Below are 56058 nucleotides of genomic sequence, written 5' to 3'. Positions count from 1 at the left end.
TGGACGACGGATTCACGGTGCTGCCGTACACCAATGACGACCCGGTGCTCGCGCGGAAGCTGGAGGACGCGGGCTGCGCGGCGGTCATGCCGCTCGGCTCGCCGATCGGCTCCGGGCTCGGCATCCGCAACCCGCACAACTTCGAGCTGATCACGGCGGCGGCGGGGGTGCCGGTGATCCTCGACGCGGGGGCGGGCACGGCCTCGGACGCGGCCCTCGCGATGGAGCTGGGGTGCGCGGCGGTGATGCTCGCCTCGGCGGTGACCCGGGCCCAGGACCCGGTGCTCATGGCCGGGGCGATGCGGCACGCGGTCGAGGCGGGTCGGCTCGCCTACCGGGCGGGGCGGATCCCGCGCCGGCACTTCGCGGAGGCGTCCTCACCCCGGGAGGGCCTGGCCCTGCTGGACCCGGAACGCCCGGCGTTCTGAGCCCTCCCGGGTGGGGGGGCCGGGCCCCGGAGCCGTAACGGGGCCCAGCACGTCGTCGACGAGAACCCGGCCGACGGGGGAGCTGCCTCACCGCAGACCCCATCAGCGGACAGTGGCGGGCCGGCCCGGGGCTCGGCCGGCGGTCAGCGGCTCCCCGCCGTGGAGTTCGACGGCGAGCGGGCGGCCCCGGAAAAGCCGGGCCAGTTGCCCGATCCGGTCGGCGCTGATCCGGGCTCCGCCGGGCCTCCTTGCGCTTCTCGTAGCAGTGGGGGCAGTCGATGTCACAGGTCTCCCCGCGCAGCTTGACGATCACCGACACCGCCGTGCTGGTGTCCTCGGGCTCCAGGCTCCGGTAGAGCCGGTCGATCGGGTGGTGCTGTCCGGTGGTGCGGTGCATCGGCTGCCTCCCTCGCTGCCGTGACCGGTCAAGACTCAGTCGGACAGGCGTCCCAGCAGGGCGCCCTGGCCGGACTGGAGGATGTGAGCGGCCTCCAGCGGGATCCAGAAGCACTCGAAGCGGGTGGGCTCCTGCTCGCCGTCGTGGTCCTCCTGGCTCATCCACCGCTCCGGGGTGGGCTCGGTGAGCTCCAGGTGGAAGACGTGCCGGTGCTGGATCTCGAACCGGTACGGGCTGATGTCGTACTCGGTCTCGCCGAGCTTGCGCACGATCTTGAAGTCGCTCAGGCCGGTCTCCTCACGGGCCTCCCGCAGAGCGGCGGCCTCCGGGGTCTCCCCGGGGCGGATGCTGCCGGCCGGGACCTGGATGCCGACCTCCTCATAGCTGTAGTCGGTGTGCCGGAACACCAGCAGCCGCCCGTCGCGCACGACGTAGACGAGCACCTTCTCCTTGGTGACCTTCTCGGGCATCGGAACAACCTCCACGTGGTCGGGAATGATCGTCTGGAGCTCGCGGGACCGCGGCTCCAACCCCTGAGGCCCGGCGATGGGGCAGATCGGGGAGCCCAGGAGTCTAGAGCTGCTGAAGCCGTGCCAACTCCTTTGCCGCGAGCCGCCTTCGGAGGCTCGGGGTGCCGCTGAGCGCCGGGGCGCACGCGGGTATGGACGGCCCGTTCATGCTGATGTCGTTCGCCACCGGTGCCGACACCGTCACGATCGAAGCCACCCGCGCACGCCTGCATCTCACCGACCACGAGTCGGTCGAGGTCTACCGCGCCACCAGCAACCATCTGAAATCGGATGCCCTCAGCCAGAAGGCATCCCTGTCCCTGCTCAAAACGATCGCCAAGGAACTCGCGTCATGAACAAGAACGACCTCGACCCCGCCTGGCTCGCCGGCCAGCTCGACGGAGCCGAGTGGAAGACCGCCAGCAGCGGCGGGACCAACTGCGTAGAGGTCGCCTTCCTCGAGAGCGGGATCGTCGCGATCCGCGACTCCAAGAACAAGCACAAGCCGCCGCACATCTTCGACGACGCCGAGTACGACACCTTCGTCGCCGGCATCCTGCGCGGCGAACTGCGCAGGATCTGACCGCCCAGCCCGACGCCGATCAAGCACGTCACAAGAGCGCTGCAGAGCCCGGCCGGACGGACGGGGCCCGGTCCGGGCCCTCGTAGACTCGACGGGTGGACACGACCCTTCAGGACCCCCTCGTCGGGCGGCTGCTCGACGGCCGCTACCGCGTCGACGCGCGCATCGCCGTCGGCGGGATGGCCACGGTCTACCGGGCCGTGGACACCCGGCTCGACCGCGAGCTCGCGCTCAAGGTGATGCACCCGGACCTCGCCACGGACGCCGCGTTCGTGGAGCGGTTCATGCGGGAGGCGAAGTCCGTCGCCCGTCTCGCCCACCCGAATGTCGTCGGGGTCTTCGACCAGGGCGCGGACGGCGCCTACGTCTATCTGGCCATGGAGTACGTCGCCGGCTGCACCCTGCGGGACGTGCTGCGCGAGCGCGGCGCGCTGCGGCCGCGCGCGGCCCTCGACGTCCTGGAGCCGGTGCTCGCCGCGCTGGGCGCCGCGCACCGGGCCGGGTTCGTGCACCGGGACATGAAGCCGGAGAACGTCCTGATCGGCGACGACGGCCGGGTGAAGGTCGCCGACTTCGGCCTGGTGCGGGCCGTGGGCTCGGTCACCGACACCACCGGCTCGGTCCTCGGCACCGTCTCCTACCTCGCGCCGGAGCAGATCGAGGACGGCAGCGCCGACACCCGGGCCGACGTGTACGCGTGCGGGGTCGTCCTGTACGAGATGCTGACCGGCGCCAAGCCGTACACCGGCGACACCCCGGCCCAGATCCTCTACCAGCACCTGCGCACCGACATGCCCGCGCCGTCCGCCGCCGTCCCGGGGCTCGCCCCCGAGCTGGACGCGCTGGTGGCCGCGGCGACGGCCCGCGACCGCGAGGCGCGGCCCGGCGACGCGGTGGCGCTGCTCGCCCTGGTCCGCGAGGCGCGGGCCCGGCTCGACGACGCCCAGCTGGACGCCGTACCGCCGCAGGCCAAGGAGCCGGCGGCGGGCACCGGGGACGCCGAGTCGGAGGCGCGGACCAGTGTGATCCCCCGGCTCCGGCCGATGCCCGTGGAGCACACCAGCGTGCTGCCCACCCCCGCGCCCGCCCCCTCCTCCCCGGCATCGGCGGCATCTTCGGCGTCGGCGGCCGGTTTCCGCCGCCGGATCACCCGCGGGCCGCTCCTGATCGTCACCGCCGTCCTGCTCGCCCTCGGCATCGGGACCGGCGTCTGGTACATCAACGCGGGCCAGTTCACCCATGTCCCCGCCGTCCTCGGCCAGAGCGAGGCCGAGGCCACCCGGCGTCTCGCCTCCACGGGCCTGGAGGTCGGCGCGACCGAGCGCGCGTTCAGCGACGTGTACGAGCGCGGCACCGTCATGGCCGTCGACCCGGCCCCCGGCGAGCGGATCCGCGGCAACGGCCGGGTGACCCTCACCCTGTCCCGCGGCCCCGAGGTGGTGAAGGTCCCGAACCTCAAGGGCGTCCCGCTCGCCGAGGCGAAGAAGCGGCTGGCCGACGAGGGGCTCGCGCCCGGTGTCGTCGGCTACGCCTTCAGCCGGTCCGTCGCCCAGGGCGCGGTGATCGGCTCCGACCCGGAGCCCGGCACCGAGCGCGCCCCCGACTCGGCGATCGCGCTCCAGGTCAGCAAGGGCGTGCCCGTCCCGGTCCCGGACGTCACCGGGCAGGCGGTGGCGGAGGCCACGGCCACCCTCCAGGAGGCCGGTCTGAAGGTGGCGGTCGCGCCGGAGCGGGTCGAGTCCCCGGTGGACGCCGGCGCGGTCGCCGCGCAGTCGCTGGCCGTGGGCAGCCGGGCCGCCAAGGGCGACACCCTCACGCTGACCGTCTCCAAGGGTCCGAGGATGATTCCCGTTCCGGACGTCGTGGGCCGTACGGTGGACGAGGCGAAGGACGCGCTGGAGAGCGCCGGCTTCACGGTGAAGATCTCCAAGACCTTCCCGTTCCTCGGCGACGAGGTCTCCGCCCAGTCCGTGCCCGGCGGGCAGAACGCCCCGGAGGGCTCCGCCGTCACCCTCACGATCAAGGGACTCTGAACTCTCATGCGCAATCCCGTCGGCGGTCATGTCCCGGTGGCCGGCGGCCTCGCCACCACCGGTCTCGGCTACGCGCGCGAACTCGGCGCGGAGACCGTGCAGGTCTTCGTCGCCAATCCGCGCGGCTGGGCCACCCCGGCCGGCAATCCGGCCCAGGACGAGCTGTTCCGGGCCGGCTGCGCGGCCGAGGGCCTGTCGGCCTGGGTGCACGCCCCGTATCTGATCAACTTCGGCTCGCACACCGAGGCCACCGTGGAGAAGTCGGTGGAGTCGATGCGGCACTCGCTGCGCCGAGGCCGGGAGATCGGCGCGAAGGGCGTGGTGGTGCACACCGGCTCGGCGACCGGCGGACGGCCCCGGGCCGAGGCGCTGGCGCAGGTACGGGAGCGGATGCTGCCGCTGCTGGACGAGCTGACGCATGACGACGACCCGTTCCTGCTGCTCGAATCGACGGCCGGGCAGGGCTCCTCGCTGTGTTCCCGGGCGGAGGACTTCGGGCCGTACTTCGACGCGCTCGACCGGCACCCGAAGCTGGGCATATGCCTGGATACGTGTCATATCTTCGCCGCCGGCCATGATCTGACCGGCCCGGACGGTGCCGCGCGGACGCTGGACGAGCTGGTGTCGGTCATCGGCGAGGGCCGGCTGAAGCTGATCCACGCCAACGACTCGAAGGACGTCGTCGGCGCGCACAAGGACCGGCACGCGAACATCGGCGCGGGGCACATCGGCCAGGAGGCGTTCGGGGAGCTGCTGCGGCACCCGGCCACCGACGGCGTGCCGCTGATCATCGAGACGCCGGGCGGCACGGACGGGCACAAGGCCGACGTGGAACTGCTGAAGAAGCTGCGCGGCTGACGCGCACACCCCCCGGCCCCGGCCACGCCGGGGAGCGGAGGTCAGAACTCGGGGCCGTCGCCCGGCTCCTCCTGGTACGAGTAGCGCTGCTCCCGCCATGGGTCACCGAGGTTGTGGTAGCCGCGCTCCTCCCAGAAGCCCCGCCGGTCGGCGGCCATGTACTCGACGCCCCGCACCCATTTCGGGCCCTTCCAGGCGTACAGGTGCGGCACCACGAGACGCAAGGGGAAGCCGTGCTCGGCGGTGAGCAGCTCGCCGTCCTTGTGGGTGGCGAAGATGGTGCGTTCGGCGGAGAAGTCGGCGAGCCGCATATTGGCGCTGTAGCCGTACTCGGCCCACACCATCACATGGGTGACCTGCGGCGCGGGCGGTGCCAGTTCCAGGATCGTCCGGGCGGGCACCCCGCCCCACTCGGACCCGAGCATGCTGAATTTGGTCACGCAGTGCAGATCCGCCACGACGGTGGCGAAGGGCAGCGCGGAGAACTCCTCGTGGTTCCAGCAGTGCTTGTCGCCGTCGGCGGTCGCCCCGAAGACCCGGAAATCCCAGCGGTCCGGCTTGAAGCGGGGCACGGGACCGTAGTGGGTCACCGGCCAGCCGCGCTGGAGCCGCTGCCCCGGCGGAAGCTCCGGCATCGCTGCCGCCGCCGCTGTTTCCCGGCGCGCTCCGCCCTCCTCCGGCTGACCCATGTCACCTATGGTGACAGACCGCGAGGGGTGGTCATGACCAGCCATGCACCGACATCCCTGGAACATCACGACGATCCGGACAACTCCTAGTAAGCGTGAACTTACTGGACGTCACCCCTGCCCGCTTGCGAGGATGCGGCCATCCCGCCCGAGGGCGGCACCGACATGCGTGGAGAAGGGATCCCGTAGCGATGCAGGGCGACCCCGAGGTCCTTGAATTCCTCAATGAGCAGCTGACCGGCGAGCTGACCGCGATCAACCAGTACTGGCTGCACTACCGCATCCAGGACAACAATGGCTGGACCAAACTCGCGAAGTACACGCGCGAGGAGTCCATGGACGAGATGAAGCACGCGGACAAGCTGACCGAGCGCATCCTGATGCTCGACGGCCTGCCCAACTACCAGCGGCTCTTCCACGTCCGGGTGGGACAGACGATCCGGGAGATGTTCGAGGCGGACCGTCAGGTCGAGGTGGAGGCGATCGACCGGCTGAAGCGCGGGATCGAGGTCATGCGGACCAAGGGCGACATCACCTCGGCCAACATCTTCGAGGAGATCCTGGCGGACGAGGAGCACCACATCGACTACCTCGACACCCAGCTGGAGCTGATCGAGTCCCTGGGCGAGGCGCTCTACATCTCGACCCTCATCGAGCAGCCGAGCTGATCGAACGGGCGAGGTGGCAGAGGCGGCAGAGGCGGCGGAGGCCCGGCGCGCCGGGCGCCCGGCGCGAGGAGAAGGCCGGCTACGCCGCGTCGGGTACGGCCGCGAGGCGGACCGGCATCCGGGCCGGCACCTGGACGGGAATCCCGGGGATACCGGGAATCCCCGGGATCTCCGGCGACTCCGTCACGTCCGGGGCCTCCGGCATCCCGGGGGTCCCGGCAGCCTGAAGGTCCTCCGGCGCCTCGGCCGCGAGCGCCGGGCGGCCGCTGTCGAGAAGCTCGCGCCGCGGGCAGGCGCCCCGGCCGAGCAGACCCTGGATCCGCCGGACGCAGGAACCGCAGTCCGTGCCCGCCTTGGTGGCCGAGGCGATCAGGCGGGGCGTGCAGGCGCCGGCTTCCGCGTGCTGCTTCACCTGCTGCTCGGTGACGCCGAAGCACGAGCACACGTACACGCGGTCCACCTCCCACCGGGGCCGAGATCGATAAGGTAAACCTCACCTTACCTGGCACCCCAGGGGGACAGAAGCCCCGGATACGACAGTGGGGCACGGATCACAACGATCCGTGCCCCACTGCCATACTTCACCCGCCCGGCGGGTCACTCACCGTCACTCACTGGCGAGCGACCGGTCGAGTCACTGGTCGCGGTACATCTCCGCCACCAGGAACGCCAGGTCCAGCGACTGGCTGCGGTTGAGCCGCGGGTCGCAGGCCGTCTCGTAACGCTGGTGCAGGTCGTCGACGAAGATCTCGTCGCCGCCGCCCACGCACTCGGTGACGTCGTCGCCGGTCAGCTCGACGTGGATGCCACCCGGGTGGGTGCCAAGCGCCTTGTGGACCTCGAAGAAGCCCTTGACCTCGTCGAGCACGTCGTCGAAGCGGCGGGTCTTGTGGCCGGAGGCCGCCTCGAAGGTGTTGCCGTGCATCGGGTCGGTCACCCAGGCGACGGTCGCGCCGGCGGCGGTGACCTTCTCGACCAGCTCGGGCAGCTTGTCGCGGACCTTGTCGGCGCCCATGCGGACGATGAAGGTCAGCCGGCCGGGCTCGCGGTCCGGGTCCAGCCGGTCCACGTACGTCAGCGCGTCCTCGGCCGTCGTCGTCGGGCCGAGCTTGATGCCGATCGGGTTCTGGATCTTCGAGGCGAACTCGATGTGCGCGTGGTCGAGCTGCCGGGTGCGCTCACCGATCCAGACCATGTGGCCGGAGGTGTCGTACAGCTGCCCGGTGCGCGAGTCGGTACGCGTCAGCGCGCCCTCGTAGTCCAGGAGCAGCGCCTCGTGGGAGGCGTAGAACTCCACCGCGCGGAACTCGGCCGGGTCGGTGCCACATGCCTTCATGAAGTTCAGCGCGTTGTCGATCTCGCGCGCCAGCTGCTCGTAGCGCTGGCCCGACGGGGACGACTTCACGAAGTCCTGGTTCCAGGCGTGCACCTGGCGCAGGTCGGCGTAGCCACCGGTGGTGAAGGCGCGGACCAGGTTCAGCGTGGAGGCGGACGCGTGGTACATCCGCTTCAGCCGCTCGGGGTCCGGGATCCGGGCGCCCTCGGTGAAGTCGAAGCCGTTGACGGAGTCGCCCCGGTAGGTCGGGAGCGTCACCCCGTCGCGGGTCTCGGTGGGCTTGGAGCGGGGCTTGGAGTACTGCCCGGCGATCCGGCCGACCTTCACGACGGGCACGGAGGCCGCGTAGGTGAGGACGGCGCTCATCTGGAGCAGGGTCTTCAGCTTCGCCCGGATCTGCTCGGCGGACACCCCGTCGAAGGCTTCGGCGCAGTCGCCGCCCTGGAGCAGGAACGCCTCGCCACGGGCGACGGCTCCCATCCGGGCGCGCAGCTGGTCGCACTCGCCGGCGAAGACGAGGGGCGGATAGCTCTGGAGCTCCGCGACGACATCGCGCAGCGCCTCGGCATCGGGGTACTCGGGCTGCTGCGCCGCGGGCAGGTCTCGCCAGGTCGCCGGGGTGGCGACGGCGTGGAAATCAGCGTTCACGGTCACGCCTCAACAGTACGGGTACGCGACGTTCGTCCACGACGGTGACCGAAGGATGAGATGAACGTGACGCCTTGTGACCGATCGGTGCGTTACGATCGGCGCCATGTTCGCGCAAACAGTCCAGAACTGGTGGTGGACCGCTCATCCGGCGGCCCACTGACTGCGCGTTTCCACAGTCCACGCGAAGGCCGCCCGAGGGGCGGCCTTTCTCGTATCCGGGCACCGCGCCCGGGAGGCCGTTCCTCTTCCGAAGGACCCGCAGGGTCCACCGAAGGAAGGAACACCCGCCATGGATCGCTCCCGTCCGCACCCCTCCCCGGCGCTCCCCGATCTCCTCGGAATCCCCGGTACCTCTGGTCTCCCCGATCCCTCCGACCGCCCCGATCGACCTGATCTCCCTGATCTCCTCGACCGGCTCCGGGGCGCCGACTGCCCGCCGTTCGCGCTGCTGCGCCGGCGCGCTCCCGGCCGGGACCACGACATCGTGGAGGTGCTGATCGGGCCGGTGCGCGAGGCCGCCCGGCTGGCCGAGCTGCCGGTGGGGCCCCGGCCCGCGCTGGCGCTGGTCCCGTTCCGGCAGATCCGCGAGCGCGGCTTCGACGTCCGCGACGACGGCACCCCGCTGTCGGTCCTGGTGGCCGAGGAGGCGTACGAGCTGCCGCTGGACGAGGTGGTCGCCGCGCTGCCGGAGCGCCCCGTACGGGTCGAGGACGGCGGGTTCGACATGGACGATCAGGCATATGCCCGGATCGTGCGGCGGGTGATCGACGAGGAGATCGGGCGCGGCGAAGGCGCCAACTTCGTCATCCGGCGCACCTTCACCGGCCGGATCCCGGGCTTCGGCCGGGCCGACGCGCTGGCCCTGTTCCGGCGGCTGCTCGTGGGCGAGCGGGGCGCGTACTGGACCTTCGTCGTGCACACCGGCGAGCGCACCCTGGTCGGGGCGAGCCCCGAGGCGCATGTACGGATGTCGGGCGGGACGGTGGTGATGAACCCGATCAGCGGCACCTACCGCTATCCGGCGGGCACCGCGCCGACGCCCGACGGGCTCCTGGACTTCCTCGCCGACCGCAAGGAGACGGAGGAGCTGTCGATGGTGGTCGACGAGGAGCTGAAGATGATGTGCACGGTCGGCGACCAGGGCGGGGTGGTGATCGGACCCCGGCTGAAGGAGATGGCGCACCTCGCCCATACGGAGTACGAGCTGCGCGGCCGGTCCACGCTCGACGTACGCGAGGTGCTGCGCGAGACGATGTTCGCGGCGACGGTGACCGGCTCGCCGGTGCAGAACGCCTGCCGGGTGATCGAGCGGTACGAGACGGACGGCCGCGGCTACTACGCGGGGGCGCTGGCGCTGCTGGGCACCGACGCGTCCGGGGCGCAGACGCTGGACTCGCCGATCCTCATCCGTACGGCCGACATCGCGGCGGACGGCACGCTGCGGGTCGCGGTCGGCGCGACGCTCGTCCGGCACTCCGACCCGGCGGGCGAGGTCGCCGAGACCCACGCCAAGGCTGCGGGCGTGCTCGCGGCCCTCGGGGTACGGGAGGGCCGGCCGGCGGGCACCGGCGCCCCGGGAGCGGGCGGGACTCCGGGAGGGGCCGGGCAACGGCCGCGGCTCGCCGACGATCCCCGGGTGCGGGCCGCGCTCGACGCGCGCCGGGCGGACCTGGCGCCGTTCTGGCTGCGGATGCAGGCCCGGTCGGCCGAACTGTCCGGGCACGCCCTCGTGATCGACGCGGAGGACACCTTCACCGCGATGCTGGCGCATCTGCTGCGCTCCGCGGGCCTGGACGTGTCCGTCCTGCGCTACGACGAGCCGGGACTGCGGGAACTCGCGCTCGCGCACGAGGGGCCGGTGGTACTCGGCCCGGGGCCCGGCGACCCGTCGGACGCGGCCGACCCGAAGATGCGGTTCCTGCGCGGCCTCACGGCGGAGCTGCTGCGCGGGCACCGGTACGGGCTGCTGGGCGTGTGCCTCGGGCACGAGCTGATCGCGGCGGAGCTGGGCCTGGAGATCGTACGGAAGCGGGTCCCGTTCCAGGGGGCGCAGACCCGGATCGATCTGTTCGGGCAGGAGCGGACGGTCGGCTTCTACAACAGCTTCACCGCGCGCTGCGACGAGGCGGCGGCGACGGAGCTGGCGCTGCACCGGATCGAGATCAGCCGGGATCCGGCGAACGGGGAGGTGCACGCGCTGCGCGGGCCCGGGTTCGCGGGGGTGCAGTTCCACCCGGAGTCGGTGCTGACCCGGGAGGGCGCGGCGATCACCGCGTCGCTGCTGGCGGGCGTCCTGGTCTGAGCCCGGCGGGCAGGCCGCGCCCGCCACGCCGTCACGGCATCTCGGGGTCGATTCCCGGGGGCGGCTGTCCCGTCGTCCAGACGGGCCGGACCGCCATCCGGGTGAACCGCCACCCTTCGGGGGTGCGCCGGAGCTCCGTCTCGAAACGGCCGCCCACGACGAACAGGGGATCGGCCCCGCTGCCGCGCTCCCGGAGCGTGGCGGCGTGGTGGACATGGGTCATCAGGGCGTCCCAGGAGGCGGTGGCGCTCTCCGCCCCGGTGTCCGACCCCGCGTCCATGCCCGGGTCCGCGTCGGCGTCGGCGTCGGCGTCGGTGGCCTGGTCGGTGAGGACTCCGGACGCCATGTGCTGCGTACGGTCGAAGCGTTCGACCGCCTCCTCCGTCGCGCGGACGACCTCGGGGCCCCGGAAGATCCCGAAGGGGGTCTCCTTGACGATGTCGTCGGTGAAGAAGGCACGGCCCCAGCCCGCCGTGAACGTCCGCTCGTCCAGGGCCCGGAAGAACCGGTCGACGAGCAGGGTGATCTCGGTGTGATCCCGTGGAGTGGTCATGAGGGGAGTCTGTGACCTCAAGCAAGCTTGAGGTCAAGCCTCGGTAGTCGACGGTTGCGGGGCGAGACGCGGGACCAGGACGTTCTCGCCGCGCCGGCCGGCCAGGTAGTCGAGGACGTTCTTCACCGTGGTGTCGATGATCTGGCCGACCGCCTCGGCGGTGTAGTACGCCTGGTGCGAGGTGACCAGGACGTTCGGGAAGGTCATCAGCCGGGCGAGGGTGTCGTCCGCGACGCCCGCGAGGGACTTGTCGAGGAAGAAGAGGCCGGCCTCGGCCTCGTAGACGTCGAGACCGACCCCGGTGAAGCGGCCCGCGCGCAGCTCGCCGACCAGGGCCTCGGTGTCGACGAGACCGCCTCGGCTGGAGTTCACCAGGATGGCGTCGTCCTTCATCGACCGCAGGGTCGCCGCGTCGACGAGGTGGTGGGTGTCGGGGAGCAGCGGGACGTGCAGGCTGATCAGATCGGCCTCCGCGAACAGCCGTTCCTTGTCCACGTACGTCATGCCGAGCTCCCGGCAGGCGGGGTTCTCGGCCAGGTCCCAGCCGAGCAGCCGCATGCCGAAGCCATGGGCGATCCGGGTGAACGCCTCGCCGATCTTGCCGGTGCCGACGATCCCGGCGGTGCGGCCGTGCAGATCGCGGCCCATCAGTCCGTCGAGCCGGAAGTCGAAGTCGCGGGTCCGGATGGAGGCCCGGACGATCCGCCGGTTGACGGCCATGGCCAGGGTCCAGGCGAACTCGGCGACGGAGTACGGGGAGTACGCCGAGACCCGGGCGACGGTGAGGCCCAGGCGCTCGGCCACCTCCAGGTCGATGTTGTTGAAGCCGGTGGACCGCTGGGCGACCATCTGGGTGCCGCCGGCCGCCAGGGTCTGGAGCACCCGGTGGTCGAGGCTGGCGTTGACGCTGGTCGAGACGACCTCGTATCCGGCGGCGATGGGCGCGGTGTCCGCGCTGAGGAAGACATCCAGACAGCGGACCTCGTGATGGCCCGCGAAGGCCCGCTCGATGAGCGGCTTCTCGTCCGCCTGGACGCCGAACGCCAGGATCTCCACAGGCCCCTCCGGTTGCTCCGCCGGGTCGTGCCGCTGTTCTCACGGGGCCCGGGGTGTCCACGGGCCCCCAGGGGCGAATATAAGGGCCCGGGCGGATCCGGGCCCAGGGACAGGGCCCGGGGAGCGCGGAGCCGTTCCGGCGTGCCCTCAGGCCTCGTCGAGGCCGCGCTCGATGGCGTACCGGACGAGTTCCACGCGGTTGTGCAGCTGGAGTTTGCCGAGGGTGTTCTGGACGTGGTTCTGCACCGTGCGGTGCGAGATCACGAGCCGTTCGGCGATCTGCTTGTAGCTCAGGCCCTTGGCGACCAGGCGCAGCACCTCGGTCTCCCGGTCGGTGAGCCGGGGCGCGTCCGGCGCGGCGGCGGCGCCGGAGGTCCGGGCGGGCGTGGCGGCGAGCCGCCGGTACTCACCAAGGACCAGACCGGCCAGGCCGGGGGTGAAGACGGGGTCGCCCACGGCGGTACGGCGGACCGCGTCGAGCAGTTCCTCCGTACTGGCCGACTTCAGCAGATAGCCGGTGGCGCCGGACTTCACCGCCTCCAGGACGTCGGCGTGCTCGCCACTGGCCGACAGGACCAGGACGCGCAGGCGCGGGTCGGCGGCGACCAGCTCCTTGCAGACCCGGACGCCCGGCTTGAGCGGCAGGTTCAGATCGAGGACGAGGACGTCGGGGGCGGCGGCGGCGGCCCGGCGGACGGCCTGCTCGCCGTCGCCGGCGGTGGCGACCACGTCCAGGCCCGCCTCGGCGAGGTCGCGGGCGACGGCGTCCCGCCACATCGGGTGGTCGTCGACGACCATGACCCGGATCGGCCGCTCGGACCGGTCCTGCCCGGCCGGCGCACCGCTCGGCCCCGCAGGTCCGGGCCGGCCGTCGTACCGCCCCGCCGGTCCGGGCTGTCCACTCCCCTGTCCGGCCGGTCCGCCGGTGCCGTGTGCCGCCGCCCGAGGCTGCCGCTCGTCCACGTCGCTCATGCCTTCCCCCGTTGTTCCCGCTGGTCCCGCTGTTCGAGCTGGTCCCGTGGCGTGCGCGGGACCTTCAGTTCCACTTCGGTGCCCTGACCGGGTACCGAGATCAGTTCGGCGCTGCCGCCGAGGTCCCGCAGTCTGCCCCGGATGGACAGCGCGACGCCCATCCGGCCCTCGCCCTCGGCCTGGGCGAGCCGGCCCTCGGGGATGCCGGGGCCGTCGTCGCGTACGGTCACGATCACCTCGTCGCCCCAGTCCTCTACCAGGATCCAGGCGCGGGCGCCCTCGCCCGCGTGCACCCGTACGTTGTCCAGGGCGGCGCCGACGGCGGCGGCCAGTTCACGGGCGGCCGGGGCCGCCAGCGGGACGGGGGCGCCGGGGTCGGCGAGAGTGATCCGGGCGCCGGCGCGCGGGGCGAGCAGCATGCGCAGATCGATCTCGCCGGCCTCCCCCGCTCCTCCACCGAGACCCTCCGGCCCCTCCGGACCCGCTGCTCCCTCCGACGACTCCACGATCCGGACGACGGCACCCGCCGACTCGTCCTCGGAGACATGGGAGGGCCGCACGAGCCCGCCCGCGACCAGGGTGCGCAGCGCGATCTCCTGCTCGCCCGCCATCCGGCCCAGCTCGGCGGCCTCGCCGCCGAGCGCCGTACCGCGCCGCTGCACCATGGCGAGCACCTGGAGCACGCTGTCGTGGATGTCCCGGGCGAGCCGTTCCCGTTCGCGGGTCGCGGCCTCGATCTCCAGGGCGCGGGCCAGGGTCCGTTCGGAGGCGCGGGCGATCTGGACCACGTAGCCGATGCCGATGGAGGCGACCCACACGAGGAGCACGTTGTGCAGGGTGTCCCGGCTGGGATGGGCGCGTTCGACGAGGTTGGCGACGCCGACGAGGGTGGAGGCGACGGCGGCCCAGCGCCAGCCGCCCTTGATCGCGTACGCGAGGACGGCGCCGGCGGTCCATATCGACGGCAGGGTGGGCCCGTCGACGGACTGCGCCTGGAGGTCGGCGACCGGGGTCAGCAGGATGCCGGTGAGGGCGACGGCGAGGTCGGCGGCGAGGAAGCGCTTGGTGCAGCTCGCCGCGTTGGCCACCCGGGGCAGGGTGGCCAGGGTCCATACGGCCAGGACGGCGAGATAGCCGGCCGCGACCGCGGGATGCTCGTAGCGGGCGCGGCCGAAGAAGGCCAGCAGCAGGGCGTAGACGAGGGTGAGGACGCGGTACGCGGTGAGCGCGCGCCACAGCGGTTGTTCGACCGACATGCGTACGACCTGTTCGCGCCTGGCCATCGTCGCCCCCGTCACTCCGTGAGCCCGTAAGCCCGTCGCTTCGTGGGTCCGCCGGTCCGCCGGTCCACTGCCTCGGCTCGGCCCGTGAGCCCCGGGGCGCACCCTCGTACGTACCCCCGCACGTACCCCCGACGTACCCCTGCCGGGGTCAGGCGCCGGAGTCCTCGCGTGCCGCGATCTCTTCCTTCACGGCCTGCTTGGCGGCCTTCTCGGCCTCCGCCATCTGGCGCTTGGCGGCCGTCGCGTAGATGTCCACGTACTCCTGGCCGGACAGCTTCATGATCTCGTACATGACCTCGTCGGTCACCGAGCGCAGGATGAAACGGTCGCCGTCCATGCCCTGGTAGCGGCTGAAGTCCAGCGGCTTGCCGATCCGGATGCCCGGGCGCATCAGCTTGGGCAGGACCTTGCCGGGCGGCTGGATCTTCTCCGTGTCGATCATGGCGACCGGGATCACCGGCGCGCCGGTGGCGAGCGCCACGCGCGCGAGGCCGCCGGGCTTGCCCCGGTAGAGCCGGCCGTCGGGCGAACGGGTGCCCTCGGGGTAGATGCCGAACAGACCGCCGCTCTCGATGACCTCGATACCGGCCTTGATCGCCGCCTCGCCCGCGCCCCGCGCACCCGAGCGGTCCACCGGGAGCTGGCCGACGCCCTTGAAGAAGGCGGCGGTCAGCCGGCCCTTGACGCCGGGGGTGGTGAAGTACTCCGCCTTGGCGATGAAGGTCACCTTGCGGTCGAGCACCGCGGGCAGGAAGAAGGAGTCGGAGAAGGACAGGTGGTTGCTCGCGAGGATGGCCGGGCCTTCGGCGGGTACGTTCTCCAGGCCCTCGACCCAGGGCCTGAAGGCGAGCTTCAGGGACCCGCCGAGGGAGAACTTCATTGCGCCGTAGATCAACTCTCCATGCCTTCCGTGTGCCGCCACGCTCCACTGCGCGCCGTCACGACGACTTTATCCCCTGGGCGGCGGGCCGGGCGGCCACAGGCGTCCATGCCCGCCCGCGAACGGCCCTGGTCGGTGTCGGTCCGGTCGCGTACGGTGAAAGCCCTTCTTCCATGTCGAACCCGAACAGGAGACCCCGTGCCGGTCCTTCCTGGAGCCGAGCCGTACCGCCATGAGGGCGGAGAGGTCGGCGTACTCCTCTGTCACGGCTTCACCGGTTCCCCGCAGTCGATGCGCCCCTGGGCCGAGTTCCTGGCCGCGCAGGGGCTGACGGTGTCGCTGCCGCTGCTGCCGGGTCACGGCACCCGCTGGCAGGACATGCAGCTCACGACCTGGCACGACTGGTACGCGGAGGTGGAACGCGCGCTGCTGGAGCTGACCGAGCGCTGCTCGCGGGTCTTCGTCATGGGGCTGTCGATGGGCGGCGCCCTGACCCTGCGGCTCGCGGCGCGGCACGGCGACGCGGTCGCCGGGATCGTGCTCGTGAACCCGGGGAACAAGGTGCACGGCCTCGCGGCGAAGGCGCTGCCGGTGGTCCGGCACCTGGTGCCGTCCGTCGCGGGCATCGCCAGCGACATCGCGAAGCCGGGCGTGGACGAGGTCGGCTACCCCCGGGTGCCGCTGCACGCGGCGTACTCGCTGCGGCGCTTCTTCCAGGTCGTGGACGGGGAGCTGCCGCAGGTCACCTGTCCCCTGCTGCTTCTGCACAGCCCGCAGGACCATGTCGTCCCGCCGGCCGACTCGGCTCGGGTGCTCAGCCGGGTGTCGTCGACCGACGTCCGGGAAATCCTGCTGGAACAGAGCTACCACGTGGCGACGTTGGACCATGACGCGGAGCGGATCTTCGAGGAGAGCTGGGCGTTCATGGCCAGGCTCGCTCCGGAAGTGGCAGGCGAGAAGGGAATCGCGAGCGGTGGCTGAGCAGCAGGACGGGGAGCGGGAGCCGCAGCCCATCGACGAGGAGGCGGCCTGGGCGGCGATCGTCGCGGGGTACGGGGAGGAGCCGGCGGACCCGCCGGGGGCACGGCCCTTCCGCCGGGTGGAGGATCTGGCGCTGCCGGACCTGCCCGGGGACGAGGGGACGACGGCCGGGGGCAAGGGGGCTTCGGGAAGCACAGGAAACACGGGAAGCACGGGGACGCCTGGAGACAGGGCGACGCCCGGGACGGCTTCCGGAGCGTCGTCCGGGGCTGCCTCCGGAGCCGCGTCCGGAGCGGAACGGGCGGCTTCGGACGGGCGTGAGGACGACGGCCGGGGCGACGGCGACGGCAAGGGGGGCGGGGCGGAGGGGCGGGCCGAAGGGCGCGCGGACTCCTCCTCGGAGGCGGCGGAGAAGCCGGACAAGTTCCGTCGTCCGGCGGCGCCGGACGAGCCCGGGAAGCCGGCGCTCGGTTCGTCGATCGTGTTCGCGCCGGGCGTGGGGCCGGGCGGCCCCCGGGACTACTCGCCGGCCGAACCCGACGAGGGCCATTTCGTCCCGCCGGAGCCGCCGCCGCTGCCGGAGGCCGACACGACGACCAAGTTCGCGTGGCTGGCCGCCGCGGGCGGCCCGGTCCTGATGCTGCTCGCGGTGCTGCTCCAGTGGGACATGACCTGGTGGCTGACCACGCTGTGCGTGGGCGGCTTCCTGGGCGGGTTCGTGACGCTGGTGGCCCGGATGAAGGGCGACGACGAGGACGAGGACGGTTTCGACGACCCGGGCCGGGGCGCGGTCGTCTAGCTTCTGGACGCCCTCCTCGCGCTGTTCGGCGCCGGGGCGCCTCGCGGGCTTCGGACAGCTGCGGCGGCCTCCGGCCACCGGCCGTCACCCGCCCACCCCCGGAATCCGGACCACCGCCACCAACGGCAGGTGAGCTGGGCCTCCCGACGCTCCCACTCGCACCACTCGGCGCCGGGGCGCCTCACGGGCTTCGGGCAGCTGCGGCGGCCTCCGGCCACCGACGGGGCACCCCGGCCGGTCCGGGCGCCGAGCACACCGGGTCACCACGCCCCGGGCCGCGAGGCGGGCACCCCCGGAACCCGGACCACCGCCACCAACGGCAGGTGATCCGTCGCCGCGCACAGGTCGGCGGGGTCGAGGTCCGGTGGGACGCCGCAGGCCAGGAACTCGATGCCCGGGGTGGCGAGGACGGCGTCGATCCGGCGGTCGGGCGCGGTGACCGGAAAGGTGGCGCCGGTGCCCCAGGGGGCGGCCTCGTGGCCGTCCCGCAGTTCCTTGGTCAGCCGGGTCCAGGCCCGGCCGCCGGGGCGTTCGTTGAGGTCGCCGGCGACGATCGCGTACGGGGTGCCGAGCGCGGCCACCCGGTCCAGGAGCAGGCCCGCCTGGGTGTCGCGCTCGTCCGCGTCCAGGCTCAGATGACAGCTGACGAGCCCCAGCCGCGCACCGCCGAAGCGGACGACTGCGGTCGCCAGACCGCGCCGGTGGAGGCCCGGGGTGAGGGGCAGGAGCAGGTCCTCGGCGCTTTCCACGGTGGCGCGCGGCGAGCACAGCAGCAGGGGACCGGCGGCGGTCGCGCCGCCGGTCAGGACGACGAGCTCGCTCTTCGCGGCGAGCCGGGCCGCGTGCGTGCGCCAGCGGAAGAAGCGCGGGGCCTCCTGCACGAAGACCAGATCGGGGGCGCAGGCCCGGATCACCCGGGCGAGGGCGTCCTCGTCGTCGCGCATCGAGCGCACGTTGTAGGAGAGGATCCGAACGACGGCCGAGCCGTCCGGCTCGGTACGGGAGCCGGGCAATCCGGCAAGGCCGCTCCGCGCGCTGATCGCCATGCCGGTCACGATAGACGGCGTGCCCGCCGCGCCACAGAGGGCACGACGGGCACGAGGGTCACCCAAGGGGCGCGCGCGGGGCGCGAGGGTCGTACGGCGGGGGCGGCGGGGCTCAGCCCTGGCGGGCCAGGTCGGCGGCACCGACCAGACCGGCCTTGTTGCCGAGCTGCGCGGCGAGGACCTGGGCGTGCGGCCGGTGCCGGCCGCCGACCAGCCAGCGCCGGAAGGACTTGCGGATCGGGTCCAGGACCAGCTCGCCCTCGTCGGAGACACCGCCGCCGACGATGAACGCCGACGGGTCGAAGAGCGACGCCAGGTCCGCGAGACCGGCGCCGGCCCAGCGGGCCAGCTCGCGGAAGGAGTCGATGGCGACCGGGTCGCCGGCCCGGGCGGCCTCGCTGATGTGCCGGCCCTGGATGCCCTCGGGGGTGCCGTCGCCGAGGCCGAGGAGCACCTCGGCGTTCTCGGGGGTGGCCAGGGCGCGCTGGCGGGCGTAGCGGACGAGGGCACGGCCGGAGGCGTACTGCTCCCAGCAGCCCTGGCTGCCGCAGCCGCACAGCAGGCCGTCGGGGACGACCCGGATGTGGCCGAACTCGGCGGCCACGCCGAAGCGGCCGCGGCGCAGCTTGTTGCCGATGATGATGCCGCCGCCGAGGCCGGTGCCGAGGGTGATGCAGATGACGTCCTCGTGGCCCTGGCCCGCGCCGAAGCGGTATTCGCCCCAGGCGGCGGCGTTGGCGTCGTTCTCGACGACGACGGGGAGGCCGACGCGCTGTTCGACCTTGTCCTTCAGCGGCTCGTGCCGCCAGTCGATGTTGGGGGCGAACAGCACGGTGGCGCGCTTGTCGTCGACGTAGCCGGCGGCTCCGATGCCGACGGCCTCGATCGAGTGGCCCTTGCCCGCCTCGGAGACGGCGGCGCAGATGGCGTCGACGATGCCCTCGGGGGTGGGCGGCGTGGGCACGGTGTGCGTGCCGAGGATGTTGCCCTCCTCGTCGACCACGCCGGCCGCGATCTTCGTGCCGCCGATGTCGACGCCGATGGTGAGTCCCATGTGTCCCTCAGTTCCGGTGGAGCCCCGCGAGGATCACCGTACCCGAGGCGGAGGGCCGCTCCGGGCTGCGCGGACGGGCTCAGTCGAGGTCGATGTGCTGCCCGGTCGCGGGGCCGTCGTCGTCCGGCCCGCCGGGGCCGTCGGGGCCGTCGCTCCGGCCCTGCGGACCCGAGGCGCCTTCCGTACCCGAAGTGCCCTGCCCGCTCTTCGTGCCACCCGCACCGCTCGCGCCGCCCTTGTCGCCCTTGTCGCCCTTGTCGGTGTGGGCGTCGTGGGCGTCGTGGGGGTTGTCCGTACCGGCCGGGCGGGACGCGCCCGCCTCGTTGGCCTCGCGGGTGTCGCCCCGGGTCCAGCGGGCCTCCTGGCCCTGGACGGCCGAGCGGTAGGCGGCGAGCAGTTCGCCGCCGGCGGCGGCGAGGTGGTCGAAGACCTGCGGGTTGCGTTCGATGACGGGCTCCACCAGCGCCTTGGCCTGGTGGACGACCTGCTGGACGGTGGCCGCGGCCTGCCCCGCGGCGGCGCCGCCGAGCGTGCCGCCGAAGCTCCCGGAGAGCTTGTCGGCGACGGCCTCGAAGAGCTTGCGGAACTCCTCCGCCGGGGAGCCGGGCTCCTCGCCGCGCCGGGCGCGGCGGCGGGCCTTCTCGGCCTCCAGATCCTCGGCGCACGCCTGGGCCCAGGCGTCCGGGTCGCTCTCGCTCATGGCCTCCTCCTTACGTCTCTACGATCGACGGTACACGCCGGGCGGGCGGCTCCAGGAGAGTGCCGACCCGGCCGTCGCCGCAACGGTCCGCCGCGCTACGGAACGGAACGGCCGGATCGAGCCGCCCAGGCTCCACCCGACCCGACCCGACCCGACCCGAGCCGCCCCCTCCCCCCAGCGCCTACCGGCCCTCAGCGCGTACCGGCCGGCCAGAGTCCCGGGTCCGGGGCGAAGCGGATCCGCAGGTCGCCGTCGACGAGCCCGGCGCCGGTGACCGTGCAGCGGCGCAGCGCCGCAGGCAGCGGCAGGGCGCGCCGGAACGGGCCGACGGAGAGCAGCAGCTCGTCGCCGCGCCGGACCAGGCCGAGCCCGTCCTTGACGGCTCCGGGCAGCGGGACGTGCCAGACCAGGATGCCGTCCTCGGCGCGCCGGTCCTCGACGGTCCGCACCGGCGGTACGGCGGCGGCAAGCCCCGAGCCCGGGCCCCCCGTCCCCGCGGCGCCGGTCGTGGCGAGCAGGGCGAGGTCGTCGAGGCCGCGCGGGGCGCGTCCGAGGTGCGGCAGCTCGCGCAGACCGGGGTGTTCGTCGCGCAGGGCGGCCAGGTGGCGGTGCTGTTCGGCGGCGAGGCCGGCGAACCAGGGGTCGGACGAGCCGGCCGGCAGCACCCGGTTGGCGACGACCGTGTCCAGGGCGAGGCCCTGGAGGGCGAGGCCGAGGCGGGCGGTGCGCAGGGTGCCGGTGGCGGCGGGGCCCGGTTCGAGGACGAGCCGGACGACGGTGTCCGGGGAGTCGATCACGTCCTGGACGGCGGCGAGTTCCGCCTCCCAGCGGGCGGTGGTCTCGTACAGCCACTGCGCGGGCAGGGGTACGCCGGCCAGCTGGGCGAGCATCGGGCGCAGCGCGCGGGCGGCCTGGCGTTCGGCGGGCAGGAGCCGGCGCAGATAGCGGCGGAGCTGCTCGGGCAGCGCGAGCAGGGCGAGGGCCTCGGTGACCGGGGGCAGCTCGACGACGGCGAGGTCCCAGTTCCCGGCGGCGGCGTCGCGTACCGCCCGGAGCAGCGCGACCTGTCCGCTGCCGGGCAGTTCGGTCAGCTCGGCCTCCTCGAAGGGGGTGGCGCCGAGCAGGTCGAGCGCGGTCTGCGAGCGGTCCTGGAAGCCGAGGAACTCGCGCCGGAAGTCGCCGGCGGGGTCGGGGACCAGGAGGTGCAGGCTGCCGGTCCGGGCGCCGTGGAACGTTTCGCCGCCGCCGGGAGCGGTGGCCGGGGTGTCCAGCGGGACCGGGTGCGGGCGGCCCGCCGGGGCTCCGGCCCCGCCGGCGAGCAGTCCGACCGCGCCGTCCGTACCGCCACCCACCGCGCCGTCGGCCACACCATCCGCCGCGCCGCTCGCCGCTCCCCGGGACGCGGCGGTGACGAGCAGCACCCGCCGGCCCGCCCGTGCCTCGGCGAGCGCGGTGCCCGCGGCCACGGTGCTCCGCCCGGCGCCGCCCGTACCGGTGACAAGAATGATCCGCATGCGCCGAACCGTACCGGCGGCCCCGCCCGGCTCGCGGCCCGGTTCCCCTTCGGAGGCCCTCAGGACCGTCCGCGGCCCGCTCCCCCGCCGAGCCAGGCCGGGCCGGGCCGATCAGGACTGGGCCGGACCGATCAGGGCCGGGCCGGTAAGGGGCCCCCGGTCACTTCCCGGATTCGACGCGCTTTTTCAGGCCCGCGAGGGCGCGGTCGATGATGACCTTCTCGGCCTTGCGCTTGATCATGCCGAGCATGGGGATCTTGACGTCGACGGTCAGCTGGTAGGTGACCTCGGTGCGGGAGCCGCCGGCCGCCGGGGCGAGCCGGTAGGAGCCGTCGAGGACACGGAGCATCTGGGACTTGACCAGCGTCCAGCTGACCTCGTCGGTGCCGGTCCAGGTGTACGCGAGGGTGTGGTCGTCCTTGATGGCGCCGGCGTCCAGGAGGAGCCGGACCTGCTCGGCGCGGCCGGCCGCGTCCGTCTTCAGGACCTCGGCCTCCTTCACCTCGCCGGTCCACTCGGGGTAGCGGGCGAAGTCCGCGATGACGCCCATGACCTCGGCCGGGGCCGCCTCGATCGTGATGCTCGAGCTGGTGTGTTCCGCCATCGCGGGGGCTCCTCGTGTGGACGCGATCCGTGTTGCCAGCAGGCTATCGCGCCGCCCCCGGGCGCCCGTCACCGCTCCGGCCGAGGCCGGTCACGGCCCGGCAGGACCCGCGACCGCCGCCGAGGCCGCAGCCGCGTCCACGTCCGAAGTCACCCGCCTCACCGCTCCGGTCACCGCTCCGGTCACCGCTCCGGCGGCCGGCTCACCACTCCAGCGTCCACGGGCGGCCGGTCGCCGCGAAGTGCCCCACGTTCACGCACTCGGTCGCGCCGATCCGCATCCGGCGCACGAGCGGCTGGTGGACATGGCCGAAGAGGGCATAGCGCGGCCGGGTCCGGCGTATGGCGTCGAGCAGGGCGCGGCTGCCGCGTTCGAAGCGGCGGGCGACGGTGTCGTAGGTCAGCTCGGGCACGTCCGGCGGGATGTGCGAGCAGAGCACGTCGACCTCGCCGAGGGCCTCGACCTTGGCGGCGTACTCCTCGTCGGGGATCTCGTACGGGGTGCGCATGGGCGTGCGCAGTCCGCCGCCGACGAACCCGAAGACGAGGCCGCCGATCTCGGCCCGCCCGCCGTCGAGGACGGTGGTACCGGGTCCCGCGTACTCGGGCCACAGGCCGGGCATGTCGACATTGCCGTAGGTGGCGTACGTCGGCGTGGGGAAGGCGGCGAACATTTCGGCGTACTGGCGGCGGACGCCCGCCTCGATGGCCTCGGCGCGGTCGACGCCGAGGCCGTCCCAGAGCCTGCGGCCGAGGTCGCGGGCCTCGTCGAAGCGGCGGGCGGTGCGCAGGGCGACGAGGCGGTCGGCGTTCTCGGCGCCGAAGAGGTCGGGGAAGATGCCTCGGCTGTGGTCGGCGTAGTCGAGGAAGAGCACCAGGTCGCCGAGGCAGACGAGGGCGTCGGCGCCGTCCCCGGCGCGGGCGAGGGCCGCCGTGTTGCCGTGCACATCACTCACCACGTTGATCCGCATGGGGTCAGGGTAGGGGGCGTACGGCGCGAGGGGACCTCCCCCGATGCGGCCGCTTCCGGCCCGGGGCCGTGCCGGGAACCTTCCGTACCCCTACGGAATGACCTGCTCCGTTTACCCCTGGGAGCCACCCCGCCACACCCCTCCGGCAGGCGCGACCTGCGGTTACTTGGGAGTCGGGAAGGCCGTCGACTACTCTGCGGCCAAGAGCGTCAGGGCGGTGTGACGCATGGAACATCTGGCCAGGACCCCCTATCGGGAACCACGTACTGATGGGTAACGTCCGGGCAGTCCAGTCGTGCTCACCCCCACCCTTGAGCACCTGCCCGATCTTGGACCGCACCGGTGCATCACACAGAGCCGTGGCGCCGGCGCCCGATGAGGAGCAGCAGTCTTGCGCGAGTTCAGCCTTCCGGCTTTGTACGAGGTCCCCGCCGACGGGAATCTGACGGATCTCATCCGCCGGAACGCCGCCCAGTACCCAGATGTCGCCGTCCTGGGGCACAAGGTGGGGGGCACCTGGACCGACGTCACCGCGAAGCAGTTCCTCGCCGAGGTCCGTGGGGTGGCCAAGGGTCTGATCGCCGCGGGCATCGAGACGGGCGACCGGGTCGCCCTGCTGTCCCGCACCCGCTACGAGTGGGTGCTGCTCGACTTCGCCATCTGGAGCGCGGGCGCGGTGACCGTGCCGGTGTACGAGACCAGCTCGCCGGAGCAGATCCAGTGGATCCTCGGCGACTCGGGCGCCGCCCTCGCCTTCGTGGAGAACGCCGGGCACGAGGCGTCGGTGGAGTCGGTACGGGCGAACCTGCCGGCCCTGAAGAGCGTGCGGCAGATCGACGCCGACGCGATCGCGAGCCTCACCGCCGAGGGCGCGGACGTCTCCGACGAGACCCTCGACCAGCGGATGTCGGCGGCCAACGCCGACGACCCGGCGACCATCGTCTACACCTCGGGCACCACCGGCCGCCCCAAGGGCTGCGTGCTGACCCACCGCGCCTTCTTCGCCGAGTGCGGCAACATCGTCGAACGGCTGAGGCCGCTGTTCCGCACCGACGAGTCCTCGGTGCTGCTGTTCCTGCCGACGGCGCACGTCTTCGGCCGGCTCGTCGAGATCGCCTGTGTGATGGCCCCGGTCAAGCTGGGCTGTCTGCCGGACATCAAGAACCTCACCGACGAGCTGGCGGCCTTCCAGCCGACCATGATCCTCGGCGTGCCGCGGGTCTTCGAGAAGGTCTACAACGGGGCGCGCGCCAAGGCGCAGGCCGACGGCAAGGGCAAGATCTTCGACAAGGCCGCCCAGACCTCCATCGCGTACAGCCGCGCGCTGAGCACCCCTCAGGGGCCGGGCCTCGGGCTGCGGATCAAGCACAAGATCTTCGACAAGCTCGTCTACACGAAGCTGCGGGCGGTGCTCGGCGGGCGCGGCGAGTACGCGATCTCGGGCGGCGCGCCGCTGGGCGAGCGGCTCGGCCACTTCTTCCGGGGCATCGGCTTCACGGTCCTGGAGGGCTACGGCCTCACCGAGTCGTGCGCGGCGACCGCGTTCAACCCGTGGGACCGGCCGAAGATCGGTACGGTCGGCCAGCCGCTGCCGGGCTCGGTGGTACGGATCGCCGACGACGGCGAGGTGCTGCTGCACGGCGAGCACCTCTTCTCCGGCTACTGGAACAACGAGGCGGCGACGGCCGAGGCGCTGGCCGACGGCTGGTTCCACACCGGTGACATCGGCACCCTCGACGAGGACGGCTACCTCACGATCACCGGCCGCAAGAAGGAGATCCTGGTGACCGCGGGCGGCAAGAACGTCGCCCCGGCCGTCATCGAGGACCGGATCCGCGCCCACGCGCTGGTCGCCGAGTGCATGGTGGTCGGCGACGGGCGGCCGTTCGTCGCCGCGCTCGTCACCCTCGACGAGGAGTTCCTGGGCCGCTGGGCGGCCGAGCACGGCAAGCCGGCCGGTGCCACGGCGGCGTCGCTGCGCGACGACCCGGAGCTGCTCGCGGAGGTCCAGCGGGCGGTGGACGACGGCAACGCGGCCGTCTCCAAGGCCGAGTCGGTGCGCAAGTTCCGCGTCCTGTCCTCGCAGTTCACGGAGCAGGCGGGGCACATCACCCCGTCGCTGAAGCTGAAGCGCAACGTGGTGGCGAAGGACTTCGCCGACGAGATCGAGGCGATCTACACCGTCTGACGGTCCGCCCCCGTCCCTGTATGTGAGAACCCGCGTAAACGAGAACGCCCCGGCCTGATCAGGCCGGGGCGTTCTCACATACAGGGACGGGGTTCCAGGTGCCGGGGGCCGGGTGCCGGGGTCACCGCTCAGGCGTCGCCTTCGGCACCGGGCGGACCGGGACGTACTTCCCGGTGTCGAACTCGATGACCACCGGCCGCGGTTCGGAGGCCACGTCGGCCTGCACCCGGTACATGGTGCCGTCCTCGCCGACCCAGTAGCGCACGCTGTCCGCCGTACCGGCCCTGCCGCGGGCGTCCGGGCCGGTCATGATGTCCGTCCGCCGGCCGCGCGCCTGGCCGGACCCGACCCACGCGGCGCCGTTCTGCCGGAGCAGCTGGGCGTTGTCCGGACGGTCGCCGCCCAGGCCGAGGACGATGGCCAGCGCACTGTCCAGGGTGTTGCCGGCCGTCCGCAGCGGACGGTCGTACCAGCCGGTCGCGGGCGGCGGCGCCGGCGCGGTCGCCGGGGCGTTCGCCAGGGAGTGGAAACGGACGGTGGCGGCCGTCCACTCGATCAGGCCGTCGCCGGACGCGTCGCGTCCGGTTCCGCGCACCACCCCGTACCCCGTCTTCGCGCGGTAGTCGACGGATCCGGTCACGACCAGCCCGCCGGCCGCGCCCGGCACGGTGATCGTCACCGCGCGGCCTTCCGCTTCGTAGTTACGGAACCGCGCGACCGCCAGCCGGTCGGCCTCGTCCGAGGTCAGCGCGCGCCGGGTGACGGGCTCGTCGCCGTCGCCGGCGAGGGCGAACCCGAGGGCCACGGCAGCCGCGACGGCGACGCCCGCGCCCGCCGCCATCCAGCGCGTCCGGGGCCGCTTCGCCCCGTGCCGGTCCGCCGCTCCGCCAGGGAGACCTCGCCTGATCCTTATGCTCCGCACGCGGCGGGATGCTAACAGTCGCCCGGCGGCCCAACCGGCAAATTCCGCTTTCCGACCTGATTGTGCGTCAACTTGTGGGATATTGCGGTCGGTTGCTGTGTCCGTAGGGACATAGGACGACAAAGAGGAGTGCCCGTACATGGCGATTCCAAGACTGGCACGCGTGGGGCTGTCCGGTCTGTTACTGATCGGTGGGGCCACCGGCACCATCGCGACAGGCGCCGGGCAGGCCGGCGCCGCCACCCCCGACGGCACACTGACGGTCCAGGTGCTGCGGGACTTCTTCGGCACCGGCGTGATCAACACGACCATGGACGTGCCGCAGCAGGGGATGAAGGTCGACGTCTCCGACCCGGCCGGTCATCACGTCACCGGCACCACGGACGCCACCGGCAAGGTCGTGATACCCCCGGCGGCCGAACTGACCGGTGGCCGGTACCGCGTCGACGTCAGTGTCCCGGCGCCGTACGACCGCTACCTGCGGGCGGCGCCCGCCTCCACCGAGGAGAACCACTTCGACAGCTTCACGTCGTTCGTGGACGTCTCCGAGGGCAAGGACGACTCGGTGATCACCGGGGTCTGGGACGCGGCCGACTACGCGCTGCCGGACACCCGTTACTTCGTACCGGTCCAGACCGGCCCCGGCGCGAAGGACACCCGGGCGCTGGTGGCGTTCGGGACGGACTCCCGAGGCACCTGTCCCACCGACAAGGCCTGCCCGACCGTGCTCGCCACGCAGGAGCAGGTGGGGACGACCACGGGGCTTGCCTATGACAAGTACCGCAAGCGGCTGTTCCAGGCCGCCTTCGCCCGGCGGTTCGCCGCGTACGGGCCGGAGGGCGGCGACGCGATCTACACCGTGCCGGCCGACGGCGGCGGCGCCCCGACGCTGTTCGCGAAGGTGCCGGGCGCCACGGCGACGGCGCACGACAGCGCCAACATGCTCAAGGACGCCGGGTTCACCGACGCGCCGGGCAAGGAGAGCATCGGCGGCCTGGCCCTGTCGGAGGACGGCTCGACGCTGTACGCGGTGAACATGCTCACCCGCAGCCTGGTCGGCTTCGACGCCACCGGGGCGAGCGCCTCGGCGCCGAAGACCACGGTGCCGATCCCCGACCCGGGCTGTGCCTCGGCCGGCGACTGGCGGCCGACCGGTCTGGCCGTCCGCGACGACACCCTGTACGTCGGTGGCGTGTGCAGCGCGGAGAGCACGCACAAGCGCGCGGACCTGAAGGCCGTCGTCTCCACGTACGACGGCAAGAAGTTCACCCCCGTGCTGGACCATCCGCTGACCGCCGAGCGCGGGGACGTGTTCGTCGGCTTCCCGGACCACGAGGCGTCCCGCTTCTGGAACCCGTGGGACACCCGCCTGGAGACCTGGGACAGCAACGTGGTGGGCGCCACGATGGTCGGTCCGCAGCCGGAGCTGGCCAGTATGGCCTTCGCCCGCGACGGTTCGATGATCCTCGGCTTCCGCGACCGGCTCATGGACGTCGCCGGCGGGCTCGACCCGAGGCCCGACAGGAACACCCCGCAGGGCGGCATGGCCGGCGGTGACATCACCATGGCCTGCGCCAAGCCCACCGGCGGGTACGCCTGGGAGGGCACCGAGGACTGCCCGAACCACGCGACTCCCGCCAACGACGGCCAGGAGGCGGACGGCGTCGTCGAGTACTTCCCCGGCGACTTCTTCTCCGGCGCGACGACCCCGGCCCCGAACCAGCGCGGACTGCACCAGGAGACCTCGCTCGGCTCGGTCGCCTACATCCCGCAGCAGCAGTGGGTCATCAGCACCCAGATGGACCCGACCGTCCACGTCAGCACCGCCGGTGCCGGCTTCTACGACGTCACCACCGGGGCCGGCCCGGGCAACGACCCGAACGGCAACGCGTACCAGTTCGTCGACGGAAACGGGTTCGGCAAGGCCGGCGGCCTCGGCGACATCGCGTACGCCGCGGCGAACGCGCCGATCCAGATCGGCAACGTGGTCTGGTTCGACGGTGACCACAACGGCATCCAGGACCCCGGTCAGGTGCTGCTGCCGGGCGCCACGATCGACCTGCTGGACGCCGACGGCAAGCAGGTCGCCACGACCAAAACCGACGCCGCGGGCGAGTACTACTTCGGCGGGGTCGGAGCGGCGTACGAGCTCACGCCGGGTGCCGACTACACCGTGCGGTTCAACGTGTGTACGGCGGACACCAGCCAGGTGCCCGGCCGGCCGGCGGCCACCGATCTGCGCTTCACGCTCCCGAGGGCCGGTGACGACCGGGCGCACGACTCCAATGTGACGCCTCCGACCACCGGGCAGTTGTGCGACGGATCCGCGCCGGTCACGGCACCCGCGAAGGCGGGAGAGGTCGACCACACGATCGACGCCGGCGTGTACATCCCCGAGAAGACCCCGCCGACGCCCACCCCGACCCCGACGACCTCGGTGCCGCCGACCGGCCCCCCGTCGACACCGGCACCGTCGGTGCCGCCGACCTCCCCGGCACCCGCCGGCCCGGTCCCGAACGGCGGCGACTCGGGCTCCCTCGCCCACACGGGCGCGTCCCGTACGGGCCTGTACCTCGCCCTCACCACCCTGCTGGTCGGGGCGGGCGCGGCCGTCGTTTTCATGACCCGTAAGCGCCGCTCCAGGCTCCGCTGATCACCCACGACCGCTGACGGACATCAGCGGGTACCCCTGCGACGGGCCGGTGCGACGCACCGGCCCGTCGTCGTGACCGTTCGCGGACGCGGTGCGGCGGAGTACCTCGGGAGGCGGGGCGGACGGCCCGCCTCCGGACAACGCACCTAAAGCAGCTCGCGCAGCCGCTCCGCCAGCAGGTCCCAGCGCCAGCGGTCCTCGACCCACTCCCGGCCGCGCGCGCCCATCCGCGCGCGCAGCTCCGGGTCGAGCAGCAGCGTGGCGACCCGGTCGGCGGTCTCCTCGGCGCTGCCGCCGCGCACCACCCAGCCGGTCTCGCCGTCGAGGACGGCGTCCGGGGCGCCGCCCGAGTCGCCCGCGACGACCGGCAGACCGGTCGCGGACGCCTCCAGGTAGACGATGCCGAGGCCCTCGACGTCCAGGCCGCCGCGCCGGGTGCGGCACGGCATGGCGAAGACGTCGCCCGCCCCGTAGTGCGCGGGCAGTTCCGTCCACGGCACGGCGCCGGTGAACCGTACGGAGCCGGCCACGCCGGTGCGGTCCGCGAGCCGGCGCAGTTCCGGCTCGTAGGGGCCGCCGCCGACGATGAGCAGGACCGCGTCCGGGACCCGGCGCAGGATCTCGGGCAGGGCGAGGATCAGGGTGTCCTGGCCCTTGCGCGGGACGAGCCGCGAGACGCACACGACCACCGGCCGGTCGGTGAGCCCGAGCCGCTCGCGGATCTCGGCGCCGCCGGAGCCGGGGTGGAAGGTCTTCTCGTCGACGCCCGGCGGGAGCTGCGTCATACGCGCCGCGGCGGCCGGGGTGAGCGCCGAGGCGATCCGGGACCGGGTGTACTCGCCGAGGTAGGTGATCGTGTCCGTACCCTCGCCGATCCGCCGCAGCAGCTGCCGGGCGGCCGGCAGCTGGGCCCAGCCCGCCTCGTGCCCGTGCGTGGTGGCGACGATCCGGCGGGCGCCCGCGCGCCGCAGCGCCGGGGCCATCAGGCCGAGCGGGGCGGCGGCGCCGAACCACACCGACGTACAGCCGTGCTCGCGCAGCAGCGCCGTCGCCCGGGCGGTGACGCGGGGGGTCGGCAGCAGCATGGTGGTGCGATCACGGATCACCGTGAAAGGCTGTTCGAGGTCGAACGCGGCGGTCGCGTCCTTCCCCTCGTCGCTCCGCTTCCACGTGGAGGCGTAGACCACGACCCGCTCGGGGTCGAGACGCAGCGCCATGTTGTGCAGGAATGCCTGGATTCCGCCAGGCCGTGGCGGAAAGTCGTTGGTTACGATCAGGGTCTTGTGCATCGTGGCCGACAGTACCGCGCGCATACGCCGGGCCCGGCACCAGGCCGCGTCCGGAAAGTCCCGCCCCACCGCGCCCGCGGACCGACAGGACAGGAACAGAACAGCGATGACGGCCGGCGCGATAGGCACGGGCACGAGTGCGGGTGCGACGACAGGAGCACGGAACCGGGCGGTCGCGTGGGCGCGCTCCGGCGGACTGCCGCGGGCCGTCGGCCTGTGGAGCCTGACCCGGCTGCTGCTCCTGCTGTGCGTCTTCCGTGTCGTCGTGGTCCCCGGCCCCGATGTGACCAGCGACGTCGAGCAGATCTACCAGGGCTGGTACGAGGTCCTGCGGACCGGTACGTACCCCCTGGACGACATCACCTGGCAGTACCCGCCGGCCGCCGCCCTCGCGATCGTCTCCCCCGCGCTGCTGCCCTTCCTCGGCTACTCCGCCGCCTTCTTCGTCCTCTCGCTGCTGTGCGACGCCCTGGTCTTCGGGCTGCTGCTGTACACCGGCCGCCGGCCCGGGCGCTCCTCGCGCGGCGCCTGGCTGTGGCTGGCCGGGGTGCCGCTGCTCGGGCCGACCGCGTACAGCAGGTACGACCTGATGGTCACGGCGGTCGCGGTCGCCGCGCTGCTCGCGGCCCTGCGCAGCCCGGCCGTGCTCGGCGCGCTCGCCGGGTTCGGGGCGGCGCTGAAGGTCTGGCCGGTGCTGCTGCTCAGCGGCACCCCGCGCGGCCGGGCCACCCTGCGCTCGTGGGCGACGGCGGCGGGCGCGGCGGCCGGAGTGGTCGGGCTGTGCGCGCTCGCGGCGCCCGGGGCGCTGGCCTTCCTCGGGTTCCAGCGGGACCGGGGCACGGAGGTCGAGTCGCTGGGCGCGCTGGTCTTCCATGTGGCCCGTAACTTCGGCTGGCCGGGCGAGGCGCGGATGAACTACGGCTCCATGGAGTTCCTCGGCCCCGGGGTGCCCGTCGTGTCCACGGCGGCGATGGTGCTGACGATCGGCGCGTTCGGCTGGCTGCTGCTGTGGCGGCTGCGGGCCCGGCACCTCGCGGTGACGACGACGGCGGACGCGGCCTTCACGGCGGTGCTGCTGTTCGTCACCACGAGCCGGGTGATCAGCCCCCAGTACATGATCTGGCTGGTGGGGCTCGCGGCCGTGTGCCTGGCCTACCGGGCGAGCCGGATGCGCCGGCCCGCGTATCTGGTGCTGTGGGCGACGGCGGTGACCCAGTTCGAGTTCCCGGTGTGGTTCTCGCACGTCTCGCACAGCGACATCCTGGGCATCGCGCTGCTGCTCGTCCGCAACGGGCTGCTGGTGGCGGCCTCGGTGTCGGCGTGCCGGATCCTGTGGCACCAGACGGTCACCGAGCCGCGGCTCCTGGCCGCCTCGGGGGCGCGGGTCCCGGTCCAGCCGGTCCGCGCGCCGGAGCGCGTGACGGGGCGGGCGCCGGAGCGGGCGCCGGCGTGCGAGGACGCCCGGGTCCCGGCCTCCGCGCGCTGAGCCCGAAGGCGCGGCCCGCGCACGCCGTACCGCGCGCCGAAGAGCCCGGCGCCCGACCGGAAGGCTCGACCGGCCGGCTCAGCCGAGCCGTTCGCCGAGATACGCCCGCCAGCGCGCCGTGAACTCCTCCGGGGTGACGCCGAGCACGTCGTTCAGGGCTTTCTCCACCGCGCCCGCGCGCTCCTTGTGGCTGCCCACCGCCCCGTAGAACGCGGTCAGTTCCGTCTCGCCCCACTTGTCGGCGATCATCGCGCAGGCCAGCCAGCCGCCCTCGTAGGCGCGGGCCAGCTCGCCCGCGCCGCCGCCGAAGGCGAAGTCCTTGTCGTCCGGCAGGGCGGCGGGCACCCGGCCGGCCAGCACCTCGCGGGCCAGTTCGGGGGCGGCGGCCGCCGGTGTACGGCCGGAGCCCCGGTAGGCGGCCCAGTCGGCGAAGCCCTCGGAGAGCCAGAGCGGGGTGGCGGCGGTGGTGCGGGCACGGGTGGCGACATGGGTGGTCTCGTGGGTGAGCACGAAACGCCGGCCGAACTCGCCGAGCCCCGCGTACGCCTCCGGGTTGACGATGATCCGGTCCGCGGGCGCCTTCGGGCCGCCGCCGGCCTCGCCGGTGGTGACGGCCGCGATCCCCCGGTACGCGGACGCGGGCGCGGCGAGCAGCCGGCCCATGGCGTTCGTGGACGCCGGGACGATCACCACGACCCGGCCGGCCCAGGGCGAGGGCCAGGCACGGGAGGCGGCGGGCACGGCGGCATCGGCCGCGGCGGCGATCTCGGCGAGCCGCTCCCGGCTCTGGCCCACGCCGAGGACCAGGCTGCGCTCGCCCGCCTTGGCGCGGACCGCGCCCTGCTGCCAGAGCTGCTGCGGGGCGCCGTCGGTGGCGCGGTCGGCGGTCACGTACCAGCGGCCGTGGCGGTCGGCGAGGTCGAGGACCCGGGTGCCCGTGACGGGGCCGGAGTCGTATCCCTTGACGCGGTAGCCGAGTTCGGCGCGGGCGGTGACCCGGCCGGGGCCAGTGCGCTCCACGTCGGTGAGCCGGTAGCTCCAGGCGGCGAGCGGGACGGCCGCGAGCCGTTCGAACTCGGTGCGCGCGGCGGGGACGAGGGCCGGGTCGACGGCGGCGAGATAGCCCGGCTCGTCGCGCGCGAGGAGCGCGCGGGCGCGCTGGTCGAGCAGCCGCTGGATGCCGGGACGGTCCGGGGCGGGGGGCTTGGGGGCGGCGCATCCGGTGAGCGGGAGCAGCACGGCGAGCAGCGCCGCGGCCACGCCGCGCGCCCTGGGCCGGGTCCGGGTCCGGAATGTCACGCCGTCGATCGTAAGGGGTCGCAGGACGGCGGCCTCAGACGCGCGTGACGACGAGCGGCGAGATCATGTTCACCGGGTCGTAGCGGACCCGGGCGCCGGGGTGGGGCGCGTGGATGACCCGGCCGTTTCCGGCGTAGACCGCGACATGGCTGGCGTCGCCCCGGTAGGTGACGAGGTCCCCGGGCTGGGCCTGGGAGAGCGGGATCCGCCGGCCGGCGGCGCGCTGGGCGGCGGCGGTGCGGGGCAGCGAGATGCCGGCCTGCCGGAACGCCCAGACCATCAGGCCCGAGCAGTCGAAGGACGAGGGGCCGGTCGCGCCCCACACGTACGGCCGGCCGATGGCGCTGCGGGCGGCGACGACCGCGGCGGCGGCGCGCGAGGAGCCGAGGTCGCCGAGCGGGGGCAGCAGCTCGCCGAAGGCGTCGCGTCCGGAGCGGGAGGAGCGGTCGTAGCCGGCCCGGTCGGCGGCGGACAGCGAGCCGAGCAGCCGGCGGGCCTCGGCGAGTTTGTGCTCGACCACGCGTTTGTGCCGGGTGGCCTCGGCGCGGCTGCGGACCAGTTCGTCGAGGGCGCGGCCGGCCTCGGTGCGTTCCTGGGCCATCCGGCGCAGCTCGCCGCGCAGTTCGCCGAGGACGGTGGCCTGGCGGGCGCCGACCCGGTCGAGGACGGCGGCCCGCTGGAGATAGCTGTCCGGGTCGGCGGAGAGCAGCAGGGCGAGGGCCGGATCGAGCCCGCCGGAGCGGTACTGGGCGTCGGCGACGGCGCCGAGCGCGCCGCGCATCAGGTTGACGCGCTCCTGGCCGCGGGCGAGCCGGTCCTGGGCCTCGGAGACCGTACGGCGCAGCCGGTCGGCGCGCTCCCCGGCCCGGTTGTAGTCCTCGGTGGCCTGCTCGGCCTCCTCGTAGAGCCGGTCGACGGCGGCCCGCGGCGAGCGGGTGGCGTGGGATGCGCCGGCGTCCGGGTCGGCGTGCGCGGGAACCGCGCCGAAGGCAGCGGCCGCGGTGGCCGCGGCTGCGGTGAGGACGGTGACCCTGGTGGGTCGTCGGTGGGACGCCACGGATCGCGCTCCGATCGGCTCGGCAACTGGCGCCGCAGAGAGTAGCCGTTGCTCACCGTGCGTCCAACGAGCCTTTCGGGCACACACAGTGACGCCCCGCCGGAGACCACAGGTCACCGGCGGGGCGTCAGGTCGCTTCGCGTTTCCCTAATCCACTCGTTCGGAGGGCATGTCACCCCGCCCGAAGGGGCAGCGGGAGGCGGCGGGGGTACGTCAGATGCGCACGCCGAACTGGAACGTGCCGAGGTAGTTCATCGACTCGTAGCGGACCGACGCGCCCGGGTGCGGGGCGTGCAGCACGGTGTTGTTGCCCGCGTACAGGCCGACGTGCGAAAGGCCGTTGAAGAAGACCAGGTCGCCGGGCTTGAGCTGGCTGCGGCCGATCTTCACGCCGTCGTTCTGCTGGGTGTAGGTGACCCGGCTGAGGCTGACGCCGGCCTGACGGTAGGACCACTGGGTCAGACCCGAGCAGTCGTACGAGTTGGGGCCCTCGGCGCCGGAGACGTACGGCTTGCCGATCTGGGTGGCGGCGGCGCTGAGGGCGGCGGCGCCGCGCTGCGAGGCCGGCGCCTCGTTGCCGAGGCTGACGCGCTGCTCGCTGGCGCCGCGGCTGGCGCGCTGCGTCTCTTCCTGCTGGATCTTGGCGCGCTCGGCGGTGGTCAGCGTGTTGAGCAGCTGCCGCGCCTCGGCGAGCTTGCCCTGGAACTTCTTCTTCTTGTCGCCGAGGGACTTGCGGACGTCCTCGAGGTCGGCGAGCTTGCCGGCCGCCTCCGCGCGCTGCTGGGCGAGGGTGCGCTGCTTGGCCTGGATCGTCTGCAGGACGTCGGCCTGCTTGGCGCCGACCTGCTCGATCGCGGACGCCTGGTCGAGATAGGTGTCCGGGTCGGAGGAGAGGAAGAGCTGGAGCGCCGGGTCGATGCCGCCGGAGCGGTACTGGGCGCTGGCGACGGCGCCGATGCTGTCGCGCAGGGTGTTGAGCTCCTCCTGGCCGCGGGCGACCTTGTCCTGGAGGGCGGTGATCTCCTTCTGGAGCTTCCCGCGGCGCTCGTCGGCGGCGTTGTACTGCTCCGTGGCCTCCTCGGCCTCGTGGTGCAGCTTGTCGACCTTCGACTTGACCTCGTCGATCTTCGGCTTCGGGGCCGCCTGGGCTCCGGTCTGGGCGGTGAGTGCGACGGCCGCTGCGGCGGTCGCGGTGAGCACGGTCACGCGGGCGCGGCTCGGCTGCTTGGGACGACGGTGGGACGCCACGGAGGCGAGCTCCTTCTTCCTCGCACCGCCCGACGGGTCAGCGGCAGGCGGGGACCGACGCCGTCACTCCGGATGAGCGATCAACCGCGCGTAGGTTCGAAGTCGACCCTAGTGACCATCTTGTGATCAGTTCAAATCCCAACGGACGAAATCTCGCTCTTGCGACAACTTATTTATCGGCACCGCACAGGCCGTAGTGGCTGGTTGACCCTGTGCCGATCAGAAAACGGTCGTACCGGTCAGAAAATGACATGCCGTCACGAGAGACGCGAAAGCCGCTTCAGCAACAAGGCGGACGCGACCGGACGCGCACCCGACTTGGCGACCCCGTCGGCCACTTCGCGGTCGGTGGACACCACGACCACCGGACGGCCGGGCGGCTCCGCCCGGACCAGCTGACGGATCAGCTCGTCGGCCGTCACCCCGGGCTTGGAGAACAGCACCCGCACCCCGCGCGGCGGCGCGAGCAGCACCGGCGCGGCCAGCTCCGCCCCGTCGAAGACACAGGTGACCTCCGCCCCCGAACGGGCCGCGAGCGCGGAGAGCCCGCCGAGCAGCCGCAGCCGCTGCTTCTCCAGCGGCATCGTCGGATAACCGGTCTTGGTGACGTTGTAGCCGTCCACCACCAGGTGCGCCTGCGGCAGTTCGAGCAGCTGGTCCAGGAGCGCGGGATCGGTCTCGGACAACGCGCGGGCCGCGATGTCCTTCGGCGACATCCGGCCCGGCTCCACCGCGTCCACGGTGTCCGCCGGACGCGTCGACACCGGCGGCAGGGCCAGTTCGCGGCGCAGCCCCTGGGCGGCGTCGAGCACCGTGTCCAGGAGCAGCCGCAGCCGCATGTCCTCCACCGAACGCCCCTCGCGGGTGGCCCGGCGGCTCGCCTCCAGGGCGGCCTCGACCTCCCCGAGCCGGGCCTTGAGGCGCCGGGACTCGCTCTCGGCCGCGGACACCTGGGCGGCCGCCTCGGTGCGCGCGGTGTCGCTCTCGGCCTGGACGCGGCGCAGCGCGGCCTCGCCGCGCTTGACGTCGCTCTGCGCGCTGCGCAGCTTCCGGTGCAGCGATTCCGTTTCCCGGCGGGAGGCCTCCAGGTCGTGGCGCAGCTGCTCGGTCTCGGTGCGGGCCCGCTCCTTCGCGGCCGCGACCTCCTCGCGCAGCCGGTCCAGCTCGCGCCGGCCGGCCTCGTCGGCCCGTTCGGCGTCGACCCGTTCGGCCTCCTCGCCGGCCGCGGCCACCAGCTTGCTCCAGCCGGCCGGGCGCAGCACATAGGCCGCCGCGGCCACGTCGACCGGGTCCGCGGCGGCGGGCGGGGAGCCCACCTCCAGGGCGCCCGCCAGCTCGGGCAGCGCCTCCCGGACCCGCTCGGCGATCCGCTGACGGAACACCGGATCGCCGGCCAGGGCGGTGGCCATCGCGTTCCCGGCGAACTTGGCCCGCCGGGAGGCGGTGAATCGGGCGTACTGGCGCAGCGGGGCGGGCAGCTCGCCGAGCGTCAGACTGCCGAAGGAGTCCGCGACCAGCGCGATCACCTTGCGCCGTACGGACTCGGGCAGCGGGCGGTCGAGCACCTCGGCGGCCTCGCCTGCCGATCCCGCCGGCGCGTCACCGTGCGCGGGCTGCTCCACGATCCCGTCACCCACTCCCTGTCGTCGCCCTCGCCGGGGCGCCTCGCCCTCGCCGGGCCGCTTCTCAGGAAGCGGCGCCCGGCCTGTCCACCAACTCGATCTGGTCCACCGCGTTGCACCAGCGGCAGCGGACCGATTCGATGGTCTCACTGACCACCTCGCGCTCCTCCACCTTCGGCTCACCTGCGAGGTCCAGATGGACGTACTCGACGACCTTCGACGAGCGGGTCACGTCGAAGCGGGTCAGATTGCCGCACAGTGTGCAGCGCCAGCGGGTGTCGGCAGTCGGCTGGGGAACCGTCATCGTGCCGTCCTCTTTCCGTACGAGGCTTTACGGGCCCGCGGTGCGCCGTCGGACTGCGGGAGTGCTGCCCGTAACACTACGGCCTCACGGGTACCCCGCGTCACGGCGAGGCACTCTGTCCCGATGAGCCCCGGTACGCCATGATCTGCCCATGATCGACTGGCGGGGTACGGCCTCGGGGGTACGACGGACCGCGCGCACGCTGCGCGACGGACCGACCGTCACCTACGGGCTCATCGCCGCCTGTGTGCTGCTCTTCGCGCTGAGCCCGGTCGGCGGTCTGAACCCCTCGTACGGCACGGGCGACACCCTGCTCGCCGCGCAGGGCGCGTACTTCCGGCACTGGGGCGTCATCCCGGACGACCTCGCCCACCTCGGCCGGCTGCGGCCCGGGGCCTTGCTCACCCCGCTCACCGCGCTGTTCGTCCACGGCAGCTGGCTGCATCTGCTCGGGAACATGCTGTTCCTGTACGTGTTCGGCGCGATGGCGGAGAAGCGGATGGGGCCGCTCGAATTCGGCCTGTTCTATCTGGTCTGCGGCTATCTGGCGCTGTACGGGTACGCGCTGGCGCACGCGGACAGCGGGCAGACCCTGGTGGGGGCGTCGGGGGCGATCTCGGGGGTGCTCGGGGCCTTCCTCCATCTGTTTCCGCGCTCCCGGGTGACCAGTCTCTTCCCGTTCCTCTTCTTCCTTCCGCTGCGTTTCCCGGCGTGGGTCGTGCTCGTCTTCTGGTTCGCCATCCAGTGGCTGGCGGCGCGCACGGCGGAGGCGGGACCGGGGGTCGCGTATCTGGCCCATGTCATCGGCTTCGCGCTGGGCTTCCTCTACGCGTGGGTCCGCTTCGGCGGAAAAGGAAGGGTTCGCGCGGCGCTCGCCTCGAAGAAGGGCGGCGCGGACGGGCGGGCTAGAGTGACACCACCAGCCGCGGCCACCGAGGGAGAAAGCCAGCCGTGATCACCGCGATCGTGCTCATCAAGACCAGCGTGGACCGCATCCCGGAGATCGCCGAGGAGATCGCGTCGGTCGACTGCGTCACCGAGGTCTTCTCCGTCACCGGGACGTACGACCTGATCGCCATGGTCCGGGTGGGGCGGCACGACGATCTGGCCGATGTCATCCCCGGTCAAATCTCCAAGATCCAGGGCGTCGAGGGCACCGACACGCATGTCGCCTTCCGCGCCTACTCGCAGCACGACCTGGACGCGGCGTTCGCCATCGGTCTGGAGTCCTGACCCGGGCTTTTCCGACCCGGCCCGGACCTTTCCGCACCGGGCCCCGCGCACACGCGGCATGAAGCCGGCCTCACCCCCGTGGGAGGCCGGCTTCACCCGTCCAGGGGATCCGACGGGCGGTCGGGCTCCCCGGTTCCGGCGGAGCGTCAGTCCCGGTCCGGACCTCGGCGGACCAGCTCCCGTACCGCGCCGAGGAACCGCTCCACGTGCTCGTCCGGGGTGCCCGCCCCGAAGCTCACCCGGACCGCGGCGAGCGCGGAGGCGGATCCGGGGGCGCCGCACTCCCCCGGCTCGGCCGGATCGCCGCCGAGCAGGACGCGCACCAGCGGGTGGGCGCAGAACAGTCCGTCGCGCACCCCGATGCCGTACCCGGCGGAGAGCGCGGCGGCGAACCGGGAGCTGTCCCAGCCCTCGACGACGAAGGAGAGCACCCCGACCCTCGGGTGGTCGTCGCCGAAGAGGGAGAGCACCCGCACCTCGGGCACCTCGGCGAGGCCCGCGCGGAGCGCGGCGATCAGCCGGCGCTCACGGGCGACGAGCCGGTCGAAGCCGGCCTCGGTCAGCGCCCGGCAGGCGGACGCGATGGCGTAGGCGCCGATGACATTGGGCGAACCGGCCTCGTGCCGGGCGGCGGTGGTGTGCCACTGGACGTCCACTCCCCCGTCGGACCGGCGGGCCACCGTACGGGAGGCGCCGCCGCCCGCCAGATAGGGCTCGGCCTCCTGGAGCCAGTCGGCCCGGCCCGCGAGCACGCCGGAGCCGAAGGGCGCGTACAGCTTGTGCCCGGAGAAGGCGACCCAGTCGACGTCCACATCCCGTACGGAGACGGGGTGATGGGGGGCGAGCTGGGCGGCGTCGAGGACGATGCGGGCGCCGTGCGCGTGGGCGGCGGCGGCCAGTTCGCGCACCGGCCACAGCTCGCCGGTCACATTGGACGCCCCGGTCACACAGACCAGCGCCGGCCCGTGCGGCTCCCGGTCGGCCAGGGCCCGCTCCAGGGTGGTGACGGCCTCGGCGGGATCGCGGGGCGCGTCGAGGACGGTGCGGCGGGCCTCGCCCCAGGGCAGCAGCGCCGCGTGGTGCTCGGTCTCGAAGACGAAGACCTCGCAGCCGGCGGGCAGCGCACGGGCCAGCAGGGCCAGCGAGTCGGTGGTGGAGCGGGTGAAGACGACCTGGTCGCCGGGGCGGCAGTCGAGGAAGCGGGCGATCTCGGCGCGGCTGTTCTCGAAAAGGTCGGTGGACAGCTGGGAGAGATGTCCGGCGCCCCGGTGGACGCTGCCGTAGTACGGGGCGTACGCGGCGACGTCGTCCCACACCCGCTGGAGGGCCGGGGCGCTGGCCGCGTAGTCGAGCGCGGCGTAGGTGATCTCGCCACCGGCGGCGAGGGGGACGGTGACGTCCCGGCCGAGGACGGGCAGCGGGGCGTCGCCGCCGCGGCAGGGGTCGGCGGAGGAATCGGCCGGGGCGCAGGCGGCGGAGTCGGCGGCCGGGGCGGGGGCGGCGGAGTCGAGGACGGCGGCGTTCGGGTATGCGGACATGACGGTGTCTCCCGGGAGGAAAAGGGCGCGCGAAGGCGTACGCGGACGTGCGCGGACGTACGACGGCCCAAGCGAAGGCCCGTGCGACGGCTCGTGTGGCGGCTCGTGTGGCGGCTCGTGTGGCGGCTCGTGTGGCGAGGGCGCGCGAAAAGGGGCGCCGCGCACGGGTGCTGACGGAGGGGGAGGGGCCGAGAAGGCGGGAAAACGCCCGGCCCTAACGCATTCGCTGGCTCACGAGACACCGCTCCCTGGAGGACCAAGGACCCCGGGTGGTGCTCAGGGGTCCGCGCTTGCCGTCGGCTGCTGCACGTACGGCCTGGTCTTCACCCGGGGCACCCCGCCACGGACGGAGGGTTGCCGGACAGCCAGCCGGGGCTTTGTCGCTGTCACTCATGACCTGCCGAAAACCTATGCCGTCCGCTCGGGACGACGCAACCCCGTCCCGGAATCCGGAACGGGGTCGCGCAGGTGTTCTGTTCGGAGCGACTCGGGGCCGCTCGGGGGCTCGGGCGCCGCTCAGGCGTGGCTGGCGGCCACCCACCGCTCCAGGGCGCGCCGGGCGGCCCCCGAGTCGATGGACTCGGCGGCCCGGTCCATGCCGGCCCGCAGCCGCTCCGTCAGGGTGCCCTCGCCCGGCTCCACGGCGACCAGGGCGGCCGCCGAGTTGAGCAGGACCGCGTCCCGTACCGGACCCGTCTCACCGGCCAGGACCCGGCGGGCGACCTCGGCGTTGTACGCGGCGTCCGCGCCGCGCAGCGCCTCCAGCGGCACCAGGTCGATGCCGACGTCGCGCGGGTCGAAGCGCTCCTCGGTGACCGTGCCCTCGGCCACCACCCACACCCGGGAGGTGGCGGTGGTGGTCAGTTCGTCCAGCCCGTCGTCGCCCCGGAAGACCAGCGCGGAGTTGCCGCGTTCAGCGAGCACCCCGGCCACGATGGGCGCCATCCGGGGGTCGGCGACACCGACCGCCTGGGCGCGTACCTGGGCCGGGTTGGTCAGCGGGCCCAGCACGTTGAAGGTGGTGCGGATGCCGAGCTGGCCGCGGGCGGCGGCGACATGGCGCAGCGAGGGGTGGAACTTCACCGCGAAGCACATGGTGATGCCGGCTTCCTCGGCGACCTCGGCGACCCGGCGCGGCGTCAGGTTCAGATTGACGCCGAGCTTCTCCAGGACGTCGGAGGAGCCGGAGGCGGAGGACGCGGCCCGGTTGCCGTGCTTGACGACCTTGACCCCGGTACCGGCCACGACGATCGACGACATGGTGGAGATGTTGACCGTCTTGGCGCCGTCGCCGCCGGTGCCGACGATGTCGACGGCCGGGCCGGGCACCTCGATGACATTGGCGTGCGCGTACATCGTGCGGACGAGACCGCTGATCTCCGCGACCGTCTCGCCCTTGGCCCGCAGCGCCACCATGAACCCGGCGATCTGCGCGTCGGTCGCCTCGCCGCGCATGATCAGGTCCATCGCCCAGGCCGTGTCGTCGGCGGACAGGTCGTGGCCGTCGAGCAGGCCGTTCAGGAGGACGGGCCAGGAGCGGCCCGCCGCGATGTCGCCTCCAGCGGGTTGCACAGCGCTCATGGTCGCTCCTGCGTGATGTGTGTACGTACGAATGAATCGGACGGCCCAGCCGATCAGGCCGGTCTCCACCCTATCGATCCCCGGGAACGGCAAAGAGCCCCGTCCATCGAATGGACGGGGCTCTCGCCGTGGCGACCTCGGGTCCGGGGCTTACACCCCGGGGGTCGGGAGTCGTACGGGATCAGTGGTGGCCGTGGCCGCTCTCGATCTCCTTGAACTCCTCGGCGGTGGGCTTGGCGATCTGGTTGTCCCCACCGTAGTAACCCCGGTTGAGCTTGACCCGGAGCTTCTCCATGCGGCCGACCTTGCGCTCCACACCGTTCTCGTCGACGGCCGGCGGCAGCGCCGCGGCGTCGTACTGCTCGTGGGCGGTGAGCTTGTAGCGCTCGCCCTGGCTGAGCGGCTGGTGCACCTCGACGAACTCACCGTGCGGCAGGCGCTTGATGATGCCGGACTCGCGTCCGTGCAGCACCTTGTCCTTGTCCCGGCGCTGGAGGCCGAGGCAGATCCGCTTGGTGATGACGAAGGCGATGACCGGTCCGAGGAAGAAGAAGATCCGGACGAACCAGGTGATCGCGTTGATCGACAGGTGGAAGTGGGTGGCCCAGAGGTCGTTTCCACCACCGACCAGCATGACCATGTACGCGGTGATCCACGCGACACCGAAGGCGGTGCGCGTCGGCGCGTTGCGCGGGCGCTGCGAGATGTGGTGCTCGCGCTTGTCGCCGGTGATCCAGGACTCGATGAACGGGTAGACACCGATCACACCGAGGACGACCGGGAAGATCGCCAGCGGGATCATCACACCGAGGACCAGCGTGTGGCCCCACAGGTTGATCTCCCAGCCCGGCATGACACGGATCAGACCCTCGGCGAAGCCCATGTACCAGTCGGGCTGGGCGCCGGTGGACACCTGGTCCGGGCGGTACGGGCCGATGCCCCAGATCGGGTTGATCGAGGCGACGGCCGCGACGACCGCGATCACACCGAAGACCAGGAAGAAGAATCCTCCGGCCTTGGCCATGTAGACCGGCATCAGCGGCATGCCGACGACGTTCTTGTTCGTCCGGCCGGGGCCCTCGAAGTGCGTGTGCTTGTGGACGAACACCAGGATGAGGTGGGCGACCACCAGGCCGAGCATGATGCCCGGGAGCAGCAGCACGTGCGCCGAGTAGAACCGGGCGACGAAGTCGCCGCCGGGGAACTCGCCGCCGAACAGGAACATCGACAGGTACGTACCGACGATCGGCACCGACAGGATGGCGCCCTGCATGAAGCGGACACCGGTGCCGGAGAGCAGGTCGTCCGGGAGCGAGTAACCGGTGAAACCGGTGAACATGCCCAGGAAGAACAGCAGGAAGCCGAACAGCCAGTTGATCTCACGCGGCTTGCGGAACGCACCCGTGAAGAACACGCGCATCATGTGCACGAACATGCCGGCGAGGAAGATCAGCGCCGCCCAGTGGTGGATCTGCCGGATCAGCAGACCACCGCGCACCTCGAACGAGATGTGCATGGTCGAGTTGAACGCCTCGGACATCAGCTGTCCCTGAAGCGGGACGTACGGTCCGGTGTACTCCACCTCGTTCATCGACGGGTGGAAGAACATCGTCAGATAGACGCCCGTCAGGATGATGATGAGGAAGCTGTAGAGGCAGACCTCGCCCAGCATGAAGGACCAGTGGTCCGGGAAGATCTTCCGCAGGTTGGCCTTGGCCAGCGAGTAGATCCCCAGACGGCCGTCGGCCCAGTCGGCGACCCGCTCACCACGGGAGGCCGGCTTCTTCTGCGTATCAGTCACGGTGCTCATCCGCGCTCCCAGAATGCAGGACCGACGGGCTCTTCGAAGTCGCCGAGCGCTTCGAGGTAACCCTTGTCGTTCACGCCGATCCGCAGCTGCGGCAGGGCGTGGCCGGCCGGGCCGAAGATGACGCGCGCGCCGTCGGACAGGTCGAAGGTGGACTGGTGGCACGGGCAGAGCACGTGGTGCGTCTGCTGCTCGTACAGGGAGATCGGGCAGCCGACGTGGGTGCAGATCTTGGAGAACGCGACGATGCCCTCGTGCGACCACTCGAGCTCGTTCTTGTCCTTGATGTCCTCCGGCTGAATCCGGACGATCATCAGGGCGGCCTTGGCGATCTCGGTCTGGAAGTGCTCGTCGTGGACCGTCAGGCCCTCGGGCATCGCGAACGTCAGCGAACCGACGGCGACGTCCTCGGGACGCAGCGGCTCGTTGGTGTTCATGTTGATGAGCTGCTTGCCCTTGGCCCACAGCGTGCTGCGGAGCTTCTTCTCGGGCAGCGGACCCATGTCGCGCAGCAGGACGATGCCGGACAGCGGCACCATCGCGAGCGCTCCGAAGAGCGTGTTGCGGATGAGCTTGCGACGGCCGAAGCCGGACTCGGCGGCACCGGCCGCGAAGTCCGCCATGACCTTGGCCTTGACGTCCGGAGTCGCCTCGATCGGGTGACGCTCGTCGGCGACCTCGACGTCGGACATCAGGGTGCGGGCCCAGTGGACCGCGCCCGCGCCGATGAAGAAGAGCGCCGCGCCGAGGGTCAGACCCAGGGCGAAGTTGAGCGCCGAGACCCGGCCGAACGGCCAGATGTAGACGATCTGGTCGACCGGGAAGATCACGTAGGACGCGATGAACCCGATCGTGGCCAGCATCGACAGCGTGAACAGGAAGGCGACCGCACGCTCGGACCGCTTGGCGGCCCGCTCGTCGATGTCCTGGATACGCGGCTTGTGGGGCGGAAGGCCCGGGTCGGCGAACGGGTCGTCGGCGACCTTCACCGCGCCGTGCGCGGTGTCCTGCGCGGTCGGCAGGTTCTCTTCAGGATTCTCTTGGGTACTCATGACTTCTTGGCCTTAGCGGTGTGGGCCGCGACCCAGATGGCAACTGCGATCAGTGCGCCCAGGCCGAAGATCCAAGCGAACAGACCCTCGCTGACGGGGCCGAGGCCACCGAGCTTGAGACCACCCGGGTTGTCGGCTTCGTCACTGTTGACAGCCTGGACGTAGGCGATGATGTCCCTCTTCTGCTGCTCCGGCATGGTGGTGTCGGGGAAGGAGGGCATGTTCTGCGGACCGGTCTGCATGGCCTCGTAGAGGTGCTTCGGGTCCACGCCGTCGAGGGTGGGGGCGTACTTGCCGTGCGTCAGCGCGCCACCCTCACCGGTGAAGTTGTGGCACTGGGCACAGTTGGTACGGAACAGTTCGCCACCGCGGGCGACGTCCGCACCCTCGGGGCTGTACTGCCCCTTGGTCGGCGTGATCGGGCCGGCGCCGAGGGACGCCACGTACGCCGCGAGCTGATCGATCTCAGCCTGCGTGTAGATGACCTTCTTCCTCGGAACCTGGGCGCCCGGCTGCTGCGCGGGCATGCGGCCGGTGCCGACCTGGAAGTCCACCGCCGCCGAGCCCACGCCCACGAGCTGCGGACCGTCAGAGGTGCCCTGACCGCCGGTTCCGTGGCAGCTGGCACAGCCGACGGCGTAGAGCTTCTTGCCCTCCTCGATGGCGAGGGACTGGGCGGTTTCATCGGCCTTGGCCGTGCCCGCGGGCGCGAACGCGGCGTACAGCCCCCCAGTTGCCGCCAGCGCGAGAAGTAGGACGACGACCGCCGCCAGCGGATGGCGTCGTCGTGCGGAGAGCTTTTTCACGGATTACCCCGGTGTCAGGATCTTCTGCGTCGATGCTTGCTGGATGATTCGCTCCACCCTGAGGTGGAGCCCGATTACTTGATCAAGTAGATCGTGGCGAAGAGGCCGATCCAGACGACATCGACGAAGTGCCAGTAGTAGGACACGACGATGGCGGCGGTTGCCTGCTCGTGAGTGAACCTCTTGGCGGCGTACGTCCGGCCGAGGACCAGCAGGAAGGCGATGAGACCGCCCGTCACGTGCAGGCCGTGGAAGCCGGTGGTCAGGTAGAACACCGTGCCGTACGGGTCGGAGGAGAGCGAGAGCCCTTCCTCCTTCACCAGCTCGGTGTACTCGAAGACCTGACCGCCAATGAAGATCGCGCCCATCACGAACGTGAGGATGAACCACGCCCGGAGCTTCTTCACGTCACCGCGCTCGGCGGCGAAGACGCCGAGCTGACAGGTGAGAGAGGAGAGCACCAGGATCGCGGTGTTCGTCCCGGAGAACGGGAGGTTCAGCGCATGCGCCTTTTCCGCCCAGAACTCGGGACCCATCACGGATCGCAGGGTGAAGTACATCGCGAAGAGGGCCGCGAAGAACATCAGCTCGGAACTCAGCCAGATGATGGTTCCGACGCTGGTGAGGTTCGGTCGATTGACCGACGGGTGCGCGTGCCCGGTATCTACTGTCGTTACTGTCGCCACGCCGACATTATGTCGGTCCCTTATCCCGCCCTCACTCCGGGGGGTGCCGTTCGGAGTGTCCGAGGCCTGTGTCCAGCCCGAACGGCCCATCGGAGCGGGCCTCCACCACCCTTCGAACGGGTGTTGAACGGGTGTTGACGCGGGGTGGTCCGGAGTAGCATCCCGCGCAACGACCGACCACCTTCACGGAGGAACGATGCAGTCGAGCACCACGGTTCTGGTCTACAGCGACGACGCGAACACCCGCGCCCAGGTGCGCCTCGCGGCCGGGCGCAGGCCCGCCGCCGATGTTCCCCCGGTCGAGTTCGTGGAGTGCGCGACGCTGCCCGCCGTCCTGGCGGCGCTCGACGCGGGCGGCATCGACGTGTGCGTCCTGGACGGCGAGGCGGTGCCGGCCGGCGGGATGGGCGTGTGCCGCCAGATCAAGGACGAGGTCTTCCGCTGCCCGCCGGTCCTGGTCCTCATCGGGCGCCCGCAGGACGCCTGGCTGGCCACCTGGAGCCGCGCGGACGCGGCGGTCACCCATCCGGTGGAGCCGGTCGAGCTCGCCCAGTCCCTGGCGGCCCTCCTGCGCACCCGCCTGGCGGCGGTGGCGGCGTACTGACGCGGGGGGCGGGGCCGCGCGGACGCGCGACCCCGCCCTGACCACCCCGGAAAATCAGATGGAGGGGCGCAAGCGTGCCTTCGCGTCCGCCGTCGCGTTCGGGTCCGTGCCGTCCTTCACCAGGGCGCTGCCCTTGCGCCACTCGTCCCACTCCATGTTCCAGTCCCCGTAGCCGTTGCCGAAGGTGTCCATGGTGTCGCCGTAGCTGTTGACGACGGTGACGAGGTCGCCGGGGGTGATGTTCTCGTAGAACCAGGCGGCGTTGCCGGTGGACATGCCGACGCAGCCGTGGCTGACGTTGGCGGCGCCCTGGGAGCCGACGGACCAGGGGGCGGCGTGGACGTATTCGCCGCTCCAGGTCACCCGGGTGGCCCAGTAGACGGGCAGGTCGTAGGAGTCCGAGGTGCCTTCGGAGATGCCGATGCTGGTGCCGCGCATCCGGACGAAGTACTCCTTGCCGAGGACCACTTTGATCCCGTTTCGGGTGGAGTAGCCCGGTTTTCCGGTGGTCACCGGAATGGTGTTGATCACTTCTCCGTTGACTTTGAACGTCAGGGAGTGGTCGCTCGCGTCCGTGATGGCCTCGACCCGGTCGCCGGTGGTGATCTTCAGGGGGTGCGAGGCGCCGCCGTAGAGCTTGTCGCCGATCTTCAGGCCGTCGAGGTTGCCGGTGACGGTGATGGTCGCGTCGTTCGGCCAGTACTCCTTGGGGCGGTAGTGGAGTTCCTTGTCGTCGATCCAGTACCAGGAGCCGTTCACGGCGGGTACGGAGCGGACCTTGAGGGCCTGTTCGACGATCGCGCGGGACGCCTTGTCCTTCACCGGGAGGCTCAGTTCGGCGGTGATCGGCTGTCCGACGCCGTACTTGCCCTCCTCCGGGCCGAACGTGGCGGTGAGGGCCCGTTTGGCCGCCGCCGTCTCGTACGTCAGCGTACGGGCCCCTGGAGCGCCTTCCTCGTCCTCGGTGGCCACCTTGACGGTGTAGCGGGCTCCGGCCGACAGGGAGCCCGTGGAACGCCATTTACGGCCGTCCGCGGTGAGTTCGCCGGCCAGGTGGTGCCCGGTCTCGTCGACGGCGCTGACGTCGGTGATGCGGCCCTCGTCGCCCTTGGAGCTGATCTCCAGGGGTTTGTCCGGGTCGGCCTTCCGCTTGCCCGTCGGCGCGTTGTACGAGATCTGGGCGGCCGCGTCGTAGGGCCGTGCCGCCGACGGGCGGTCCGCGGAGCCGGCACACGCGGTGGCGGCCGCGGTCACGGCGATGACCAGCAGGGTGCAGCTCCGGGCAGTCCGGGCGCGCGGCATGTCGTTCATGGGCTCACGGTAGGAACAATCGCCCGGGGTGGCGCGCCGGGTGACGCAAACGAGGGGCCCCCTCGCTCCGTTGGACGAAGCGAAGAGACCCCTCAGGGTGTTGCGGGTGTTGCGGGTGTCACGGGGTACTGCCGGCCGTGCTACTGGTTCTGGTTCTCACCGCGGTAGAACTCGAAGACCCAGCCGAAGATACCGACGAGGATCAGCGGCGCCGAGAAGTACATCAGCCACCAGCCCATCGCGATACCCAGGAAGGCGAGCGCACCACCGGCGGCCAGCGACAGCGGCTGCCAGCTGTGCGGGGCGAAGAAGCCCTGCTCGCCGGCCTCGTCCGAGACCTCGGCCTCCTTGTCGTCCTGCGCCATCTCGTCGACCCGCTTGGCCGTGAAGGCCAGGTAGTAGCCGACCATGATGCACAGACCGAACGCCAGGAACAGCGCCGTGGTGCCGACCGCTTCCTTCGCCCAGACGCCGTAGACGACGGCCACGGCGAGGATGAAGACGCTCAGCCAGATGAACATCTTGCCCTGGATCTTCACTTGCCGGCCTCCTTGCCACCGGTGAGGGCCGCGACCTCGGTGTGGTTCTCGAGCTGGTCCACAGCCGCGATCTCAGGGTGGTGCAGGTCGAAGGCCGGGGATTCCGAGCGGATCCGCGGCAGGGTGAGGAAGTTGTGCCGCGGCGGCGGGCAGGACGTCGCCCACTCCAGCGAGCGGCCGTAGCCCCACGGGTCGTCGACCTCGATCTTCTTGCCGTACTTGGCGGTCTTCCACACGTTGTAGAGGAACGGCAGCATCGACAGACCGAGCAGGAAGGACGCGATCGTCGAGACCGTGTTCAGCGCGGTGAAGCCGTCGGCGTCGAGGTAGTCCGCGTAACGACGCGGCATGCCCTCGGCACCCAGCCAGTGCTGCACCAGGAACGTGCCGTGGAAGCCCACGAACAGCGTCCAGAAGGTGATCTTGCCGAGGCGCTCGTCGAGCATCTTGCCGGTGAACTTCGGCCACCAGAAGTGGAAGCCGGCGAACATCGCGAAGACGACCGTACCGAAGATCACGTAGTGGAAGTGCGCGACCACGAAGTACGAGTCGGTGACGTGGAAGTCCAGCGGGGGCGCGGCCAGGATGACGCCGGTCAGACCACCGAAGGTGAAGGTGACCAGGAAGCCGACCACCCAGAGCATCGGAGTCTCGAAGGACAGCGAGCCCTTCCACATCGTGCCGATCCAGTTGAAGAACTTCACGCCGGTCGGAACGGCGATGAGGAACGTCATGAAGGAGAAGAACGGCAGGAGCACGCCGCCGGTCGCGTACATGTGGTGGGCCCACACGGTCACGGAGAGACCGGCGATGGCGATCGTCGCGGCGACCAGACCGATGTAGCCGAACATCGGCTTACGGCTGAAGACCGGGATGATCTCGGAGACGATGCCGAAGAACGGCAAGGCGATGATGTACACCTCTGGGTGTCCGAAGAACCAGAAGAGGTGCTGCCAGAGCAGAGCGCCGCCGTTGGCCGCGTCGAAGACGTGGGCACCGAACTTGCGGTCCGCCTCCAGGGCGAAGAGCGCAGCCGCCAGGACCGGGAAGGCGAGCAGGACCAGAACACCGGTCAGCAGCACGTTCCAGGTGAAGATCGGCATACGGAACATCGTCATGCCCGGAGCGCGCATGCAGATGATCGTGGTGATGAAGTTGACCGAACCGAGGATCGTGCCGAAGCCGGAGAAGGCCAGACCCATGATCCACATGTCGGCACCGACACCCGGCGAGCGGACGGCGTCCGACAGCGGGGAGTAGGCGAACCAGCCGAAGTCGGCGGCACCCTGCGGGGTGAGGAAGCCGGCCACGGCGATGATCGAGCCGAAGAGGTACAGCCAGTAGGCGAACATGTTCAGCCGCGGGAACGCCACGTCGGGCGCACCGATCTGGAGCGGCATGATCCAGTTCGCGAAACCGGCGAACAGCGGCGTCGCGAACATCAGCAGCATGATCGTGCCGTGCATCGTGAACGCCTGGTTGAACTGCTCGTTCGACATGATCTGCGTACCCGGACGGGCCAGCTCGGCGCGCATGAAGAGCGCCATGAGTCCGCCGATACAGAAGAACACGAACGACGTGACGAGGTAGAGGCTACCGATCGTCTTGTGGTCAGTGGTGGTCAGCCACTTCACCACCACATTGCCGGGCTGCTTGCGCCGGACGGGGACCTCGTTCTCGTACGAGTCCTCCGCCGCGGCCGCACCCTGGGGTTCGTTGAGGATGCTCACAGTAGGTTCTTCTCCGCATTCCTGGCCGGGTCCGTCTGCTCAATGCCCGACGGGATGTAGCCGGTCTGCCCCTTCTCCGCCAGCTCCTTCAGGTGCTGCTGGTAGCGCTCCGGGGAGACCACCTTGACGTTGAAGAGCATCCGGGAGTGGTCGACACCGCACAGCTCGGCGCACTTGCCGAGGAAGGTGCCTTCCTGGGTCGGGGTGACCTCGAAGGCGTTGGTGTGACCCGGAATGACGTCCTGCTTCATCAGGAACGGAACCACCCAGAAGGAGTGGATGACGTCACGCGAGGTGAGGATGAAGCGGACCTTCTCGCCCTTGGGCAGCCACAGGGTCGGGCCAGGGTTTCCGGTCTGCGGGTTCCGGGTGCCGGGGATGCCGGCGTCGTAGACGCCGCCCGCGTTCGCCGGGAACTCCTCCTGGAACTTGTCCGGGATCGCCGCGAGGTTCGGAGCCGTCTTGGCGTCACCGGTCACACCGGGCACGTTCTCGATGTAGTTGAAGCCCCAGCTCCACTGGTAGCCGACCACGTTGACCGTGTGAGCCGGCTTCGGGGAGAGCGTGAGGAGCTTCGACTGATCACGCGCGGTGAAGTAGAAGAGGACCGACACGATGATCAGCGGAGTGATCGTGTACAGCGCCTCGATGGGCATGTTGTAACGGGTCTGCGGAGGAACCTCGACCTTGGTCCGGCTACGCCGGTGGAAGATGACGGCCCAGACGATCAGGCCCCACACCAGCACACCGACGGTGAGCGCGGCGGCCCAGGATCCCTGCCACAGGGACAGGATCCGGGGGGCCTCCTCGGTCACCGGGGTGGGCATACCAAGTCGGGGGAAGTCTTCCCAGTTGTACGAGCAGCCAGTGGCTGTCGCCAGGACCAGGCCCGCAGTCAGCACCTGCGGCAGCTTCCGCCGCATCGGGCGCCGCGACGAGCGGTCGGAGCCGTTGGGACTCACGTAGCGCCTTCCCGAGAGTCTCGGCCCGCGCTGGTCGGCTACGGCCGTCCGTCTCGCTGGTCGGTCGCCGCCCCGGCCGCGGGCAGGGGTTTGGATGTTTATGCGGACCAAACCCTACTGGACGCTATTTGGGGTCGCGCGGGGAGGGTGCCCAACGCGCCGCCCGAGCCCCCGAAGGGGTGGCCCCGGGCGTGTCGGGGCCCGTCCGGCCTGGGCCGGACGGCCCTCTGGCGCCGGGCCGGAAGGGGCTTTTGACGAGGTGTCGCTCACTCCGGGGAGGGAACGGACGGATTGATTCCGCCACGATCCCGGCCGGGGGTCCGATGGGGGGCGACGGGGCTCCCGCGAGGTTTGGCGAAGTCTTGGCCAAGTGGCGGGCCGGGGGCGCGAAACCGCGGTGGGATCGGTGTGGGATTTCGTGGGTTTTATGGGTGTTTCTGGCGAATTCTGGCCGCCGTGACAGCGTGCCCGGCCCGTCTCCGGCCCGTCTCCCGTTCCGCGCGGGCCCCGCGCCGCCCCCGCCCCCACCGGACGGCCGGAGCGCGCGAGGCCGGGGGCGAGGCCGGGGGCGAGGCCGGGGATAGCGTGGGCGGATGCCGTACTTCGACGCCGCATCGGCGGCTCCGCTGCACCCCGTCGCCCGCCAGGCGCTGCTGGCCTCCCTGGACGAGGGCTGGGCCGACCCGGCCCGGCTGTACCGCGAGGGGCGGCGGGCCCGGCTGCTGCTCGACGCGGCGCGCGAGGCCGCCGCCGAGGCGGTCGGCTGTCGCCCCGACGAACTCGTTTTCACTCCTTCGGGGACGCGCGCCGTCCACACGGGTGTCGCGGGGGCGCTGGCGGGCCGCCGCCGGGCCGGGGACCGGCTCGTGGTGTCGGCGGTCGAGCACTCCTCCGTGCTGTACGCGGGCGAGGCGCACGCGGCGGCGGGCGGGACCGTCACCGAGGTGCCGGTGGGCCGGTCGGGCGCGGTGGACCCGGAGGTGTTCGCGGCGGCGCTGGACTCCCGCACCGCGCTGGCCGCCCTCCAGTCGGCCAATCACGAGGTGGGCACCGAGCAGCCGGTGGCCGAGGCCGTGGCGGCCTGCCGGGCGGCGGGGGTGCCGCTCCTGGTGGACGCGGCCCAGTCGCTGGGCTGGGGGCCGGTGCCGGAGGGCTGGTCGCTACTGACCGCGAGCGCGCACAAGTGGGGCGGTCCGGCCGGGGTCGGGCTGCTCGCGGTGCGCAAGGGGGTCCGGTTCGCCCCGCAAGGCCCGGCGGACGAGCGGGAATCGGGCCGGGCGCCCGGGTTCGAGAATCTGCCCGCGATCGTGGCGGCGGCGGCCTCGCTGCGCGCGGTACGGGCGGAGGCGGCGGCCGAAGGGGCGCGGCTGCGGGCGCTCGTGGACCGGATCCGGGCGCGGGTGCCGGAGCTGGTGCCGGAGGTGGAGGTGGTGGGCGATCCGGTGCGGCGGCTGCCGCATCTGGTCACGTTCTCGTGTCTGTACGTCGACGGCGAGACGCTTCTGTCCGAGCTGGACCGGGAGGGTTTCTCCGTTTCGTCGGGTTCGTCCTGTACGAGCGCGACGCTGACGCCCAGCCATGTGCTGCGCGCGATGGGGGTGCTGAGCGAGGGCAACGTCCGGGTGTCGCTGCCCGCCGGCACGACCGAGGAGGACGTGGACCGCTTCCTGGCGGTGCTGCCCGGGGTCGTGGCCGCCGTACGCGACCGGCTGGGCGCCCCTCGGCCCGAGGCGGCCCCGGCGGCGGAGCCGGCCCGTGCGCTGGTGGTCGACGCGCTCGGCCGGCGCTGCCCGATCCCGGTGATCGAGCTGGCCCGGGTGATCGGCGACGTACCGGTGGGCGACACGGTCACGGTGCTGTCCGACGACGGGGCGGCCCGGCTCGACATCCCGGCGTGGTGCGAGATGCGGGGGCAGGAGTACGTGGGCGAGGAGCCGTCCCCGAAGGGCGGCACGGCCTATGTGGTGCGCCGGGTGGCGTGAGGCCGGCGTATCCACGAGGGGACACGGGTGGGGCCACGCGCGCACGGGTGCGGACACGCGCGAGCCCCCTCGCCCGGGTCGGGTGAGGGGGCTCGCGACGGGCGGCCGGGGCCGCGATCAGACCAGGTAGCCCTGGACCTCGGCGGCGGCCTCGTCGCCGTACGCCTTGGTGAAGCGCTCCATGAAGTTCGCGCGGCGCAGGGTGTACTCCTGGGTGCCCAGGGTCTCGATCACCAGCGTGGCGAGCATGCAGCCGACCTGCGCGGCGCGCTCCAGGCCGACACCCCACGACAGACCGGTGAGGAAGCCGGCGCGGAAGGCGTCGCCGACGCCGGTCGGGTCGACCTTGGCCTCCTCCTCCGGGCAGCCGACCTCGATCGGGTCCTCGCCGACCCGCTCGATGCGCACACCGCGCGAGCCGAGGGTGGTGACGCGGTGGCCGACCCGCTCCAGGATCTCCTGCTCGCTCCAGCCGGTCTTCGACTCGATGAGGCCCTTCTCGTACTCGTTCGAGAAGAGGTAGGCGGCGCCGTCCATGAGGGTGCGGATCTCGGTGCCGTCCATGCGGGCGATCTGCTGCGAGAAGTCGGCCGCGAACGGGAGGTCGCGGGTCCGGCACTCCTCCGTGTGGCGCAGCATCGCCTCGGGGTCGTCGGCGCCGATGAGGACCAGGTCGAGGCCGCCCACGCGGTCGGCGACGGCCTTGAGCTCGATCAGCCGGGCCTCGCTCATGGCGCCGGTGTAGAAGGAGCCGATCTGGTTGTGGTCCTGGTCGGTGGTGCACACGAAGCGGGCGGTGTGCAGGACCTCGGAGATGCGGACGGAGCCGGTGTCCACGCCGTGGCGGTCGAGCCAGGCGCGGTACTCGTCGAAGTCGAAGCCGGCCGCGCCCACGAGGATCGGGCCGCCGCCGAGCTGTCCCATGCCGAAGCAGATGTTCGCGGCGACACCGCCCCGCCGGACGTCGAGGTTGTCGACGAGGAAGGAGAGCGAGACCGTGTGAAGCTGGTCCGCCACGAGCTGGTCGGCGAACCGGCCCGGGAAGGTCATGAGGTGGTCGGTGGCGATGGAGCCGGTGACTGCGATACGCACGGCTGGGCGCTCCAGTGGGGACGACGGTGAGGACAGTTCACGCTACCGGGTGCGGCACGCGTTTCCGAACAGTGGAAACTACCCCAGAGTAGGTCTTTTCTCCGAAGGCCCGGCCTGCGTACGGTGCGGCCATGACCCAGTACCCCGCTCCTCGTGAGCCCCGCGAGCCCCGTGAGTCCGACTTCAGCCTCGCCGAACTGCGCGGTGACGGCGTGCGGATGGCCCCCCACTGGGCGTCCCCCGCGGCTCCGGCGGCCGACCCGGTCTCCCCCGCGCTGATCCACGGTGTGAAGGTGCCGGCCGCCTCGGCCCGGCTGATCGCCGCGACCTCCGAGTACGGGAACTGACCCCGTACCGCGGCGCCCGCGCGCGGCCGGCGGCGGCAGGACGGCCGCCGGCCCGGGTGTCGCCGTGCGCCGTGGCCGAGCCGGGCGCCCTGGTGGAGCCGGGCGTCTTGGTGCAGCCGTACGCCCGAGTGGAGCCGTACGGCCTGACGCGGCCCGCCCCGGTGGAACCGTTCGTCCGCCCCGCCCGTCCCAGAGGCGTCCTCGGGAAGGGAGAGTCGTGGTGAGCGGAACGGAGACCCGGCCGGGCAGGCGCGGTTCGCTGCTCGTCGCCTCGGTGGCGGCGGGAGTACTGCTCGTGGGCGGCGGAGGCGTGTACTACGCCGCCACGGCCTCGGGCGACGGCGGCGGCGCGAGCGACGCGGGCGGTACGAGCAGCTCGGCCAGTGCCACTGGTGCGAGCGATCCGGCGGCGCAGGGCGCGCCGGGACAGACCGGCGGGCCGGGCATCGCCCCGGGCGAACCCGCCCCGGGCGGTGCCGCGGGCACCGTCTACCGAGCCGAGGGCACCCTCCCCCAGGGGCCCTCGACGGCCGCCGTCCACCGGCCGGAAGGCCGGGTCACCTCGGCGGAGGTGACCCGGCTGGCCCGGGCCCTGGACCTCGGCGGCACGCCCCGGCTCGCGGGCGGGGTGTGGCAGGTCGGCCCGGACAAGGACGGCTCGGGCCCCCGGCTCAGCGTCGCCGAGCAGGCGCCGGGCAGCTGGACCTTCCACCGGTACGAAGGGGTGGCGGGCGGCGACAACTGTCTGAAGGGCAAGGCGTGCCCGCCCGCGGGCGACGCGCTGCCCCCGGCGGGCGGGGCCCCGGCGAGCGAGACGGCGGCCCGGGCGGCCGTGGCACCCGTGCTCGCGGCCGCCGGCCAGGACGACCCGAAGTCCGCCGAGCATCAGAGCGCGCGGGGCGCGGTGCGGACCGTCACCGTCGATCCGGTGGTGGGCGGGCTCCCGACGTACGGCTGGTCGACCACCGTCCAGGTGGGCCCGGACGGCACCCTGCTGAACGGCAGCGGGCGGCTGAAGGAGCCGGCGAAGGCCGAGACCCTGCCGGTGCTCAGCGCGCAGCGGGCGCTGGACGAGCTGAACGGGATCACCCGGGGCGCCGCCGACCCGGCCGGGAGCGCCGTCTCCCCCGGCGCCTCCGTCTCCCCCGGCGCCTCCGTCTCCCCCGGCGCCTCCGTCTCCCCCGGCGCCTCCGCCGCGCCCTCGCCCCGCGTGGTCGGGGTGACGGGCGCGGTGCTCGGGCTCGCCCCGGAGAGCGGCGGCGGTGACGCGCTGACCCCGGCCTGGCTGTTCCAGGTACGGGACACCCCCGGCGCCGCCCCGCACACCCTGGTGCGCCCGGCGGTGGACAACCGCCGTACGACCGGATCCGCGCCGTCGGCGGCGCCCGCCTCCCCCGGCGGCCGGCAACTCTCCGCGTACCGGACGGACGCGGCGGACACCCGGCTCTCGGTGACCTTCTGGGGCGGGGTGTGCGGCACGTACACCGCGACCGCCGACGAGTCGGCGCCCGGCCGGGTGACGGTACGGGTCACGGAGCAGCCGCAGGAGCCCGGCCGGGTGTGCGTGATGTCGGCGGTGGAGACCACCAAGACGGTGACGCTGCGGCAGCCGCTGGGCGACCGGACGGTCGTGGACGGGGCGAGCGGCGAGACGGTGCCGCGCGGCTGACGGCGCCGGTCCGCCGGCGCGGTCGAGGCGCGGTCGTACGTCCCCGTACGCCGTCCCCGTTACGTACAGAGAAGGGCGGCACCCGGAGAACCGGGTACTGACCGCGCCCGGTGGCGGCACGGCGACCGTCGAACTGAAGGTCACCGCCCCGGACCCCGAGCAGACCCCGGACCCGACGCCGACGC

General features: G+C 72.3%; 51 protein-coding genes, 1 pseudogene and 1 riboswitch (1 of these 53 only partly in view). Of the genes and pseudogenes, 19 read left to right on the top strand and 33 right to left on the bottom strand.

The window, feature by feature from the left end; genetic code table 11:
• Nucleotides 1–428 carry the 3' portion of a thiazole synthase gene (locus ABZ990_RS10295; protein ID WP_361228275.1) on the top strand. It extends 367 nt beyond the left edge of the window, so only the last 428 of its 795 coding nucleotides appear in the window; the start codon falls outside the window, past its left edge; it ends in the stop codon at nucleotides 426–428.
• 432 nt (nucleotides 429–860) lie between these two features.
• On the opposite strand, the gene ABZ990_RS10290 is transcribed toward ABZ990_RS10295, so the two are convergent.
• A complete protein-coding gene (locus ABZ990_RS10290; protein ID WP_361228272.1) occupies nucleotides 861–1295 on the bottom strand; it encodes an NUDIX domain-containing protein in 435 nt (144 codons plus the stop codon).
• Nucleotides 1296–1456: 161 nt separating this feature from the next.
• Here ABZ990_RS10290 and ABZ990_RS10285 point away from each other — a divergent pair, with 161 nt between their 5' ends.
• From ABZ990_RS10285 to ABZ990_RS10270, 4 genes are all read left to right on the top strand, one after another.
• Entirely contained in the window at nucleotides 1457–1690 is a 234-nt protein-coding gene (locus tag ABZ990_RS10285; RefSeq protein WP_361228269.1) for a Scr1 family TA system antitoxin-like transcriptional regulator, read from the top strand.
• Complete coding sequence (locus ABZ990_RS10280) at nucleotides 1687–1917, top strand: DUF397 domain-containing protein (protein ID WP_361228266.1); 231 nt, start codon at nucleotides 1687–1689, stop codon at nucleotides 1915–1917. Before ABZ990_RS10285 ends, ABZ990_RS10280 begins: the two co-directional genes overlap by 4 nt.
• A gap of 95 nt (nucleotides 1918–2012) precedes the next feature.
• A complete protein-coding gene (gene pknB, locus ABZ990_RS10275; RefSeq protein ID WP_361228263.1) occupies nucleotides 2013–3950 on the top strand; it encodes a Stk1 family PASTA domain-containing Ser/Thr kinase in 1938 nt (645 codons plus the stop codon).
• Nucleotides 3951–3956: 6 nt separating this feature from the next.
• Nucleotides 3957–4808: a deoxyribonuclease IV gene (locus tag ABZ990_RS10270; RefSeq protein WP_361228260.1), complete on the top strand. Its 852-nt coding sequence runs from the start codon at nucleotides 3957–3959 to the stop codon at nucleotides 4806–4808.
• Nucleotides 4809–4849: 41 nt separating this feature from the next.
• On the opposite strand, the gene ABZ990_RS10265 is transcribed toward ABZ990_RS10270, so the two are convergent.
• Complete coding sequence (locus ABZ990_RS10265; RefSeq protein WP_361228257.1) at nucleotides 4850–5497, bottom strand: sulfite oxidase-like oxidoreductase; 648 nt, start codon at nucleotides 5495–5497, stop codon at nucleotides 4850–4852.
• Between the two features lie 191 nt (nucleotides 5498–5688).
• On the opposite strand from ABZ990_RS10265, the gene bfr reads away from it, so the two are divergent.
• Entirely contained in the window at nucleotides 5689–6165 is a 477-nt protein-coding gene (bfr, locus tag ABZ990_RS10260; RefSeq protein WP_361228255.1) for a bacterioferritin, read from the top strand.
• A 79-nt stretch (nucleotides 6166–6244) separates the two neighbouring features.
• Here bfr and ABZ990_RS10255 read toward each other — a convergent pair whose 3' ends face one another.
• Complete coding sequence (locus ABZ990_RS10255) at nucleotides 6245–6616, bottom strand: (2Fe-2S)-binding protein (RefSeq protein WP_361228252.1); 372 nt, start codon at nucleotides 6614–6616, stop codon at nucleotides 6245–6247.
• A 183-nt stretch (nucleotides 6617–6799) separates the two neighbouring features.
• Nucleotides 6800–8155, bottom strand: a complete 1356-nt coding sequence (locus ABZ990_RS10250) for a class II 3-deoxy-7-phosphoheptulonate synthase (protein ID WP_361228250.1) — start codon at nucleotides 8153–8155, stop codon at nucleotides 6800–6802.
• A 100-nt stretch (nucleotides 8156–8255) separates the two neighbouring features.
• Here ABZ990_RS10250 and ABZ990_RS10245 point away from each other — a divergent pair, with 100 nt between their 5' ends.
• Together ABZ990_RS10245 and ABZ990_RS10240 are read left to right on the top strand one after the other, a co-directional pair.
• A complete protein-coding gene (locus ABZ990_RS10245) occupies nucleotides 8256–8312 on the top strand; it encodes a trp operon leader peptide (protein WP_359875241.1) in 57 nt (18 codons plus the stop codon).
• A gap of 129 nt (nucleotides 8313–8441) precedes the next feature.
• Nucleotides 8442–10454: an anthranilate synthase family protein gene (locus tag ABZ990_RS10240; protein WP_361228247.1), complete on the top strand. Its 2013-nt coding sequence runs from the start codon at nucleotides 8442–8444 to the stop codon at nucleotides 10452–10454.
• Between the two features lie 31 nt (nucleotides 10455–10485).
• On the opposite strand, the gene ABZ990_RS10235 is transcribed toward ABZ990_RS10240, so the two are convergent.
• The 5 genes from ABZ990_RS10235 to ABZ990_RS10215 all read right to left on the bottom strand — a co-directional run bounded on the left by ABZ990_RS10235 (nucleotide 10486) and on the right by ABZ990_RS10215 (nucleotide 15213).
• Entirely contained in the window at nucleotides 10486–11007 is a 522-nt protein-coding gene (locus ABZ990_RS10235) for a nuclear transport factor 2 family protein (protein ID WP_361228245.1), read from the bottom strand.
• A gap of 33 nt (nucleotides 11008–11040) precedes the next feature.
• Nucleotides 11041–12063 carry a 2-hydroxyacid dehydrogenase gene (locus tag ABZ990_RS10230; protein ID WP_361228242.1) on the bottom strand — a complete coding sequence of 341 codons (1023 nt, stop codon included), beginning with the start codon at nucleotides 12061–12063 and terminating at the stop codon, nucleotides 11041–11043.
• A 147-nt stretch (nucleotides 12064–12210) separates the two neighbouring features.
• Nucleotides 12211–12861: a response regulator transcription factor gene (locus tag ABZ990_RS10225; protein ID WP_361228662.1), complete on the bottom strand. Its 651-nt coding sequence runs from the start codon at nucleotides 12859–12861 to the stop codon at nucleotides 12211–12213.
• A gap of 170 nt (nucleotides 12862–13031) precedes the next feature.
• A complete protein-coding gene (locus tag ABZ990_RS10220; protein WP_361228240.1) occupies nucleotides 13032–14318 on the bottom strand; it encodes a DUF5931 domain-containing protein in 1287 nt (428 codons plus the stop codon).
• 148 nt (nucleotides 14319–14466) lie between these two features.
• On the bottom strand, nucleotides 14467–15213 hold the full coding sequence (locus ABZ990_RS10215; protein ID WP_361228236.1) for a lysophospholipid acyltransferase family protein: 747 nt from the start codon (nucleotides 15211–15213) through the stop codon (nucleotides 14467–14469).
• A 183-nt stretch (nucleotides 15214–15396) separates the two neighbouring features.
• Between ABZ990_RS10215 and ABZ990_RS10210 the strand changes: the two genes are divergently transcribed.
• Both ABZ990_RS10210 and ABZ990_RS10205 read left to right on the top strand, forming a co-directional pair.
• Entirely contained in the window at nucleotides 15397–16179 is a 783-nt protein-coding gene (locus ABZ990_RS10210) for an alpha/beta fold hydrolase (protein WP_361228232.1), read from the top strand.
• Complete coding sequence (locus ABZ990_RS10205) at nucleotides 16172–16978, top strand: hypothetical protein (protein ID WP_361228229.1); 807 nt, start codon at nucleotides 16172–16174, stop codon at nucleotides 16976–16978. The genes ABZ990_RS10210 and ABZ990_RS10205 overlap by 8 nt, the downstream gene beginning before the upstream one ends.
• Nucleotides 16979–17238: 260 nt before the next feature.
• Here ABZ990_RS10205 and ABZ990_RS10200 read toward each other — a convergent pair whose 3' ends face one another.
• From ABZ990_RS10200 to ABZ990_RS10175, 6 genes and pseudogenes are all read right to left on the bottom strand, one after another.
• The gene (locus ABZ990_RS10200) at nucleotides 17239–18024 is read right to left on the bottom strand and encodes an endonuclease/exonuclease/phosphatase family protein (RefSeq protein WP_361228226.1); all 786 of its coding nucleotides are present in this window, start codon (nucleotides 18022–18024) and stop codon (nucleotides 17239–17241) included.
• 112 nt (nucleotides 18025–18136) lie between these two features.
• Nucleotides 18137–19078: an ROK family glucokinase gene (locus tag ABZ990_RS10195; RefSeq protein ID WP_361228223.1), complete on the bottom strand. Its 942-nt coding sequence runs from the start codon at nucleotides 19076–19078 to the stop codon at nucleotides 18137–18139.
• A gap of 196 nt (nucleotides 19079–19274) precedes the next feature.
• A pseudogene (locus ABZ990_RS10190) lies at nucleotides 19275–19778 on the bottom strand (DUF5304 family protein); the annotation flags it as partial.
• Nucleotides 19779–19969: 191 nt separating this feature from the next.
• Nucleotides 19970–21292 carry an ArsA-related P-loop ATPase gene (locus ABZ990_RS10185; protein ID WP_361228220.1) on the bottom strand — a complete coding sequence of 441 codons (1323 nt, stop codon included), beginning with the start codon at nucleotides 21290–21292 and terminating at the stop codon, nucleotides 19970–19972.
• Between the two features lie 160 nt (nucleotides 21293–21452).
• Complete coding sequence (locus tag ABZ990_RS10180; protein WP_361228217.1) at nucleotides 21453–21896, bottom strand: SRPBCC family protein; 444 nt, start codon at nucleotides 21894–21896, stop codon at nucleotides 21453–21455.
• A gap of 202 nt (nucleotides 21897–22098) precedes the next feature.
• Nucleotides 22099–22866, bottom strand: coding sequence for a metallophosphoesterase (locus ABZ990_RS10175; RefSeq protein ID WP_361228215.1), 768 nt, complete (start codon nucleotides 22864–22866; stop codon nucleotides 22099–22101).
• A gap of 391 nt (nucleotides 22867–23257) precedes the next feature.
• Between ABZ990_RS10175 and ABZ990_RS10170 the strand changes: the two genes are divergently transcribed.
• Complete coding sequence (locus ABZ990_RS10170; protein WP_361228212.1) at nucleotides 23258–25054, top strand: AMP-dependent synthetase/ligase; 1797 nt, start codon at nucleotides 23258–23260, stop codon at nucleotides 25052–25054.
• A 121-nt stretch (nucleotides 25055–25175) separates the two neighbouring features.
• On the opposite strand, the gene ABZ990_RS10165 is transcribed toward ABZ990_RS10170, so the two are convergent.
• Nucleotides 25176–25895: a hypothetical protein gene (locus ABZ990_RS10165; protein WP_361228660.1), complete on the bottom strand. Its 720-nt coding sequence runs from the start codon at nucleotides 25893–25895 to the stop codon at nucleotides 25176–25178.
• A 220-nt stretch (nucleotides 25896–26115) separates the two neighbouring features.
• On the opposite strand from ABZ990_RS10165, the gene ABZ990_RS10160 reads away from it, so the two are divergent.
• Entirely contained in the window at nucleotides 26116–28629 is a 2514-nt protein-coding gene (locus ABZ990_RS10160; RefSeq protein ID WP_361228209.1) for an SdrD B-like domain-containing protein, read from the top strand.
• 146 nt (nucleotides 28630–28775) lie between these two features.
• Here the strand turns inward: ABZ990_RS10160 and ABZ990_RS10155 are convergent, their stop codons facing one another.
• Complete coding sequence (locus ABZ990_RS10155; protein WP_361228206.1) at nucleotides 28776–29918, bottom strand: glycosyltransferase family 4 protein; 1143 nt, start codon at nucleotides 29916–29918, stop codon at nucleotides 28776–28778.
• A 106-nt stretch (nucleotides 29919–30024) separates the two neighbouring features.
• Here ABZ990_RS10155 and ABZ990_RS10150 point away from each other — a divergent pair, with 106 nt between their 5' ends.
• Nucleotides 30025–31404 (top strand): glycosyltransferase family 87 protein, encoded by a 1380-nt coding sequence (locus tag ABZ990_RS10150; RefSeq protein ID WP_361228203.1) that lies wholly within the window; start codon nucleotides 30025–30027, stop codon nucleotides 31402–31404.
• 78 nt (nucleotides 31405–31482) lie between these two features.
• Here the strand turns inward: ABZ990_RS10150 and ABZ990_RS10145 are convergent, their stop codons facing one another.
• The 5 genes from ABZ990_RS10145 to ABZ990_RS10125 form a co-directional block, all read right to left on the bottom strand.
• On the bottom strand, nucleotides 31483–32703 hold the full coding sequence (locus ABZ990_RS10145) for a hypothetical protein (protein WP_361228201.1): 1221 nt from the start codon (nucleotides 32701–32703) through the stop codon (nucleotides 31483–31485).
• 34 nt (nucleotides 32704–32737) lie between these two features.
• Entirely contained in the window at nucleotides 32738–33760 is a 1023-nt protein-coding gene (locus tag ABZ990_RS10140; protein WP_361228199.1) for an NlpC/P60 family protein, read from the bottom strand.
• 213 nt (nucleotides 33761–33973) lie between these two features.
• Complete coding sequence (locus ABZ990_RS10135; RefSeq protein ID WP_361228196.1) at nucleotides 33974–35008, bottom strand: NlpC/P60 family protein; 1035 nt, start codon at nucleotides 35006–35008, stop codon at nucleotides 33974–33976.
• Nucleotides 35009–35265: 257 nt separating this feature from the next.
• Nucleotides 35266–36630, bottom strand: a complete 1365-nt coding sequence (locus tag ABZ990_RS10130) for an NYN domain-containing protein (protein ID WP_361228193.1) — start codon at nucleotides 36628–36630, stop codon at nucleotides 35266–35268.
• Nucleotides 36631–36694: 64 nt separating this feature from the next.
• Nucleotides 36695–36934: a hypothetical protein gene (locus ABZ990_RS10125; RefSeq protein ID WP_361228191.1), complete on the bottom strand. Its 240-nt coding sequence runs from the start codon at nucleotides 36932–36934 to the stop codon at nucleotides 36695–36697.
• Between the two features lie 151 nt (nucleotides 36935–37085).
• Here ABZ990_RS10125 and ABZ990_RS10120 point away from each other — a divergent pair, with 151 nt between their 5' ends.
• Complete coding sequence (locus ABZ990_RS10120) at nucleotides 37086–37889, top strand: rhomboid family intramembrane serine protease (protein ID WP_361228188.1); 804 nt, start codon at nucleotides 37086–37088, stop codon at nucleotides 37887–37889.
• Complete coding sequence (locus ABZ990_RS10115) at nucleotides 37886–38167, top strand: Lrp/AsnC ligand binding domain-containing protein (RefSeq protein WP_361228185.1); 282 nt, start codon at nucleotides 37886–37888, stop codon at nucleotides 38165–38167. Before ABZ990_RS10120 ends, ABZ990_RS10115 begins: the two co-directional genes overlap by 4 nt.
• Before the next feature lie 146 nt (nucleotides 38168–38313).
• Here the strand turns inward: ABZ990_RS10115 and ABZ990_RS10110 are convergent, their stop codons facing one another.
• The 6 genes from ABZ990_RS10110 to ABZ990_RS10085 form a co-directional block, all read right to left on the bottom strand.
• Complete coding sequence (locus ABZ990_RS10110) at nucleotides 38314–39705, bottom strand: aminotransferase class V-fold PLP-dependent enzyme (protein WP_361228182.1); 1392 nt, start codon at nucleotides 39703–39705, stop codon at nucleotides 38314–38316.
• Nucleotides 39706–39986: 281 nt separating this feature from the next.
• A riboswitch (SAM riboswitch) is annotated at nucleotides 39987–40103 on the bottom strand.
• A gap of 118 nt (nucleotides 40104–40221) precedes the next feature.
• Complete coding sequence (trpD, locus tag ABZ990_RS10105; RefSeq protein WP_361228179.1) at nucleotides 40222–41286, bottom strand: anthranilate phosphoribosyltransferase; 1065 nt, start codon at nucleotides 41284–41286, stop codon at nucleotides 40222–40224.
• A gap of 181 nt (nucleotides 41287–41467) precedes the next feature.
• Nucleotides 41468–43096: a cytochrome bc complex cytochrome b subunit gene (locus ABZ990_RS10100; protein ID WP_361228176.1), complete on the bottom strand. Its 1629-nt coding sequence runs from the start codon at nucleotides 43094–43096 to the stop codon at nucleotides 41468–41470.
• Complete coding sequence (locus tag ABZ990_RS10095; protein WP_361228173.1) at nucleotides 43093–44145, bottom strand: Rieske 2Fe-2S domain-containing protein; 1053 nt, start codon at nucleotides 44143–44145, stop codon at nucleotides 43093–43095. The genes ABZ990_RS10100 and ABZ990_RS10095 overlap by 4 nt, the downstream gene beginning before the upstream one ends.
• Nucleotides 44142–44951, bottom strand: coding sequence for a c-type cytochrome (locus ABZ990_RS10090; RefSeq protein WP_361228171.1), 810 nt, complete (start codon nucleotides 44949–44951; stop codon nucleotides 44142–44144). The genes ABZ990_RS10095 and ABZ990_RS10090 overlap by 4 nt, the downstream gene beginning before the upstream one ends.
• Before the next feature lie 74 nt (nucleotides 44952–45025).
• Nucleotides 45026–45637: a heme-copper oxidase subunit III gene (locus ABZ990_RS10085; protein WP_361228168.1), complete on the bottom strand. Its 612-nt coding sequence runs from the start codon at nucleotides 45635–45637 to the stop codon at nucleotides 45026–45028.
• Between the two features lie 196 nt (nucleotides 45638–45833).
• Between ABZ990_RS10085 and ABZ990_RS10080 the strand changes: the two genes are divergently transcribed.
• Entirely contained in the window at nucleotides 45834–46241 is a 408-nt protein-coding gene (locus ABZ990_RS10080) for a hypothetical protein (RefSeq protein ID WP_361228166.1), read from the top strand.
• A 54-nt stretch (nucleotides 46242–46295) separates the two neighbouring features.
• On the opposite strand, the gene ABZ990_RS10075 is transcribed toward ABZ990_RS10080, so the two are convergent.
• From ABZ990_RS10075 to coxB, 4 genes are all read right to left on the bottom strand, one after another.
• The gene (locus ABZ990_RS10075; protein ID WP_361228164.1) at nucleotides 46296–47552 is read right to left on the bottom strand and encodes an Ig-like domain-containing protein; all 1257 of its coding nucleotides are present in this window, start codon (nucleotides 47550–47552) and stop codon (nucleotides 46296–46298) included.
• Nucleotides 47553–47692: 140 nt separating this feature from the next.
• On the bottom strand, nucleotides 47693–48091 hold the full coding sequence (locus ABZ990_RS10070) for a cytochrome c oxidase subunit 4 (protein WP_361228161.1): 399 nt from the start codon (nucleotides 48089–48091) through the stop codon (nucleotides 47693–47695).
• Complete coding sequence (ctaD, locus tag ABZ990_RS10065; protein ID WP_361228158.1) at nucleotides 48088–49821, bottom strand: cytochrome c oxidase subunit I; 1734 nt, start codon at nucleotides 49819–49821, stop codon at nucleotides 48088–48090. Before ctaD ends, ABZ990_RS10070 begins: the two co-directional genes overlap by 4 nt.
• On the bottom strand, nucleotides 49818–50783 hold the full coding sequence (coxB, locus tag ABZ990_RS10060) for a cytochrome c oxidase subunit II (protein ID WP_361228156.1): 966 nt from the start codon (nucleotides 50781–50783) through the stop codon (nucleotides 49818–49820). The genes ctaD and coxB overlap by 4 nt, the downstream gene beginning before the upstream one ends.
• 593 nt (nucleotides 50784–51376) lie before the next feature.
• Between coxB and ABZ990_RS10055 the strand changes: the two genes are divergently transcribed.
• Complete coding sequence (locus tag ABZ990_RS10055; protein ID WP_361228153.1) at nucleotides 51377–52765, top strand: aminotransferase class V-fold PLP-dependent enzyme; 1389 nt, start codon at nucleotides 51377–51379, stop codon at nucleotides 52763–52765.
• Nucleotides 52766–52882: 117 nt separating this feature from the next.
• Here the strand turns inward: ABZ990_RS10055 and ABZ990_RS10050 are convergent, their stop codons facing one another.
• A complete protein-coding gene (locus tag ABZ990_RS10050) occupies nucleotides 52883–53857 on the bottom strand; it encodes a carbohydrate kinase family protein (protein WP_361228150.1) in 975 nt (324 codons plus the stop codon).
• A gap of 131 nt (nucleotides 53858–53988) precedes the next feature.
• On the opposite strand from ABZ990_RS10050, the gene ABZ990_RS10045 reads away from it, so the two are divergent.
• Both ABZ990_RS10045 and ABZ990_RS10040 read left to right on the top strand, forming a co-directional pair.
• Nucleotides 53989–54204: a hypothetical protein gene (locus tag ABZ990_RS10045; RefSeq protein ID WP_361228148.1), complete on the top strand. Its 216-nt coding sequence runs from the start codon at nucleotides 53989–53991 to the stop codon at nucleotides 54202–54204.
• 220 nt (nucleotides 54205–54424) lie between these two features.
• On the top strand, nucleotides 54425–55873 hold the full coding sequence (locus ABZ990_RS10040; RefSeq protein WP_361228145.1) for a hypothetical protein: 1449 nt from the start codon (nucleotides 54425–54427) through the stop codon (nucleotides 55871–55873).
• The last annotated feature ends 185 nt before the right edge of the window (nucleotides 55874–56058 follow it).

This window comes from Streptomyces sp. NPDC046203, from assembly GCF_040646255.1.
In the GTDB taxonomy this organism is placed as follows: domain Bacteria; phylum Actinomycetota; class Actinomycetes; order Streptomycetales; family Streptomycetaceae; genus Streptomyces.
Note: the sequence above shows the minus strand (reverse complement) of the source record. Positions and strands in the feature narration are given on the sequence as shown.

Excerpts from the sequence above, each read along its gene's own strand:
- ABZ990_RS10290 (WP_361228272.1), bottom strand. The coding sequence starts at position 1,295 with ATGCCCGAGAAGGTCACCAAGGAGAAGGTGCTCGTCTACGTCGTGCGC.
- ABZ990_RS10280 (WP_361228266.1), top strand. The coding sequence starts at position 1,687 with ATGAACAAGAACGACCTCGACCCCGCCTGGCTCGCCGGCCAGCTCGAC.
- ABZ990_RS10270 (WP_361228260.1), top strand. The coding sequence starts at position 3,957 with ATGCGCAATCCCGTCGGCGGTCATGTCCCGGTGGCCGGCGGCCTCGCC.
- ABZ990_RS10265 (WP_361228257.1), bottom strand. The coding sequence starts at position 5,497 with ATGGGTCAGCCGGAGGAGGGCGGAGCGCGCCGGGAAACAGCGGCGGCG.
- bfr (WP_361228255.1), top strand. The coding sequence starts at position 5,689 with ATGCAGGGCGACCCCGAGGTCCTTGAATTCCTCAATGAGCAGCTGACC.
- ABZ990_RS10240 (WP_361228247.1), top strand. The coding sequence starts at position 8,442 with ATGGATCGCTCCCGTCCGCACCCCTCCCCGGCGCTCCCCGATCTCCTC.
- ABZ990_RS10235 (WP_361228245.1), bottom strand. The coding sequence starts at position 11,007 with ATGACCACTCCACGGGATCACACCGAGATCACCCTGCTCGTCGACCGG.
- ABZ990_RS10225 (WP_361228662.1), bottom strand. The coding sequence starts at position 12,861 with ATGGTCGTCGACGACCACCCGATGTGGCGGGACGCCGTCGCCCGCGAC.
- ABZ990_RS10220 (WP_361228240.1), bottom strand. The coding sequence starts at position 14,318 with ATGGCCAGGCGCGAACAGGTCGTACGCATGTCGGTCGAACAACCGCTG.
- ABZ990_RS10200 (WP_361228226.1), bottom strand. The coding sequence starts at position 18,024 with ATGGCGATCAGCGCGCGGAGCGGCCTTGCCGGATTGCCCGGCTCCCGT.
- ABZ990_RS10195 (WP_361228223.1), bottom strand. The coding sequence starts at position 19,078 with ATGGGACTCACCATCGGCGTCGACATCGGCGGCACGAAGATCGCGGCC.
- ABZ990_RS10185 (WP_361228220.1), bottom strand. The coding sequence starts at position 21,292 with ATGCGGATCATTCTTGTCACCGGTACGGGCGGCGCCGGGCGGAGCACC.
- ABZ990_RS10180 (WP_361228217.1), bottom strand. The coding sequence starts at position 21,896 with ATGGCGGAACACACCAGCTCGAGCATCACGATCGAGGCGGCCCCGGCC.
- ABZ990_RS10175 (WP_361228215.1), bottom strand. The coding sequence starts at position 22,866 with ATGCGGATCAACGTGGTGAGTGATGTGCACGGCAACACGGCGGCCCTC.
- ABZ990_RS10165 (WP_361228660.1), bottom strand. The coding sequence starts at position 25,895 with ATGGCGGCGGGCGCGGGCGTCGCCGTCGCGGCTGCCGTGGCCCTCGGG.
- ABZ990_RS10160 (WP_361228209.1), top strand. The coding sequence starts at position 26,116 with ATGGCGATTCCAAGACTGGCACGCGTGGGGCTGTCCGGTCTGTTACTG.
- ABZ990_RS10155 (WP_361228206.1), bottom strand. The coding sequence starts at position 29,918 with ATGCACAAGACCCTGATCGTAACCAACGACTTTCCGCCACGGCCTGGC.
- ABZ990_RS10150 (WP_361228203.1), top strand. The coding sequence starts at position 30,025 with ATGACGGCCGGCGCGATAGGCACGGGCACGAGTGCGGGTGCGACGACA.
- ABZ990_RS10125 (WP_361228191.1), bottom strand. The coding sequence starts at position 36,934 with ATGACGGTTCCCCAGCCGACTGCCGACACCCGCTGGCGCTGCACACTG.
- ABZ990_RS10120 (WP_361228188.1), top strand. The coding sequence starts at position 37,086 with ATGATCGACTGGCGGGGTACGGCCTCGGGGGTACGACGGACCGCGCGC.
- ABZ990_RS10110 (WP_361228182.1), bottom strand. The coding sequence starts at position 39,705 with ATGTCCGCATACCCGAACGCCGCCGTCCTCGACTCCGCCGCCCCCGCC.
- trpD (WP_361228179.1), bottom strand. The coding sequence starts at position 41,286 with ATGAGCGCTGTGCAACCCGCTGGAGGCGACATCGCGGCGGGCCGCTCC.
- ABZ990_RS10100 (WP_361228176.1), bottom strand. The coding sequence starts at position 43,096 with ATGAGCACCGTGACTGATACGCAGAAGAAGCCGGCCTCCCGTGGTGAG.
- ABZ990_RS10095 (WP_361228173.1), bottom strand. The coding sequence starts at position 44,145 with ATGAGTACCCAAGAGAATCCTGAAGAGAACCTGCCGACCGCGCAGGAC.
- ABZ990_RS10080 (WP_361228166.1), top strand. The coding sequence starts at position 45,834 with ATGCAGTCGAGCACCACGGTTCTGGTCTACAGCGACGACGCGAACACC.
- ABZ990_RS10075 (WP_361228164.1), bottom strand. The coding sequence starts at position 47,552 with ATGAACGACATGCCGCGCGCCCGGACTGCCCGGAGCTGCACCCTGCTG.
- ABZ990_RS10055 (WP_361228153.1), top strand. The coding sequence starts at position 51,377 with ATGCCGTACTTCGACGCCGCATCGGCGGCTCCGCTGCACCCCGTCGCC.
- ABZ990_RS10045 (WP_361228148.1), top strand. The coding sequence starts at position 53,989 with ATGACCCAGTACCCCGCTCCTCGTGAGCCCCGCGAGCCCCGTGAGTCC.